This window comes from Clostridium pacaense (assembly GCF_020709765.2).
Lineage (GTDB): Bacteria > Bacillota > Clostridia > Lachnospirales > Lachnospiraceae > Enterocloster > Enterocloster hominis.
On the sequence record NZ_JAJFEB020000033.1, the window covers coordinates 1 to 42675 of the forward strand.

Here is a 42675-nt window from a genome sequence, read left to right on the forward strand (position 1 = left end):
GAAGAACGACCCGCTCTATCAGGCGGTGATGGACGTCATAGTCAGGGCCAATCAGAAACAATATGAGGAGGGCAGGAGAATGTGCGAGGCATTGAAGGAATTATTTGCAGATGAACTGGCGGAACGTGAAGAGAAGGGGATTGAAAAAGGAATCGAAAAAGGCCTGGAAAAAGGCATACAGGCCCTGGTAGAGACCTGCAGGGAACTGCATCTGTCACGTGGGCAATGCCTTGAAAAATTAGTTGAAAAATTCCAGTTAACAGAAGACAGCGCAGGAATATATTTAAATACATATTGGAAATAATTCCTTAGGTGAAAAAAATATTATTGGGCAAAAGCAGGGCCGGAATCCGCTAAACACAGATTCCGGCCCTGCTTATATACAATTCGCCTGCACTTATTTTCATCCAGCCTTAATATCCGGACCTTTATTTACCAATAAATTTACTGTCTTTACTTACCGTCCCGCAGCTTTTTCCCGCTGCGTCCGAATTTACGGCGCTTGAAAAACGGAACCTTGGCAGCCGCTGCCTCAGCCTGTCCGCCTTTTTGATACGCCCTCAGGGTCTCGTCCAGCTGGCGGAAACGCTCCTCTTCCTTCTGGTCCGACGCCTGCAGGAGGAACTCCAGTTCCTTGCCCATCTTGTCATTGACAAGGCTGCTGATATCCTGGCTCAGCTTCTCATTGTTTACTTCCAGGGCACGCCCGATAATGAGGTTCATGATCTGCTGGAACTGCTCCATCTTTTCCTCTATGGCAACCACCGAACCCGTGTCACCCTTGACCGTGCTTAAGGATGTGTTTCCATCCTCTTCCTTGAATTCACGCAGGGCCGCACTCATGTCCCGCTCTAATATTTCATCGGAAAGCTCACCCTGGGCTTTTCCGTCTTTCTTTAGTACCTGGTTCAGCGCATGTTTGATTGCCTTCAGCTGATACCCTTTTTCTTTCAGGTTTTTAACCTGCTTGAACAGGCGGATATGTAAATCCGTATAGTACCGGTGCCCCATCTCGTTACGGGGAATATCAAGTTCCAGCTCTTCTTCCCAGTATCTTAATACATGGGCCTCCACATCGACCTTTTTGGACGCATCCGATATCAGATAATGTACTTCATCCATAGCCATTCTCTCCTTCACATCTTAACAGGCATGTCCTGCCTTACTATTAGTGTATGCGTTGAGAATGGATATTATGACACCCGGCTTAAAAAAATACCAGAACCTTCCGGCATGGACGGGAAATGCGGGCTCTACCGTACTGCATCTGCACAGCAAAAACCCCCGCGTCCCTTGGACGCAGGGGGAATTTATTCCTGGGGTCCGCCTCCTTGCGGGCGGGCTGCATTGACAAACTTTGTGTACTCCGGTTTCCAGATTAAAGTAACCGTACCAATGGGACCGTTACGCTGTTTGGCTATGATGACCTCAGCCTCATTGGGATGTTCCGTATCTTTATTATAGTAATCGTCACGGTACAGGAACATGACAACGTCCGCATCCTGCTCAATGGCCCCGGACTCACGCAGGTCAGAAAGCATGGGCCGGTGGTCCTGCCTGGTCTCACAGGCACGGGACAGCTGGGACAGGGCAATCACAGGCGCATGAAGCTCCCTGGCCAGGGCCTTTAGGGAACGGGAAATGTCTGAGATTTCCTGCTGACGGTTATCCCCTCCGCCTTTCTTGCTTCCGCTCATCAGCTGAAGGTAGTCGATGATTACAATGTTAAGACCGTATTCCAGCTTCATCTTCCGGCACTTGGAGCGCAGCTCTGAGATGGAGATACCGGGCGTATCGTCAATGATCAGCTTGGAATTACCGATGATCCCAATACCCTCAACCACCGCATCCCAGTCGGAATCCGTCAGGGTACCGGTACGCAGCTTCTGGGAATCCACGTTGGATTCCATGGACAGCATACGGTTTACCAGCTGCTCCTTGGACATCTCCAGACTGAATACCATGCAGGGCAGGCTCTTGCGCACCGCCACATAATCCACCACGTTAAGGACAAACGCCGTTTTACCCATGGAGGGACGGGCCGCTATCAGTATGAAGTCCGATGGCTGGAAGCCGGACAGCTTGTAATCCAGGTCAATGAATCCTGAAGGGATACCCGTAACCGTGCCCTGGTTCTTATAAGCATCCTCAATCTTCTCAAGCACATTAATGGCAACCTGCTTAATCGGGACAAAATCCTGGCCCCCACGGTTCTGCAGCAGGTTGAAAACAGACTTCTCCGTATCCGCCAGGATATTCTCCAAGGGTTCTTTTCCCGCATAACAGGTATTGGCAATCTCCTCCGTGGTCTTAATAAGCCTTCGGAGCACTGCCTTTTCCCCCACAATGGTTGCATAAGACCTTACGTTGGCCGATGTAGGCACCATGGTTATGATATCACGCACAAAATCCAGGCTGCTGACCTCGGGCGGCACATCCTTTTCCTTAAGCCGGTCCTGAAGCGTTACCAGGTCCACTGGTTTTCCTTCATTGAACAGCTCTACCATGGCGTCAAACATAATTCCATATTGCTGCTGGTAAAAATCGCTTCCAGTAATGATTTCCGATGCAGCAATGACCGCTTCCCTGTCCATCAGCATGGAACCAATGACAGACTGCTCTGCCTCCAGGCTGTGGGGCAGCACCCGCTTAATCAGGGCTTCTTCCATATTAATCGTCTCCTGTATTCCATTTAGTAAACCCGCTCCTTCCGGGGCGGGTCATACCATCATCCATTACATACTCCATGCTTTCTTATGCTTCCACTACCTTCACGGCCAGTCTGGCTGTCACATCCTTGTGAAGCTTAATGGGAACCTCAAAGCTTCCAATGGATTTGATGGGGTCGTTCAGCACGATTTTCTTCTTGTCAATTTCCAGTCCCAGCTGGTCTGTGATGGCCTTGCTGATTTCCTTGTTGGATACAGAGCCGAATGCCCTGCCGCCTTCCCCTGCCTTGATGGAAAGGGTCACCTTGGATTCGTCCAGCTTTGCAGCCAGTTCCTTGGCTGCCGCAAGTACTTCTGCTGCAAGCCTGGCATCATTGGCCTTTTTAAGCTTTAAGTCATTTAAATTCTTAGAAGTAGCTTCCACGCCAAGCTTCTTGGGCAGGATGAAATTCCTCGCATAGCCGTCATTTACCGTTACAATCTGTCCCTTTTTTCCTAATGCTTTCACATCTTCCAGTAATACAATTTCCATGTCACATACTTCCTTTCTGTTTCTGTCTATATCATGTCCTTGGTCAGGACACCTCGCCTTCCTCCAGCATCTGGCAGATGACTTCCTTCAAACGTTCCTTGGCCTCTTCAATGGATACGCCTTCCATCTGTGCCCCGGCAATGGTGCGGTGTCCGCCGCCGCCCAGCTTCTCCATCATCACCTGTACATTGACCTCGTCAATGGAACGGGCGCTGAAGTAAATGGTCCCATTATAATCCGTAAGTACCACCGAAGCCTTGATGCCGCGTATCTCCAACAGTTCATTGGCAGCCTGGGCGCCTATGATGGTGGGGCTGTCAAGCCCATCGGCCGGGCATTCACTGATTGCAAATGCATCCATATATACCTCTGCCTTACGCACAGCCTCTGCCTTGGCCTGATAATCCTTCATGTTTTCCCTGAAAAGCTTACGCACCCTGGTGATGTCGGCCCCGCTGCGCCTTAAGAAGGCAGCGGCCTCAAATGTCCTCACACCTGTCTGGTTGGTGAAATTCTGGGTGTCAATCACGATACCGGCATACATGGCGTCTGCTTCCGCAGTTTTTACCTTAATTCCGTCCGCAATATACTGCAATACCTCCGCCACCATCTCGCAGGTTGAAGATGCGTATGGCTCCACATAGGAAAGCACCGCATTATCAATAATCTCACTGCTGGTCCTGTGATGGTCAAGGACCACGATGGTCTTCACCATGCGCAGCAGGGACGGCTCATCGGTTATGCTTGGACGGTTCACGTCAACAATCACCAGCATGGTGCCCTGATCCACCAGTTCGGCCGCCTTGGGGCCGGTCAGAAGCATATCCTCCGGATATTCCGGATTCCCTACAAAACGGTCCAGCATGGGGCGCACCGAGGATGTCACCTCGTTGACCACGATATTGGCCTTTTTATTCATGGATACGGCAATCCGGTAGATACCCACTGCCGCGCCAAAGGAATCAATATCCGCCAGCCTGTGTCCCATGATTAAAAGCCTGTCCTTGTTCTCCATCAGTTCCCTGAGGGCATGGGCCTTCACCCTGGCCTTGACCCTGGTGGTCTTCTCTATCTGCTGCGCCTTGCCGCCGTAATACTGTATCTTGCCGGAATCCTTCACAACAGCCTGGTCGCCTCCGCGTCCCAGCGCCATGTCGATGGAGGTCCTGGCATACTCATAGTTCTGGTTATAGCTGTCACCGTTCATACCGATGCCGATACTCAGGGTAACCGCCATGTCATTGCCTATGTTCACTGTCTTTACATCCTCCAGGATGGAAAAACGCTCTTCCTGGATTTTGGCCATGTACTGCTGCTTGATGACAAAGAAGTACTTATCCTTCTCCAGCTTCTTCACAATGCCGTTCATGCCTGAAATGTACTTGCTGATCTTCCTGTCAATCAGGGCGGTCAGCAGGGAGCGCCGTACCTCCTCCACGCTTTCCAGCGCCTCGTCGTAATTGTCCAGGTAAATAAGCCCGGCCACCAGCTTCTGGTCATTAATCTGCTGCATGTACAAAAGGGTCTGGGTCTCGTCAACCAGGTAAATGGCTGTCACGAATGTCCCCTGTCCCTCCAGGCCGTTATCCGCCACCGCAACATCCAGCTTATCCACAACCACCTGCTTTAAATCAATGCGGTACTTCCTGTCGCCGAACGCACTATGGATACTTACGATCTCGCCGCCCGTGGCCAGCATTTCCCTTGTAATCTCAGGGAACATGGCCGTGATATTCTTATATGAATTCCTGTCTTCCTCAAGGATTGCCGCAAACTCCCGGTTCATCCACAAAAGATGTCCGCTGCCGTCCGCTACCGCGTAGGGCATGAGCATCTCTTCCATCAGGTTCTGCCTGCTCTGGTCATAGGCGGATGAAAATGCAATGAGCCCTGCAAGTATGCCTCTTCTTCTTGAAAAGTAAAGCCAAAGGGCAATCCCTATATAGACAATGGTAAATACCGATACTATAATGCCGGCCTTTATGGATACCGCTCCAACAGCGGCAGTCAGTATAACCAAAAGGACCGACAAAAAGAGCGGCCACTGCAGGTAGACCTTAAACGTCCCCCGCGTCCTTCCTTTATCTTTCATAGTCTGCCTCCAATCGTATCCATAATCGGAATACGCCTATCTTAGCTAGTATACCATATCTGCCGCGGTTCGTCCATAAAATAAAGTTTTTACCAGCAATGCACCAGATGGCAGCGGGTTCAAATCATCTTACTGCACAGCCCCACAATGACGGAACGGGAACCCGGTTTTCACCGGAATTCCCGTCCCAAAGCCCAGATGTAAGACGTATGAGCCACATCTGAGCCAATTACTAAGTTATTTTTAAGGTCTTTATATGGTGTTGTTAATGCATCCCGTCATGATTCTTCCTTCTTCCTGCCAAGAAGACTGTACATTCCAAGAACCAGGCCAGCCGTCAGGCATACCCACAGGGATGTGGAGCGTTCTCCTGTCTTCGGAAGAGGTGCCAGAGGTACTTCCTCCCCGGGAATCACAACCGTATTCTCAGGAAGCGGCGCCAGTGGTACTGCCTCCGGCTCAATGGTCACACCAGGGCCTCCTGTCTCAGGAGTTGCCCTGCGCCCGCCGCTGGAAGTCCCGCCTCCGCCTCCGCTGCCGCTGCCTCCGCCAGTAGAGCCATTATATGTATAATATACATTAAATACAAGGTCCTGGGTCAGGATACCGGAAACCTCATCTGTCTGAACCCCTGCATAACTGTCCCATGTATAGTTGGCAATGGCTTTATGAATCTGGTCATACACATTGTACTGCCCGCCCTCATTGATTATACCGGAGGTATAGCTGGCAGAAATGGAAGCCCCTGAATTTTTATCAAGGTAATGGATGGTTATGGTATGGTCGGAAGGAAGTCCCCACTTTGCGTAGATGGTCTTTTCCGCCTGTCCCGTTCCCACATCCCCCATATCCGCTGCCACCTTTGAGGATGAGGTAAATGGCACATTCAAAATACCATAAAGTGCGCTCCAGTTGCCGCTTCCCGCATACTCTGCCGCTTTCGCCTCATCATCCGCCGCATACCAGCCCAGGAATTTATACCCGGCCCTGTCGCCAACGTCAGGAAGCTCTCCTTCGCTAAGGTTCATGCTATTACCAAATACTGTATAATCCGTCCCGTAACGGGCGCCTGTCTGGGCTCCATCCCCTGTATTTCCAATGGACGTGCCATCACCTCTGGTATTTGTCAGGGAAACATTGCCCTGGATTGCTGTCTTAAAATCACTGATCATGCCTTCTGTTGCATCGTAATGGAGGATTGATACCGGCGCCCAGACATATGCATTGCCGGATTCCCCGTCCATAAGGTCTTCTCCCGTACGGTTATAACGGAACCCATAATCCACCAGCTGTCTGCTGTTGGGGTCCAGATACCGGAAGGACTGGTCCCTGCCATCCCCTACCTCTTTATTAATCTCCGCATTAAGGTCAAAACGGGTCAGTTTTGTCTGGTATCCATTAACCGGGGCAACATATACCTCGTCTGCGGACTGTACCCCGTTAAAGCTGTAGGTGCCGGACATATGGTCGCGTACCGCCTGGAGGGAACCGTTCATCATGGTGTGATAATGTCCCTGCCTGGAAGAGTAAGACTCATTCCCGCCTGCCTGGTATGCCGACACGCCGTGTCCATCCAATATCAGCTGTGCCCTTCCCTCGGCCTCAAATCCCATGCCGTATCTGTTGTCGGATTCCAGCAGCACCAGGTTACTGTCCGCGGTATCCAGTATTCCTGTATATAATGCAATACCTGATTTATTGATGGCCCGGTCCGCGGTCTGTGCCAGTTTACCATTGCCCATGGTCCTGATTGTGCTGTCCGTGATGCTGGATGTGTTTTCAGGGCTTCTTCCATTGGAGAACATGATTCCGGCCAAACCGTTATTTTCTATCAATAATTCGCTGCCTGATATATCTGCCAGACCGCCGAACAGTATGCCATACCCTCCGGTGCATCCGTTCTTTCCGTAATTGTCAATGCCGTTCCCGCTGACATACAGCCTGGAACCGGATATTTCTGCATTCCCTGCCACCCAGATACCGCTGTAAGTCCCGCAATTGTCAGCCCTGATTTCAGAGTCCCTGGCAACCAGTGAGAAACAGTACAGATTAGATGCTGTCTTCTGGACATTAGCCCATGGCTGGCTGGAATTGCCGCTGCACTCCACGGTTGAATTTAAAACCGTTACATTCCCGCCATTTGTTCCCCATGATTCATTTCCATTCATGGTAAATTCCGGACAATCCTCAACGTATAATTCTGAATCAACCGGAACAGCTACAGCCGTCCCACCCACATTTTTATAGGAGGAACTGAACATGATGGCATCTATCTGATTATCATCGATATGAACCTCTGCACAGCCCACAAACTCCAGGGTGGTTCCGGTGTACCAGCCAATACCGCTGTGATAGCCACTTCCAATCCTGTTCCGGCTCATATCCACCAGTCTGCTGCCATTAAAATTAATTTTCACTGTTACGTTCTGCTGTTCGCTTGTATATGGTTCCCCACCATAAGCAAGAACACCGCTTCCGCCGTTATCGCTTGCAATGAAGGTAGAATCACTCCTGCCGATAAGGTTAAATGTGCTTCCCTTACCGCTGATCCAGATTCCATTTCCATGGTTGGTATCATATACCTTATTCCCTGTTAACTCCAGCGTGCTTTCCTGGCTGATTTCCAGTGTGAATGTAATGTCCTGTTTACCTTCCTGCCTGATACCGTCCCCGTATCCCTGAATGGATAATTTAGACCCTTCCCCTCCGCCGATGGTAAGGGCAGTATCGCCGGTAATATCAATTGCAGGGCTTCTCATGGTCTCGCCGAGGAAGACAACCTCCCCCAACGGGATCAATGTCTTTTCTCCTGCTATTTTAAGGACCAGATCCTTATAATTTCCAGGTTCAAACATGATTACACCAGCCATGTCAACGGCCTGCTGGATCTCGCTCACCTGCATCTGGGGATTGACAGTCATCCCTTCCCCATACCAGAAATACAATACGGTTTCCGTATCTACTAAACCCAGGGAATCCTCCGTCTTATACTGAAGCCCTGCTACACTATCGTATTGAAGTCCTGTTACAGGCATGGTTCCGGCTGCGTCATACGTTGCCTTAAGGAATGACAATGCAGTGTCCCCTGACTGCACGGGGTCCAGTTTCCCGGCTATGGTCTGCACGGAAACCTGGTCCGCGCCTTCCGGCAGTGCATATGTCTTTACCTCCGCATTACCATCCTCAGAAGGATTGCTTCCCAACACTGCCTGGACAATCTTTACCGTCCCAACATTTGAACCTCCTTTGATAAAGGCCAGTGCATATACTGAGAAATGCCCTGCTTCAAACCCTATCTCCTCAACGGCTGCATCGCCTTCCGCCAGTTCTGCCGACATTTCCGTCAATACATTTCCTTCGTCCACATGGAAGATGGAAACCCTGTCTGCCTCCGCGCTTTTTTCCTCTATGGCAGGACCGCTGAAGGTTATCTTAACGGTTCCTTCCTCCCAGGTATCATATACCGTATCCCCATCAACCAGTGTAATGTCATATGCCATCACATCCGTAACCTTTTCAGTTGGATTTTCAGCGGGCACATCCTCTGCCAGATTGGTATCCGTGCCCTCCACGCCAGCTATTACGGCATCCTTCACCTCTTGTGTGACTTCCCTCACATCCAGTTCTGCACGTTCCGGGATAATGCCCGCATCCCACTGTGCAGTCACGGTCGTGCCGTCATCCAATGTTACTGAGGCTTCTGCCAGTGCTTCCTCATTCTCCATGATAATCAGGATTTCCATATCTGCATCCACTGACTCTATTATATATTTCTGCGGTTTGGAAAAATCCGGCTCTCCATGGTATTCAGCTTCGGAACTGCTTGCCGTCCTGGCCTCTTCATAAAGCCCTACTTCCATGTAGTCCGCCGTCACGCTGTCAATGACATAACCCTTTTCCGGCTTGACCGTAAAAATAACGGATTCCCCTTCTTCGGCTTTAGAAGGTCCTTTTACTGCTGCGCCCTCCTCCGGGTCTATGACATAGGATATTGTGAATTCATAATCTTCCTTTGGCGTTACTTCAGGTGCCGCTGGAGCCCCTGGGTTACCCGGATTGCCTGTGGTTCCGCCATTTGGATTTTCCTGATCTGTTTCAGCATCATTTTTTCCATCAGCATCATTCCCGCTTCCATTTCCGCCTTCCACTTCGGTCCCGCTTCCATTTCCGCCTTCTCCTTCGGTCCCGCTTCCGCTTCCGCCTTCTCCTTCGGTCCCGCTTCCATTTCCGCCTTCTCCTTCGGTCCCGCTTCCGCCTTCTCCTTCGGTCCCGCTTCCATTTCCGCCTTCTCCTTCGGTCCCGCTTCCGTCTTCTCCTTCGGTCCCGCTTCCGCCTTCTCCTTCGGTCCCGCTTCCGCTTCCGCCTTCTCCTTCGGTCCCGCTTCCGCTTCCGCCTTCCCCTTCGGTCCCGCTTCCGCTTCCGCCTTCTCCATCAGTCCCGCTTCCACTTCCGCCTTCTCCTTCGGTCCCGCTTCCGCTTCCGCCTTCCCCTTCGGTCCCGCTTCCACTTCCGCCTTCTCCCTCGGTCCCGCTTCCACTTCCACCTTCCCCTTCGGTCCCGCTTCCGCTTCCGCCTTCCCCTTCGGTCCTGCTTCCGCTTCCGCCTTCCCCTCCGGTCCCGCTTCCGCCAACATCACCAGCTCCGCTTCCGCCTGCCTCACCGCCCACGATTTCCTCTGCGAATGACACGGTCATACATGAACCCACATTTGTAAATGCGAGCACAAACGCAGTCAGGAATGCCATATGGCGGCAATGTTTTTTTGATAAATTCCTTTTAAACACAGCCATTTCCTCCTCATATCCCAAAAATACGTGCTTCGAACAAACTCTTGGTATAATCATACAGGAAAAGGCATTTCACAAACCATTTCATAAAAACATTTTTTTACTGATATTATGGTTTTTTTCTATTTTGTGACCGGGTTGTAACCGCCCGCCCTTTTACAATGCATATTAAGGTATGCTTGAAGATCCATTCCCACCATCAGCCCTATCGCTGCATATAGTATTTCTTACTCCTCTTCCGCTTTCCGGCATCCCGCTGTTTCTGAAGCTTTTCCGCTTCTTCGTTCTTCCCGCCCCACTCCCCCAGATCCACATTCTGCAGATGCAGGATAACCTTTTGCCCGCACCGGCTCCTCATGCTGTTTGCAATGCGGTTCTCTATCATACGGCATTTATCCTTCTTTAAATCGCTGGCCATGATCAGGGCATTTTCATAGGCCTTCAGCGCCTCCCCGTATCTCTTGAGGGATAACAGCGCCTCCATCTTTTCTTCCACCCACTCCACCAGAGGATATATCTCAAGGGCCGTATCACACAATTTTACTATCTTTTCATAATCCCTGTGCCGGGCCATCAATGCGCAGGCCTCCCTGACACTTTTAAAATAAATGTCCTGATAATGGCTCCTGCTGCTTTCCACCCATGCCTCTCCGGACATAACCGGCAGAAAATCCCCGTTGTATAAACGGCATACGGACTCCAGCAGCTGCTGGCGGCAGGTATCTGTTTCAGCCCTTTGGGACTGTTGGTAGTAATTGTCCATCAGGACGGCATCCATCCCGATTTTCAGGTGTTCATCATATACATTGAGATAATAGGTGCTTTTGTACACCTCAATCTTTATCTTATCCTGTAAGATGGACTGGGAAAGCATTTTCCTCAAACGTGAAACCGTAATTCTTAATGCATTGGCCGCATCCGTATTCTTCCTATCATATAGGGAATCCTGAAGCTTCACCCGGCTTATCCCCTCTTTTCCCGCCCAGATAAGCAGGAGAAACAGCTGGATTACCTTACCTCCTGCTGAAAGCGGGATATCCAGAGGTTCGCCTCCATAGCGCGCATCCAATGTTCCAAGGGTACAGACATAAAGTTCCTTCCCTTCCGTTTCTTCCTTAACATCACAATCATTTTCCATATGTACACCTGCCTTTGATAACCGGTGGCCTGTCTGCGGTTTTCCATTTGTTTCCATTATATCACGGTTTATCCCTAAACGTATCCCAAAATCACATTTATGAAAATACTCAGAAACGGAAATGCACCAGTTGGAAACAAGCTGGTCCTTGCAGCCATTTTCTCTATATGCTATTATAAAAACATGCTGAAAAACCATAATCCATCCATATTCGAGGCACGCCTATGAAAATATCACAGACCAAAGATATACGTTCCGCCAACCGGCTGACCATCATCAAGCACATACTGAATAAAAAACAGATTTCCCGCGCCCGCATTTCCGAGGAGACGGGCCTTAATAAGGCCACCGTGTCCACCATCGTGAAAGAGTGGATGAGCCTTAAGCTGGTGGAGGAAACCACCATGGGGGATTCCAGTGGCGGAAGGCGTCCCATCATCCTTACACTGGCCGCCAGGGCAGGGTACTGCATTGCCATTGATATCGGCGCCCGCCGCCTGGGCCTCATCCTCACGGATTTGAATAACGAAATCATCAGCCGCCAGTCCATACCGGTTGAGAAGCAGGCATTTTCCCATGTATACCAGCAGATTTACATTGCCATCGACAGGATGATACGGGAAATCCCGCCCTGTCCCTACGGTCTTATCGGCATCAGCCTGGCTGTAAGGGGAATCATTGACCTGGACGGGGTCATCCGCTTCATTCCCAAGCTCCAGTGGCATAACATCGATATCAAATCCCTTCTGGAACAGCGGTATCATGTGCCTGTGTATATTGACAATGACGGCAATCTGGCTGCCTCCATGGAATCCAGGCTCCATTCTCAATATGAGGAACTGACCGTGCTGTGCTTAACCGACGTCATTTCCTGCGGCATGATATCCAACGGCCGCCTTATCCGCGGATACCTGGGATTCGCCAATGCAGTGGGCCACCACACCATCAACATCCAGGAGACAAAGCAATGTTCCTGCGGCAAATACGGCTGCTGGGAACAGTACTGTTCCGACCAGTATCTTCTGGACGAGGCCAACCTGCATCTGGAAACCCCATTGGAAGACATTGACGGGTTTATTGAGCTGGTCAGGAAGCAGAATCCCCTTGCCTTGGGAATCCTTGATACCTACATTAAGAATCTGGCCATTGGGTTATCCAACATCATATTTTTTGTGAACTGTGAGATGATCATCCTTAACTCCCATCTTATCCAGTCACTGCCTTACCTGATGCCGGAGATCATGAAGGATATCATCCTGCCCATCACCCATACCCAGGAAATCCTCATCTCCACCCTTGGAAATGAAGCCCCCATCCTTGGCGCATCCCTTAAGGCCATCGAGGAATTTTTCGAGATATTGTCGGCCCATGGTTAATACATCAGAAAAAAGGGACCTGGAAATCCAAGTCCCTCTTAAACGGTTGGCGAATCCGGCTTATCAGAAATTCGTCCCGTTCCATCCCCAGTCCGGGGATGCTTCATATTTAATATACATATCGTCAGGCGATACCCCCAATGTCCCGCCTAACGCCCTGGTAATCTCCCCGGTCATGCGCTCCGCGCCTTCCTTATCAATAGAATTTCCCAGAATCTTAACTTCCACCATGGCAATGGGACGTCCGCCCCGCCCGCCAAAATACATCTGACATCCGTCCTCAATGGCGACCATGAGCCAGTCCTCGCTTTTGCCGGGAAGGAGGCTGATGGCCTGTCCTAAGGCGGTCTTAACCGCCTCTGCCTTTTCCCCGGAAGTATTAACGTTTGTTTTTACCTGTATACACGGCATGCTATCTGCTCCTCTCCCTAATCGTAAATCAGCTTATGCCTGAAATAAAAGAAATGGTCGCTGTGGGAATGGATGCTCAGCATCCTTGTATGCGGATGGTCCTTGGAACCGAATTCCTGCCCGAACTTTCCAATGGTCAATGCCTGTCCGCCCACATAGATGCAGGAGTAGTTAAAGAAAAGCTCGTCCATCATTTTCTGGGATACCAGATAATGCATGTAAGACGGTGTCTCGACCAGGACCTTATCAAGACCGAACTTCTTCATGATATAAAGAGCCACTTTGGAGTCAGGCGCCTTGTCCCCGGTTGCGATTACCAGGATTTTGTCCCGGTTGGCCTTCATGGCCTCTATCATTTCCCCGGTCACCTCAGATATGTCATGAACCGGGCCTGTCAGATAGTAGTCTTCCTTCATCTTTTCCTGTATGACCGGTATCCCGGCCGCGCTGGTGCTGATCATCACCGGGACTTCCTTTGTCTTAAACAGCAGATGGTCAAACGGAATATCGGTTGCGTCCAGGGAAGAGATGATGTTCCACGGGACCGGCTGCATCCCTGCAGCCACCCTTGCGTCCTCCAGCTGCCTGGAAAATACATGGGCCGTGTAATCGCTCTCTGCATTCATGGTTCCAGCCCCGATGATATCGCCGTCCGATACAGCCCTTAACATGTTAAGGATCCACCAGTCAGCCCCTGCGCCGTCGCCGTCGTACTGGTTCAGCTTAGCGATAAGCGGCCCCTGGGGCGCGTCTGTAAATGCAATCCTGCCGTCAATGGACGTTACCAGGGATGTGTATGTATAGGGACGGTCCTCATAAAGCTTATCAAATTTAAGCTCCCCGTAGATTTCCTTCATCTCATCACAGGTAATGGTCTCCACCTGGGCCTGGTTTAAAGTCTCACTCCTGTAAATCTGATGAACCCTTGTCTTGTCAATGTCAAAGGGCATTTTAAATAAAGATGTTGCCATGTCTCTCCTCCTTAAATCAGGCTGCCGCCGCATACATGCATGATTTCACCTGTCATGAATCCGCTTTCATCGCTGGACAGGAATGCGATTGCATTGGCCATATCCTCGACTTTTCCCATCTTGTGAAGGGGGTAAAGGCTTGCATATGCCTCTTCTAAGGCCGCCGGGTCCTCTGCCTCTGTAAATCTCTGCTCGATCATAGGTGTGCGCACCAGTCCGGGAAGGATGGCGTTGGCGCGGATGGACGGGGCATACTCCAGGGCAATGCACTTGGTCAGCATGATGACGCCTGCCTTGGACGGGCAGTAGCCAATCCGCTCCGGGATCGGACGGACACCCAGGTCTGAGCCAACCGTGACAATGGTGGAGCCTTCCTGCTTTTTCAGTTCAGGCACAGCTGCCTTACACATGTTGAACACGCCGCCCATGTTGATGGAAAGCTCCCGCATGAACATATCATAACCCGTTGTCTCCAGGGAGCCTACAAAGGTAACGCCCGCACAGCAGACCAGCTTGTTAACCCTTCCAAAGGCCCTGACCGCTTCCTCCACCACATGCTGCGCCTGGGAAAAATCAGTCAGGTCCGCCTGGACATAGATTGCATGTTCATTCCGGATGTGCATCTCAGGTTCAATGCCGCACCCCACAACCAGTGCACCCTCTTCCAGGAACTTCTTTGCAACGCCTTCGCCGATACCGGAACTTGCCCCGGTAATGATTACCACTTTATCTTCAAATCTCATCACTTTACCTCACTTTCCAGATTCCATCCACAATTGCATCAGATCCGCTCAAAACGGCTTACACGGTGTACGCCGAAATTCTCTTCATTCTGTACGCAGCGCACGAACTCATATGGCCTTCCGAACTTCTCATCGAATTCCTTAATCAGTTTGGCCTGGTATTCCTTGTCATCAATCTTTCTCCAGGATTCAATGCTCTCCCATACAAAGATAAAATGGATTTCCCCCGGCTTGTTGTCATTGACCCAGACCTCCTTATAAAGGAACGGGATATGGTCGAACCCAGGCGCATATGCCTCCTTTAATGTCCAGATTTCATGGTCAACCGCCAGATAGTGCTCAACGTCCTCCGGCGCCACCTTGAAAACCAGATGCTCCACCGGATAATGTTCTCCCTTTGTGTAAGTATAACCCTGCATGATACTTCCTCCTTATATGTTTGTTTTTATTTTTTATCTTGATGCCTGATTCATCTTTTCAGCCAGTGCAGCCACCTGGTCTGCAATGTCTTTCCTTGTCTCAAGGCTGTCCCTGTCGCTGTTTGGCAGACAGACCTGGCCCAGGCACTCCGTGCTCAGGTCATTTAGCAGGTTCTTAAGGACGATTTCCCCTCCCAGGAACTGGTTCTCAAAGGAAGGCGCGCCGCCTACCATCAGGATTGCGCCCTTGCGGAGCATCTTCTTTGGCATGTCCTGTCTCACATGGCCTGCCCAGTATACCTGGAAACGGTCAATCAGCGCCTTCATCCTGCCTGTTATGGAATGGAAATACATGGGTGAAGCCAGCACTATGTTGTCAGCCTCCTCCAGCTTCTGATAGATATCCTGCATCCCATCCTTAATCACACATTCTTTTTTCTTCCAGCAGAAACGGCAGTCCATGCACGGCTGTACCTCTGTACGGTAAGCGTCAATGATTTCCTTTTCCCCGTCCAGATGCTCCAGGAACAGATCCACCATCTGGCGTGTATGTCCGTTCTTTCTCGCTGCTCCAATAATTACCAAGGTCTTCACTTCTTAAGTCCTCCTGTTTTACGCTGTCTTTTTCTTATTAAATCCTATAAAATGCATAATTGCAAATACAATAATCAATACCACATACACCTGGATGAAGCCCATGTCCGGGGCATAGGTTTCCGTTCCCAGAATACCCGGTGAATGGATCATCCCGATACCGGTAAGGGCCAGGGCCGCTGCATTGGTGATGGATGCATTTTTCCAGTTATTATCAATGATGAATACAAACACACAGCCCACCAGCAGTCCCACAAACGCAGAACCAGGGTCAAAGGCGGTGAATCCGGGCAGCGCCCCTTCCCTCATGTTGTCCACGATAAAGTCCATGACAACGGGCAGGGAGGCCATGATGACAGCCGGGAAATATTTCTTATCCACCACCTCGAATGCCTGGGAGTAGCTGGATATCCCAACAAACACCAGGATAGGCAGCACAACGGCCTCGGGTATGAATGCATTGATGATGGCTGACAGGCCTGTCAGGCCCACCAGGGCGTACAGCGCCACGATTCCCAGGTGATACCCTGTGCCGGATTCCATTTTCTTCCATCCCGGGTATCCCCAGTACAATCCCACTGCCAGGGGATTTCCAAAACATGCGCCCACAATGCTTGCCAGACCGCAGAGCACCAGCGGCTTTGTTGTTGTAAAGAAAGTATCCCCGCATTCCCTGGCCTGTTCCACTGCCTGGATTCCCGTGATTACCTCGTTCAGTGAGAATACAATGATGATAGGAAGGAAAGGAATCATGGAACCCACAACCTGGGGATTGAAAATATCCAGTACCGGGTGCGGTATGTAAAAATTCAGGTTGCCCAGGGATTCCGTCACCGCGCCAAATCCCATGACACCGCTGACCCAGGCCACCGCTGAACCGATGACGATTGCAATCAATGCAGCGGGGAGCTTTACCTCCACCTTGCCCAGATAGATGACAAAGAGCACCATCAGGGACAGCCAGCCAACAAGAGGCATTTTCAGCACACCGTTCATGGACTGCATGATCAGGAAGGCCATGGCCCCGCCTGCCAGCGAGCCGAACAGGGCGCCTGCCGGTACAATCCGTAGAATCACCGGAACCACAAACGCGCCGATGATGAAGATGATTCCTCCCACCAGATGCGCCAGGACACCTGTCTTAAATGCCAGATCAGCATTGCCCGTACTGAGGAACACGGGCAGCATGATGCTGTAAAGCCATATGAACATACGGCCGGCCTGAAGACCTGCCGGTATGGCCGTCAGGTCAGAATCCCCCCGGTCAGCGGCTATCTTCCTGTAATAAAGCCACAGGCCGCCGTTTAATATGACCACGGTGAGGAATACGCCCGGCATCATGGTGCCGAATATCGTGCCTCCATCCAGTCCGAATGTTCCTGCTAAAATAGCGATTGCAACAATTACCTTGGAAAACCCATCAAAGAAAACACCGATGGATGCATCCAGGTCCGCCTTTTTGAAAAAGGGTATACTAGCCTTTCCCATACTTATTTCCTCCTATAATGAAAATGATATATGATCCTGCATGTCCGGGCCTGTTTTACCCCACAGCCCGCTTTCCCAATGCCTGGTCCGGCCTCCCCTCCGCCTGTCCATCCGGCTGGTGTTCAAAGTAACAGCCCTTGGAAAAGAGGAAAATGGCCACCGTGAGATAGATGACGCCGAATATGATGCCAGGCCGTGACAGCAGCTCAATTCCCGGACAGTGTATCAAGCCAATGGCCGCGCACCCGGACATGACCAGCGCAAAGCTTCCCGCCATCTTATACCTGCGGTCCACCACACAGGCCAGAAGCCCGGCCAGCAGAAGGCTGGTAAGGAAACCGCCGTTCCCAAGATACATGATTCCCTCAATAGGCACGGAATACTCGGCAAAGTCCTGGACCGGTATGGCTTCCAGCACACCTCCCGCGGCCTGGACCGCTGAACTGATCAGGGTCTGCATGTATTGGAACAGGATGGGCATCAATGACAGGAATATGACCTGATAATACTTCTTATCCATGGAACGGAAGGTGCTGTCCGTCACGGAAAATCCAACGAAGATAAGAAGCACCATGACGGCTTCCGTGGGTATGACGGCCATCAGCACCCCGGTCAGCCCGGTGGTACAGATAAGCAGGTAAAGACAGCCATTCACAAGGGAAAATCCAGCCCTTGCCCCCAGTTCCTTCCAGCCCGGATGTCCGAAATACACGGTGGTTGGAAAGGGATTGCCAAACAGGGATCCTGCAATGGTGGAAACCCCGTCCATTATCATGGAACGGCGCTCCGGATATGTATCCCCCGCCATCCTGGCCGACTCAAGTCCCTGAAGTGTTGACAGGAAATTGTTTATCTGCAGCGGGATAATCACAGGCAGGAAGGGAACAATGCCCTTAAAACCAGCAGCTATATCCCCGGCGCTTAAGGATGGAGGATAGAAACCAAGGCTTGCAAAAGACTGTTCAAACTGCCCCCAGGTCTGGTATCCCCCGGCCCAGGCCACCGCGGTTCCAATGAGGATTGCCGCCACGCCTGAAGGAATCTTCGCAAAACGTTTATCCGCCTTACCTAAGTAATCAATAATGATGATAAACAAGGGAAGGAGCCCATACACCGGCTTATCAAACACCATGGCCAGGCCCACAATGGAGAGCCATACCATTGCAGATGAGGCCATGTTCCCCATCAGCGCACAGTTGGGAATATTATCAATGATCCACCGGCCCGCAAAACCGCCTGCAATCTCCACCATGCCTCCGATAAAGGCAGCTGCCAGCCCGACCTGGAAGGCCAGTTCCGCATCCTTTGTCTGCCAGTACACCGGCCCTATGATCAGGTACAGCCAGCCCGACAGCTGGGATGCACCGATCCCAAAGGGCTGGGACGTCACATCCTGACGTTTTTCCCTGACCGCCAGCTGTCTGGCCTCGTAGAAATACCACAGGTTCCCAAGGAAAATCGCCAGCCCGATTCCCGGAACCACCTTTCCTATGACAATCCTGGCCGGCATGCCGAACACCATGGTCATGATGCCTGTGGCGGTGAGTATTTTCGAAAAGCCATCAAAGAATATACCAAAGGAAGCATCGATATCTCCCTTCCCCCACCAGTGATACTTAAATCCTTCTTTTCCCATTGTTAAAAGTTCTCCATTTATTTGTTTGTGAATTAAACAAAGTTTGCAAAGAAAAATAAACGATAAATTCAACGTTTATATTATCTGGTTATGCAAAATATTTCATTCTTTATTTGAGTATTAAACAAACTATATATTTAAAAACGGATTCCTAATCCTTTTTAAATATATCACTTCGTTATTTATTTGTCAATACTTTTTTGTGAAACCTTCCTGCTTTTTATGGATGGATATTTAATGATTATCCAGGTGATTATTTGACGGATATTTGGCGGACAATAATGAAAATTATTGGCAAACCTCTTGATTTTTCCTGATGTCTGTGGTATTATAATCACTGCTTATCAACGCATTCATTGGGCGAATTCCCGAGTGGCCAAAGGGGACAGACTGTAAATCTGCTGCTAATAGCTTCGGTGGTTCGAATCCACCTTCGCCCACTAGCATGCCGGTCATAGCTTAAGGACATCAGTGCACAGCGCGTAAAGGTCCTCGTTTTCAGCCGCGGCATGCATATAAGTACATCCGTACGCTGCGGGTGTGGTGGAATAGGCAGACACAAGGGACTTAAAATCCCTCGGTAGCGATACCGTGCCGGTTCAAGTCCGGCCACCCGCATGTGGGAAAGACCTGGAACGTATGTTCCAGGTCTTTTTATGTCCACCCTATCCGATTTTTCATATTCATGCTTTCAACCAAATCCCACCCCAACGATTGACAAAGAGCCAAAAGAAAAAGCGCCTCATGGCCGCATCCTGATATCTGCCGCCACAAAGCGCTCTCCCTTTCAATTCCCTATCTATATTCCCATGAATCCTCTGCACATCCCCGGATTCTTCTTCCTCACTCCTACTTCTCCTCCCCCACGCCATCGGCAAACCGCGAATCCACAACCGGGTAAAAATCCTCGGGCCTGGAGATAAACACCGCAGCACTGTATGAAGGCATGTTAACCTTCAGGATACCTTCCCTTACACGGTACATCATGATTCCGGCGTTATACCCATCCTCCGTGGACAGGATAGGGCGTCCAAGAATCATGTCATCCGTTATGCCCAGCTGCCACACCGGAATCTCCATGGTCTGCGCCTCAGGGCTGTTGCACACAACGGTCACTGCCTGATAGTTCTCATACATGCGCCCATAGGCAATCTTCTGATACCCTGCCACCAGCGGCTTCACGCTTCCCTTGCGGAACGCCGGGACCCTTTTATGGATACCGGTCATATAGCGGTGGAACTCAATCAGTTCCAGGTCCTCACTGCCCCAGGGATACGTCCTTCTGCTGTCCGGGTCGGTCCAGCCGCACACGCCAGCCTCATCACCATAATAGAAAGTGGGGGCGCCCGGCCATGTCATCTGGATTACCACCGCCTCCCGGAGCACGCACAGCTTTATGTTCTCTCCTGCCCTGTCAGGCCCCATGGTTCCGGTCCTGCCCACCATCTGGTTGGTTCTTGTAAGGAACCTTGAATGATCATGGTTGGACAGCTGGTTCATGGCCGTCATCACGGTGTTGGTCTGCATACGGCTCATATGGAACTTCATTGCATTAAAAAATGCTTCCCCATCTCCCCACAGGCCGCCGTTATAGCTGTCGCTGTGCTTCTCCATACCGGTCAGGAACCAAGTGACCGGCTCCATGAACGCATCATAATTCATGATGGAGTCCCACTGGTCCCCTTCCAGCCAGGACGCCGGGTCACCGTAATGCTCTGCAAGAATCAGCACATCCGGATTAACCTCCTTCACGGCCTGCCTGAACCTGCGCCAGAAGGAATGATTATATTCCGAGGTGTGGCCCAGATCGGCAGCCACATCCAGACGCCATCCGTCAATTGAATACGGCGGGGAAACCCACTTCCTTGCAACATTCAGTATATACTCCACCAGCTTGTCAGAATTTTCATAATTCAGCTTGGGCAGGGTATCATGCCCCCACCATCCGTCATATGTGGTGTTGCGGGGCCATGCCTGGTCCCTCTCATCATGAAAGTGGAAAAAGCTGCGGTAAGGGCTGTCCTTGGATTCATAGGCCCCCGGTTCATAATCCCCTGAATGCTTATACACTTCTTCCGCATCCAGCCATTTATTAAAAGAACCGCAGTGGTTAAACACGCCGTCCAGTATGATTTTCATGCCGCGCCTGTGGATTTCCTGGACAAATTCAGCAAAAAATGCATCACTGGCTTCCAGGTTCTCCCTTCCCGCACTGCGTATCACATACTTCTCCGCGTCCTGGTTATCAGTGGCATTCTCATCCACCAGCCTGCCGCCGTCCTTCACAATCCTGCCAAAATGGGGATCGATATGTTCATAATCCTGGCAGTCATACTTATGGTTGGACGGGGATACGAAAATCGGGTTCAGGTAAATGACCTCCACGCCAAGACTTTTGATATAGTCCAGTTTATCCCAGACCCCCTTTAAGTCGCCGCCGTAAAAATATCCCACGTCCATTGCGGACGGGTTCCTGCCCCAGTCCTCAACCCGCTGGACCGGACGGCCTATATATACATACTCACAGGTCTCCACATCATTACTTTTATCGCCATTGCAGAACCGGTCCACAAATATCTGATACATCACAGCACCCTTGGCCCATTCCGGTGTATGGAACCCCGGGGTGATCTTAAAATCAAACCCTGGCTGGGCCTCATCCACGGCGCCCAGGCGGTTATATATACAGACATCCTGTCCGGATACAACTTTAAAGTGATAAAGCACCTGATCGGTGCCTACTGTGATTTCATATTCATAATAGTCGAACAATTCATCTGAAAGGACCTTGGTCATCTCAACCTCAGCATTGTCCTCTACGTAATATACATGTTCTGCGTTGCCCTTACCTGTCCGCATATGGAGGATTACATCGTCATCTGCGTCCGGCTCAGCCGGAAAACGGTAGTCCTCTGTCTCTGAGGAAAATAGGGCCTCCCTGTTGATTAGTCCGTTTATATTGTCTTCCACTCTTTATATCCTTTTCCTTATTTGTTCAAAAAATACTTCCCTTCCATCTATTGTATATGAATTCCCACAATTGCACAAGACGAATAATAGTAGAAAAACCGCGATAACGGTGGCATTTTTGCACACCTGCCACAAAGTGAAAAGCCTGGCGGGGTAGCCAGGCTTTTCAGGAGAAGGTATTTCGTTTCTTATGGGGTGTAGCAAAAACTATATAATGTATTGGGGGGGGTTACGTCTATTATAATATCACAGGTATGAAAAAAAGTGTGCACAAAGATGCAATTTTTTCCAGGTGGTTTGTGGTGAAAATAGACAAAGGAGGGGGGCTTATTCGAGGAAACACACCCTTTTAATCAAAAACCACTCAGTAATTATACTTTTGGGAGCAGTTATTCCAGTAACGGTTCATGGAAAATGTAGCAATCAGGGCCATGAAAGCAAGGACTGACAGGATAAGCCAGCCGTTTCCGTAAAACAGGAGTGTGTGGATATGACGGAGGAACAGGCGTGTTATGAGGACATAGATGATAAAGCCGGCCAGCATTGCAACATTGTACATGCTGCGCATGTATGCTTTGGGGTGAAGGGAAAGCCGGTTCCTGATATAAAGGCTGGTCATGCGGTTCAAGGTAAGGAATACAAGCAGACCCACCGTCAGCTGGATACTGATTCCCCAATGGGCGGGGACTGACTGGAAGATGATATATTCAATGGCATACAGATAAAAAAGATACTGGACAGCCGTGACCACTTCCTGGTATATGCGCTCCCTCCTTGCCGGGTACTCCTCCGTGCTTTGGATGATGCCGTCACAGAACTCCTTCATACTGATTCCCAGTTTTTCAGACATGGTCATCTGCTCCCGGTCAGCTTCCAGCGCGATTCCTATAAGATCCTTTTGGATGACCTCAATCTGAAAAAGAGACAGATGGGAGGATGACAGGTATTGAATCATGCGGGTCACCTCATTCCTGTTTTGGTCAGACCGGATGGTTTTTATTGAGATACTGTTCTCCTTTTGCAGGTCTTTCAGGTTATTGTGTATCAGGGCCATGATTTTCCTCCTTCAAATATATGATTGACCGATATGCTTATCTCCTGCCAGACGGTTCCAAAATCATTGAGATATCCATGGCCTTCTCCGGTCAGCGTATAGTACTTGCGGCTAGGTCCCAGGGGACTGGGTTTATAGGTGGCGGTAATCAGTCCCTTCTTCTCCAGCCGAAGCAGGAGAGGATAAAGGGTACCTTCCCTTACTTCCGTAAGACCATTATCCTGCAGCTGCGAAACAATATCATATCCGTAGGTTTCACGGCTTTCAATGATTTTCAGGATGCAGCCTTCCAGGATGCCTTTCATTAATTGGGTTCTGTCCACGCAGGTTTCCTCCTCCCCGGGATGTGTCTGATATTTCATTCCCGCCATCTGCACGCCCCATCCTACCTTGTAATACAATATACCTTACTACATTGTATCACAAGGTAGTGGATTGGTCAATATACAGGTATGGCATAAGAGAACATTTTGGCAAGAACATAACCGGAAACAGCGCAGACAAAAGTCCGCGCTGTTTCCGGTATTCCCCATATATCCTAAATCTTTATCATATTCTTCCTGACACAGTCCACATACCGCTTACTGGGCCGGATTAAATAACGCCTCGAATTCTTCCTGGTTAATCTTTTCCTTTTCAATCAAAAGGCTGGCACAGGAATGCAGGACGTAATCATATTCCTTGATGATATCCTTTGCCTTCTGGTAGCACTCGTCGATAATCCGCTTCACCTCAGTATCAATGGTATCCGCCACACCGTTGCCATAGGACTTGGTGTGTGCCAGGTCGCGTCCGATGAACACTTCATTGTCATCCCCGCCGTACTGGATCATGCCCACCTTGTCGGACATACCGTACTGGGTAACCATGGCCCTGGCAATCTGGGTTGCCTGCTTGATGTCCTGGGATGCCCCTGTAGTGATATCGTCAAATATCAGTTCCTCGGCAATCCTGCCGCCTAAGTCCACCATGATGTTCTGCATCATGCGTCCCCTGGAGTTGAACATCTCGTCATTCTCAGGAAGAGGCATGGTATATCCGGCTGCGCCGATTCCGGTCGGGATAATGGAGACCGTGTGCACAGGACCCACGTCCGGAAGCACATGGAACAGGATTGCATGGCCCGCCTCATGGTATGCCGTAATCTTCTTATCCTTTTCGGAAATCACCTTACTCTTCTTCTCAGCGCCGATTCCCACCTTTACAAATGCCCTGTCAATATCGCTCTGCTTGATGAACCTGCGGTTCTCCCTTGCAGAGACAATGGCTGCCTCGTTCATCAGGTTCTCCAAGTCGGCGCCTGTAAACCCTGCCGTGGTCTGCGCCACCCTGCGCAGGTCCACATCCTCGCTTAAAGGTTTCTCCTTGGAGTGCACCTTGAGGATTTCCTCGCGTCCCTTTACATCCGGACGGCCCACCGCAACCTTCCTGTCAAAACGTCCCGGCCGCAGGATTGCAGGATCCAGTATATCCACGCGGTTGGTGGCTGCCATGACAATGATTCCCTCATTGACGCCAAAACCGTCCATCTCAACCAGCAGCTGGTTCAGGGTCTGTTCCCTCTCATCGTGGCCGCCGCCCATGCCGGTTCCCCTGCGGCGCGCAACCGCGTCAATCTCATCGATGAACACGATACAGGGTGAATTCTTCTTGGCCTCCTCAAACAGGTCGCGGACACGGGATGCGCCCACACCTACGAACATTTCCACAAAGTCAGAACCGGAGATGGAAAAGAAGGGCACCCCGGCCTCACCGGCCACTGCCTTGGCCAACAGCGTCTTACCGGTTCCAGGCGGTCCCACAAGAAGCAGCCCCTTGGGGATCCTGGCTCCGACACTGGTATACTTCTGTGGATTCTTAAGGAAATCCACCACCTCTTCCAGTTCTTCCTTTTCCTCCACAAGGCCCGCCACATTGGAGAAATTCACCTTGCTGTCACGGCTCATCCTGGCCCTGCTCTTGCCAAAATTCATCATCCTGGCATTGGCTCCCCCGCCTCCCGCGCTGCGGTTCATCACCATGATGATGATGACCACCACCACGATGGAAAGCATGAAGGGAAGGATGATGGTCACCAGATAGTTCTCCTGGGGCACATCCATCACCACATACTCCATCTGATGGTCATCCAGAAGCTTCTGGGTATCCTTTACATCTGTCACATACAGGCGTTTCACCTGTCCGTCTGTCAGGGTAATGACCACCTCACCCGTAGGTGTCTGCGGATTCTGATGGATGGCGACCTCTGCTGCCTGGCCATCATCCAATATCCTGACAAAATCCTGATTCGTAACCTTATCCGCCTGTCTTGCATATGGCAGCCGCACTGCCGTGGCGATTAAGATCAGCATCAGGAGTATGAAAATAAAACCTCTAAATGTCTGCTGCTGTCTCACCGAATTGCCTCCTTAGACCTTCTTTCTACTTATTGTCCAGCTCTACTACTCCGATGTAAGGCAGGTTACGGTACTTCTGGTCATAGTCAAGTCCATATCCCACTACAAATTCATCCGGTATTGTAAAACAGGTATAATCCACCTTCACCTGCTTCTTCACACGGCGCTCCGGCTTATCTAAAAGCGTGCACAGACGGATGCTCTTTGGCCCTCTCTGCTTCAGCACCTCAATCAGATATGCCAGGGTACGGCCGGAGTCAATGATATCCTCCACAATCAGTACATCCTTGCCTGCCAGCGGTTCATCCAGGTCCTTGAGTATCCGCACGACACCGCTGGACTCAGTTCCCGCGCCATAGCTGGAAACCGACATGAAGTCCAGGGATACGGGAACCGTAAGCCTCTTGGCCAGTTCACAGGTAAAGAATACCCCTCCCTTTAATATACAGATCAGGTGGATCTGTCTGCCCTCATACTCCTCGCTGATTTTTGCCGCTACCTCATTAATGCGTCTGTCAACCTCTTCTTCGGTCAGTAACACACGAATCCTATCCGCCATCACTTTATCCTCCGTTTCACTCATTCTTTTCTTCTACCGCCTGCCTCTGCCTGCAGTACCTTGGTGGTATCAGGACCAATCTTGTAAAACTCACTGATCCTATATCCGATTATCCACATCACATGACTGCCATCTGTCAGAAGGGGGACCTGGTCCCGCAGCTGTCTCGGTATCTTCTCATCAATCATAAACCGTTTTAACGCCTTATGGCTTCCATCGGCCAGGGTTATATAGTCTCCTGGGCGCCTGGTTCTTACCACGGGCGTACCCTCTATTCTATCACAGTCAAACCATTTCGTATACATATTTTTCGGAAATTGTGACCCTTTTTTATAGGGAAAAACACACATCCTGACCTGGGGCAGGCATACCTCTTTGTCCTTTTCCTGTAAAATGCTCCTGCCCACGGAAATCTCCCTGTATTCCCTCCTGGCCATAAGCGAATATGGCAGGTCCACCTCTTTTCCCACCGGCCGTCCGGCCAGGGCCAGCACCTGCTGCACATGGATGAGGCCAAGGTCCTTGGCTGAACCTGCCAGGCGTTTTAACAGCTCCATCACCACATAGGAGCGGATGATTTCCGGCTCTGCCTGAAGCAGGTCACAGGGAATCAGGAAATGCTCCGGGCCATCACGTACAACATGCCCTTTTATCCAGCATTCCCCCTGAGCCCGCAGATATTCATCTGCCTGGGATGCCAGCTTCCCCATGCGCAGGATATTACCGGCCGCGCCCTGGTTTACCTCCGCCTCAATCAGCGGAAGGAGATTGCTCCGTATCCGGTTACGGGTATAGTGGCCGGAGCTGTTGGTGGAGTCCTGTACCCAGGCGCATCCATTTTCCTCCAGCCACTCCACGATATCCCGGCGTCCTATATCCAGAAGAGGCCGTATGATCCTCCCCCGTACATAAGAGATCCCTTTCAGCCCACCAAGCCCGCTTCCCCGGAACAGGTTGTGGAGTATGGTTTCCGCCTGGTCATCGCTGTGGTGGGCCACTGCAATCTTCACCCTTTTATTCCGGCAGTCCCCTGTCTCACCGCCGTAGCGCTGCCGCCCGCCATCACAATCCCGGTCTTCACCGTCCCGGCGCTGCCGCCCGCCATCACAATCCCAGTCTTCACCGCCGCAGCCATCGCTGTCTTCCCACCAGCGGGCCTCCCGCTCCAATGCCTCATATCTCAGGTACCGGCCAGCCTCCTCCTCGGACATACCGTTTTCCGATGCATACTTACGCACATCTACCTTTATGATATGACAGGTGACCTCCAGTTCTTCACACAATGCCCTGACAAAATCCGCATCCCTGTCAGCTTCCTGTCCCCTCAGACCATGATGGACATGGACCGCCATAAGCTTAAGGTCCCAGTCCTTTTTCATACCGCATAACAACGTTAAGAGGCAGACGGAATCTGCCCCTCCTGATACTGCTGCGATGACCCGGTCCCCCGGGTCCAGCATATGATATTCTTCAATGGTCCTTCTGACCCTCTGCTCTGCCTCGTCCATTCGTCCCACCTGCATCCGGTTATTCTCCAGGCCGTCAAAAAACGCCCTCCATACCAAATAAACCAGGATGCTGCCGGAAAGCGATTTTCAAACACGCCTTAGGTGTCTTATTATAATATACCCGCAAATCCCCGGCCGCGCAAGCCCCATAATACTGTCTTTCCCTACGGGTGCCGTTTCCACAGCCCTGCTGTCAGCACCGTCATGTCATCCCTCGGCGCCGGAATGAAGGACACTGCAAAATCCAGTATCTGGTCAGCCAGTTCCTGTGGCCCCATCTCATCCACGCTTTCCAGGTACTGTTTCATCACCTGCTCCTTGTCATCCCCCGGCAGCGCGTCCAGCACCCCGTCGCTGACCATGATGATACGGTTCCCATCCCACAGCTTCCTGGACATGAGCACCGGCTCCACCCCGTTCATGATGCCCATGGGGACCTGTCCTGCTTCCAGGATTTCCACACCCTCATCGCCAATGATGAAGGTTGGTACCGCCCCCAGCTTCATCACCTCCAGAACGCCGGTGTGCAGGTCGATGCAGCTCACATCCAGCGTAGCCGGGTGCTGCTCCGCACCTGCCAGCAAAAGGACCGTGTTCACCAGCTTAAGGGCCGCCCTTGCCGAGAATCCCGTCTCCAGCAGCTGCTCCGTCAGTTCCACCACCTGCCTGCTTTCCTTAGACGCGGTCTCCCCGCTTCCCATGCCGTCGGAAAGGCTCATCACCACCTGGCTTCCCTGGCTTTCGCAGAACGTATAATTATCCCCTGAATACTTCTCTCCCTGGCGCGGTATCCTGGACGCGCCGTAAAGCATGCGGTAGCCGCCGTCCTCCAGCAGACGGATGGTGGCGTACTGTTTTGTTATGATGCTGCGGCTGTCCTTGGCAGGGCTCCACCTGGAATCATCCACCACCTCGCCCATAAGCTCAGCCGCTTCCTTGGATGTTATGCACCTGCCGTTGGTGGTCCTGGCGGTCAGGAACGCCTCCTTCTGACCATTCTCATACTCCAGCAAAAGCAGGTTCCCCACCGCTATATGATACCTTCTGAAATGCTTTTTTATTATGTAATCAAACTCCTCACTGATATCCCTGGCCTGGTCAATCTGATGTGAAAATTCCTCCAGGATGACAGACAGTTCCCTGAACTGTGACACCACCGCGTCCCTGCTCTCTAAGAACCGGTTTTTCCAGGACAGGTTCATGGTAGCCCGTCCCAGGCTGCGGTTGAGCTGGGCCAGGTACGCGTCCTGTTTCCTGCACCCGGTCTGGAACATCTGGGGCATGTCCTCATAATCAATACGGCCCTTCTGTTCAAATGCCCGCAGCAGGTAATACAGGTAATAGCTGTCCTCCTTTTCACTGTCAGCATACAGATTACACTTGCTGCAGCTCTCGCACACCAGGGCAGCGCTTGCCTGCATGGCAGCCAGTCCATCCACACGGGACAGCTGTCCGCTCTTTTCCACCTCATCATCAAATGCCTTGGCCAGCTGGTTCAGCGACTCCGCCATATCCCCCAGCCTTCTGGCCGTATAATGATTCACATCCACTTTATTTTTTATATCTCTGCTATTTCTTGAAAACACAAAAATCCCTCCTAATCCGCGTAACTTTCAGTATACGCATCATGGAGGGAAATAAATGTCTAATCATGAACCGATTATTAAAAATGTTTCGCCTGTTTTCGTCATTACTCCGTTGGCTTTAAGAGTATCTCATCCGGGTTCACCAGTCCCAGCTTTTCCTTGGCTACTTCCTCGGCATACTGCTTGGTCTTGACGTAAATCTTGTATTCCTGCAGCTCGCTGGTCCGCTTCTCCTCCTCCGCCACCTGCTTTGCCAGATTCTCTTCCCTTATCTGGTAATCCAGGTCAGACTGCTTAAGATCCGCGCCCTTTATGTTAATGGCCACTGCAAGGCACATGACAACAAGGGTAATACCCATGATAGCCATGCGGTTTGCCCATTTATCCTTTTTTATGCGTCTTGATTTACCATAGGATCTCATCTGTCTATTCACCAACTCCGCTTTGTTTCTGGTTACAAATCTTTGTATGTTTGTTCCTGTTTAATATCATTTTAAGACATTTACCTATCTTTTTCAAGCACTTAAAGAAAATTCTGCTGATGAGCCTGTCATATAGGATCATGCCCATAAACACCCCGCCTACCACATACGCCCGGAAGACCCCGTCGTTCTGTTCATACAGAAGGATGAACGTCACAAGGCCCGCATACAGCCAATATATGAAATCCTCCACCCCCGTCCAGAAGCTACCGTGCCGGATGACCAGACGGAATACCCTCAGGGTATCATAGGCCAGCATCAGCCATGCCCCGGTCACCAGGCTCAGCACCATAAGCCAGACTTCGTACTGAATCCTGCCGCTCACATCCTTACCTCCTATTTAAACAGCCTGGTAAACAGGGATTCCCCGGACTTGCGCAGGGCCTCATTGGAGCTGTACACACAGCTGTCAATGGTCCCCTCTATATCCACTTCCCCCTTTTCAAGGGTAAGCCTGCTCACATGCAGGTCCTTTCCCTTAATGGTGAGAAGCCCCATATCCGTATCCAGGACAATGGCATTCTCATCAAAGGACACCACGTCGCAGATTCCTGTTATGTTTCCTGTTCCACGGTTCTGAAATATAAGTTTGTGCTGGCGTCCGCCAACGCTTCTTTCTTCCATAAAAAAACCTCCCCATATATCTAACCTAAGTTAAATATATGGGGAGGTTGGCCATTCTATGCCTTTTATCTCAGATATAACGGTAAAGCTCTTTGGCTTCATCCTTTTTCACGGTTTCCTGCACGTCCAGGACCTCGACCTTCACAGCCTTGGCGCCAAACTGAATCTCAATCATATCCCCTGTCTTCACATTCAGGGAAGCCTTTGCCGGCTTATCATTCACCAGCACGCGGCCTGCATCACACGCCTCATTGGCAATGGTCCTGCGCTTAATCAAACGGGAAACCTTGAGAAACTTGTCCAGTCTCATGAATTATTTGTTAACCTCATCCTTCAGGGCCTTGCCTGCTTTGAACTTTGGAGTCTTGGAAGCAGGGATAGGCATAGCGTTACCAGTCTTAGGATTCCTGCCCTCTCTTGCAGCCCTCTCAGCAACCTCGAAAGTACCAAAGCCAACCAGCTGTACTTTTCCGCCCTTTACAAGTTCTTCTGCTACTGCATCAGTGAAAGCCTTAACAGCCTTCTCTGCATCTTTCTTGGAAAGTTCTGCCTTCTCAGCAACTGCTGCGATTAATTCTGTCTTGTTCATCAATTTGTCCTCCTGAATATAGTCCCGGGAACCTCCCGGATTCATTACTTAATTAATGTCTGGTATACTTAATCATTTATAGCCTTTTTGCTTTGATTTGTCAAGGTTTTTTGGCTTTTTCCTGCATTTTTATCTGATTCCAGAGAGCGGTCCCTTCCTCCACTGAATTTATCTTAACATTTCCAAAGACGTGGGGGTGTCTTCGCACCATTTTCCTGCACACACCGTCAATCACATCCTCAATGGTAAAGCAGCCCTGCTCACTTGCAATCTGGCTGTTAATCATCACCTGGAACAGCACATCCCCCAATTCCTCACACAGATTCTCCATATCCCCCCGATCCACAGCCTCAAACACTTCCTCAGCCTCCGAAGCCAAATGCTTCTTCAGACTCCCAAACGTCTGCTCCCTATCCCAGGGACACCCCTCCTCCGACCGAAGCTTCGCCGTAATCCCCTTCAATTCCTCAAATGTATACATACAAACCAACCTCCTACCAAAAATCCCATACCCAATGTTCCCGCCACCCCCATATCCCCCACTCCTTTTTCACTACCATCCCCACCATCCGTTTCGCGCATGTCACTGCCGGAATCCCTCAGTCTGCGAAGCGGGCCAGGGAGGGCCTCCTGCTATGGGACCGGGCGGGGGCCTTGGGGCGGCAGTGGTCCGGACGCGTAGTGGAGGAGGGAGCAGCTTCTTAGTCCCTGTCAGCCTGAAAACCGGGGGTGGACGAATGCATCAAAGCATGAGTCCAAGGGGCTTTGAACGTAGAAAGTCCCTCAGGATTTCTACGTGAATAGCCCCGATCCCCCGGTTTTCAGGCTGTCAGGGGCTTAGAAGCTGCCCCTCCGGAACCCAGCGTCCGGGCCACTGCCGCCCCAAGGCCCCCGCCCGGTCCCGCAGCAGGAGGCCCTCCCTGGCCCGCTTCGCAGACGCAGCCCCCCTCCGCTCCCACATCCGCCAAACCCTACTCCCCTTTATTCCTCTTAATCACCTTAAGCCTGGTAAACTCCTCCCTCTCCTTCTCTTCCAGCGCATCCGAGATGGATTTGCTCAGATTGGTATAGTGGGGAATGGTGATATTCTTAAGGGCATTGGCCCTTTTCTGTGTCTTCTTAATGGAGTTAGCCAGGCGGTAAGCGGAATTTTCCACCATGGACAGCTTGATGGTCAGTTCCTTCACCTTTTCAAAATGGTATCTGGCCTCGTCCAGGGACTCGGTGGTGTTATAAAACCCGTAAGTCAGGGCCAGAGGCTTCACCTCATGCTGCACCAGCGGGATTTCCGTTCCCATGATGCTCCTGGCCTTAATCTTCACCCTGTCATCCACCGGCACGGATGCGCCGATTTCCTGGACATAGTTGATTCCCAGCTCGATGTTGGCCTTCTGCAGCGCGGCATAGGCGGCCCGGAACGTGGAATCAATTTCGGACTGGATGCCCTTTGCCTCGTCAATCAGGCCCATAAGCTCACGGATAAGGATATTCCTCTTCTTATCCATAAGCCCATAGCCCATGTTTGCCAGGTTCAGTGAGTTCTTGGCCGCAATCAGATTACCTTTTGTGGGAAATGTATTTGGATCCATTTACATCACTCCTTACGCTGCCATGTCATTCTTCCTCTGGCTTATAAAACTGGTCAAGTATCTTAGTGTCAATACGGTCAAGCTCTTCCCTGGGCAGCATGCCAAGGAGCTTCCAGCCAATGTCCAGTGTCTCCAGTATGGTCCTGTTCTCATGGCGCTCCTGGCCCACGAAATTCTCTTCAAACTCCCTGCCGAACACAAGATACTTCTTGTCCGTGGGAGACAATTCATCCTCGCCGATAACCGATGCAAGGGCCCTGGCGTCCCCCACCTTTGCATAGCAGGAGAACAGCTGGTTGGCCACGTCCTGATGGTCGGCCCTTGTATACCCCTCGCCGATACCGTCCTTCATCAGACGCGACAGGGAGGGCAGCACATTGATGGGCGGATAGATGGACTGCCCGTTTAACTGGCGGTCCAGTACGATCTGCCCCTCCGTGATGTATCCGGTCAGGTCAGGGATGGGATGGGTGATATCGTCATTGGGCATGGTAAGGATTGGAATCTGGGTAACAGATCCCGGCCGTCCCGCCACAATCCCAGCCCTCTCATAAAGGGAGGCCAGGTCACTGTACAGATACCCCGGGAATCCCTTCCTGGAAGGAATCTCACCCTTGGATGATGAAACCTCACGCAGCGCCTCTGCATAGCTTGTCATGTCGGTCAGTATGACCAGTATATGCATACCCTTTTCAAAGGCAAGGTACTCCGCCAGCGTCAGGGCAATCTTGGGCGTGATTAAACGCTCCACCACCGGGTCATTGGCCAGGTTGATGAACATGGCCACATGCTCGGACACGCCGCTCTCCTCAAAGGTGCGGCGGAAGAAATCAGCCACGTCATACTTAACGCCCATGGCCCCGAACACAATGGCAAACTTCTCATCTGAATTATCCCCCAGGGATGCCTGCTGCACAATCTGGGCAGCCAGCTGGTCATGGGGCAGTCCGTTGCCTGAGAATATGGGCAGCTTCTGTCCCCTTATAAGCGTTGTAAGCCCGTCAATGGCGGAGATGCCCGTGCGGATATAGTTCCTGGGATACTCACGTGTAACCGGGTTTAAAGGTTTTCCGTTGATATCCAGCTTCACATCGGATATGATGTCGCCCAATCCGTCAATGGGCTGCCCGATACCGTTAAAGGTACGACCCAGCATTTCCTCGGAAACTTCAATCTCCATGGGATGTCCGGTCAGCCTTGTATGGGTGTTGCGCAGGGCCATGCCCTCGGTGCCCTCAAAGACCTGGATGATTGCCTTGTCCCCGTAAATCTCAATGATACGTCCAATCTTGTGGGTACTGCCGTTTACCGTCATCTCCACGATTTCATCGAAAGCCGCATTCTGAACGCCCTCAAGGACGACCAGCGGGCCATTGATTTCACTTAAACCTAAATATTCAATTGCCATATGTCCGTCCTCCTTTACGCGTTCCTCTCCATTACCCTGTCATAGAACGCGTCAATCTGCTGTTTATAATCGTCAAACATATCCAGGCGGTCGTTGGGGACATCATACTTAATGGATATGATCTTATCAAAAATATTCTCTTCCTTTAACACGGAAACAGGCATGCCCATGGAAATCAGCGCCCTGCACTTCTTGTTCAGGTACAGGATGATTTCCATCATTTTGAACTGCTTAATCAGGGGCACGGACGTGTCTTCCTTATGGAACGCGTTCTGCTGCAGGAAGCCCAGGCGGATTACCCTTGCAATCTCAAGCACCAGCTTCTGGTCGTCCGGCAGCACGTCCGCCCCAATCAGCTTTACAATCTCCATCAGGCTGCTCTCCTGGGTCAGAAGCGCCATCAGGCGGTTGCGGTAATCCACAAACTTCTTATCCACATTGTCCATGTACCAGGACGCCAGGTCATTGATGTACTCGGAATAGCTGGTCAGCCAGTGGATGGCCGGGAAATGTCTGGCATAGGCCAGGGATTTATCCAGTCCCCAGAAACAGCGCACGAAACGCTTGGTGTTCATGGTCACAGGCTCTGAGAAGTCACCGCCCTGTGGTGAAACAGCGCCGATGATGGTCACGGAGCCTTCGGTTCCGTTTAAGTTCTGCATCATGCCCGCCCTCTCATAGAACGCGGACAGACGGGACGCCAGATATGCCGGGAAACCTTCCTCTGCCGGCATTTCCTCCAGACGGCCCGAAAGCTCACGCAGCGCCTCCGCCCACCTGGAAGTAGAGTCTGCCATGATGGCCACATGATATCCCATGTCCCTGTAGTATTCCGCCAGGGTCAGGCCGGAATACAGGCTAGCCTCACGGGCAGCCACGGGCATGTTGGATGTATTGGCAATCAGCGTGGTCCTGTCCATCAGGGGATTGCCTGTCTTGGGATCGATCAGCTCCGAGAACTCCTCCAGCACCTGGGTCATCTCGTTGCCGCGCTCCCCGCAGCCGATGTAGATGATCACATCCGCGTCCGACCACTTGGCAACCTGGTGCTGGGTCATGGTCTTGCCCGTGCCGAAACCGCCCGGAATGGCAGCCGTTCCGCCTTTTGCCAGCGGGAACATGGTGTCCAGGATACGCTGTCCCGTAATCAGCGGCTTTACGGCAGGGAAACGCTTGGCGGACGGCCTTGGGATACGGATGGGCCACTTCTGGGTCATGGTAAGCTTTTTCTCCGTTCCGTCCATCAGCTGTACGGTGAGCAGCGTCTCCTCAATGGTATACTGTCCGTCCGGCATGACCTCAAGGACATAGCCCTCCACATCCGGCGGCACCATCACCTTATGGGTAATGGCCCTTGTCTCAGGCACCTCGGCGATAATGGTCCCAGGCATCAGGCGGTCGCCCTTCTTTACCACCATGTGTGTCTCCCACTTCTTGGAAGTATCCAGGCTGTCCACGGAGATACCGCGGCTGATATAATATCCGCTGCCCTTGGCAATCTCGCTTAAGGGCCTTTCAATACCGTCAAAAATATTGCTCAGGATTCCGGGGGCCAGTGTAACGGACACGGGCGCGCCCGTACCGGTCACGGTTTCTCCCGGTTTGATGCCGCTGGTTTCCTCATACACCTGAACCGTTGTTTTTTCTGAAGTAAGTCCGATGACCTCGCCCACCAGGTTCTCCGCTCCCACATAAACCATTTCATTCATCTGGAATCCCGGATCGCCCAGCAAGGAAACGACAGGACCATTAATGCCGTGTATCACACCTGTCTTAGCCACTTTACTTACCTCCTAAATCGAATTTGAACTCATGACGCGCTTCATTTAACTTAGTCTCAAATGAATTGTCAATCAGTATATGTTTACCCGGGATCACGGCCCTGGTACCGCCGTCAAAGGAATATTCGCTGATTTTGATGGATGCGTTGTGATGCAGGGCAATCCTCTGCACCTTATCCACATCAGACGGATCCATATACACAATCAGCTCCTCGTTTCCCGCAAACTCCTTTACCGCCTTCACCTGGCGGTCCAGAAGGCGCTGGTATTCCTGAGTCTCCATGAAATTAGCCAGCTTATCCCTAAGCTCCACAAACAGCTTATCCTTAAGTTCCTCCTGCCTGCGGCTGAATTCCCTCTTAAGGTCCAGCTGTCCGATGGAAAGCCGTTTATTGATCTCACGTTCCAGCTTCTCTGTTTCTGCCTCCACCTGCATGTCGGCCCGCCGTCTTGCGTCAGCGGTATGCTCCTCATAGGCGCTCTCCAGGGCGTTCATATAATCGTCCAGCATCCTGGCGCTGCGCTCCCTGGCATCCTCCATACAGATATCCTGGAAATGCTTCAGCTTCTCCTCTGTTGTCAAGCTGCCTCACCTGCTTTCTCTATTCTTGTCCGTTCAGATATGTCTGAACCCTGCTTACAGTTTCAGTCCAATGGCCTCGTTCACATAGGAGGTGATAAAGTCCGGCTTGCGGCCGGTTCCATGGCGGTCCGGTATCTCGATGATCAGCGGGAGTTTCCGCTCCAGCTTCACGTCATCGATTATCTCCGGGAACTCCCTGCCGAACTTCTCTGTCAGCAGGATGATGCCAATGGATTTATCGGCCAAAACCTTATCCAGCTCATTCTTAAGCTCTTCCCTCTCATGGACCACAGCGCCCTCCACACCTGCCAGGCGCATCCCGGTCAGGGTGTCCACATTGTCGCTGATAAGGTACATCTTCATAGACTTACAGCTTGCCCAGGATCATAAAGGAAATGATCAGGCCATACAGACACACACCTTCGGCAAGACCTACGAAGATTAATGATTTACCAAGAATGGAGCTGTCCTCACTGATTGCCCCAAGGGCAGCGCTGGCAGCAGCGGATACCGCGATGCCGCCGCCCAGGCAGGAAAGCCCGGTTGAAAGGGCGGCTGAAAGATATCCCATGCCTGCCGCGGAGGATCCTGCTGCCTGGGCCCCTGCCTCTGCCGCCTGGGCATTGCCGGAAAACATGACAACCGCTGCAAAGACCATGGTGCCAAAGAACAGGAACATATTGGCTGCCAGCGCCGTCTTATAGCGTCCCTTTGTCTTTTCCCCTGCTGCAAATGCCCCAAATGGTACTGCGATGCTCAAAATCAGTGCTGCACTCAGTGTGATCTTAACTAATAAACTCATATCTCATTTCTCCTTTTTAATCCCCGGTCCCTCTGGCAGACGCCAGTGTCCGGCAGTATTTTTTATGTTTACTGCTCTCCGGCAGCTTTTCCATATGGTTCAAAGGCCCGGCCGCTGCCGCGGTAGAACCGGCTGAACAGCTCATAATATTCCAGACGGAGTACCTGAATCCCTACAATCAGGCCCTCCATGCCGCACACAAACAGGTTGCCGCCGATGACCACGGCCCAGTTGGTGCTTCCTCCTGCCTCCGCGCCTGCAAGCATCAGCACCACCTGCATCATGGCGGCGTGGCTCACTGCAAATGCGCCCACACGGACAAAGGAAAGTGTGTTGGAAAAATAGCTTAAAAGCACTTCAAACAGTTCAAATATCCCCTGGGTAATGAACATACCCATACCGCCCTCTATCCGTTCCGACTTCTTCTCCACAATGGCCGTAAGAGGTTCCTTGAAGAACATGATGATCAGCGGTATCAAAAACATGACAACCAGTATGAACGTGGCAGGAAGCGCATTGCCCGTCATATAAAGGACCAGCACAACGGTCAGGGCAAGATAAAACACAAACCCGGCCACACCGTTGGTATCAAAGTAAATCTTCTCCATATCATGGGAACGGACGCTGTTGATGATGTTAAGCACCATACACATCAGGATGATTCCCATACCGATGGCCACAGCCACCACGAACACGGTGTTCAGCTTGCCGATGAAGGGAAGGTTCACCATGGCTTCCTGGGGCCTGAGCCAGACAGCGTCGATGATATCCTCGAACCCGAAGACACTGCCAAACAGGAAACCGAATATGGTGGAGAACACACCGCAGCAGGAAATGATACCTGCCAGGCGCACCTTCCTGAAACGGTACAGCAGGTATCCCCCGATAAGCAGGCACAATCCCTGTCCCGCATCCCCGAACATGAACCCGAACAGGATGGAGTAGGTGATGCCGATCAGGATGGTGGGATCCAGTTCATTATAGGACGGAAGCCCGTACATCTCCACATACATCTCAAATGGCTTGAACAGCCCGGGATTCTTCATCTTGGTAGGAGGATTGCTCATGATATTATTATGGTCATCCTCAATGATACAGAACGTATCATCATCCCGTTCAATCTCCTTCTGGAAGGCCGCCGCATCCTTCTGGGTCATCCACCCGCACAGGATATAGAAGTTATGGCGGTCATGCTTGGTAACCGCCGCCATCTTGCGCACATCGAAATTAGTGGAAAATGTCCGCACCGTGAAATAGGCGGCAACCAGCTCATCCTTCCTGCTGCTGATGGCCTCCACGATTTCCTTGTCAATCCCGTCAATCTCCTTCTGGAAGGCGCTGATACGGTCGTCCAGGATATGTCCGGCCTCCACCGGCGTGCCCTCATATTCATCCGGAAGATAACAGCGCTCAAAATGCATGGATGCATAGATGGCGTCTATCTTATCAGCCAGCTTTTCAGGCACGAAGTAGACCACCCACACATACTCGTCATTTTCCTCACACTTAAACATCACGGTGTCAATGCTGTCATACACATAGGCGTAGAATTTTTCATAATATTCCCTGGAAATGCGGCCGAACCGGAACTTCATGAACCGGAATCCAAGTATCTTCTTCACATCATAATTAAGCCCGTTAAACGGAGCCACCTTGTCCCTGGATGCCTGCAGTTCATCCCTCAGTCCCACAAGCCCGCTTTTTTTATCGGTCAGCTCCTTAAGCTCGCTGTCCAGGGCGTGGATCAGGTCCACCGCCTCCTCCAGTTTAAGCTTCCGGTCCGTGTGTTCAGGCAGCAGCTCATGGTAGCTTTCCACCAGCTCGCCCGCCTTTGCAAGCTCCTCCTTATAAGGATTGGACTCAATATAGGGCCGCAGGTCCTTAACCGTCTTGAGCTCCGACAAGGCGTTCTCCAGGTGGATCTCATATCTGGAAAGATAGGTGTACACCACCCGGTCAATATCTGCCTTGGGACCGGTAATACTCAGGAATTTCATTTTCTCAATCACATCTTAACCCCCTTTAGTCAATTTGCCGCCAGGCCATACCGTATCTTCTCAATGGTATTGATGATATGTGCAATCTCCCTCTCCTTGAAGTAAAGATAGGAGTTGAGTATGGCGATGGAGTATGGGTCTTTTCTTCTGGTCATCTGGTAAATCCTGTCAATAATCTCAAACGTCAGATGGTCCAGATCCGGTTCCTCTGACTGGCGGATGACATCCAGCTTCCCATACCAGCTTCCCCGTATCAGCTCATAGAGCTGAGAAAGGTTCTCGGCCTCAGCCATCTTATTGATTTCCGCCTTGGTCAGATGAAGCTGTATGGGAATCAGCATGGCATATATCTCTCCCGGGGAAAGCTGGTAAAACTTCTTGGAGCGGCACAGCCACTCAAGGTTCAGCATATCCATCCTGGTCCCAAAGCACTGGGACAGGATCCTGCGCTCCTCCTTGGACAGATACTTATCCTTTATCTTCCACATGGTCCTGAAATATAGCATATCCAGGGCCGTCTCACAGGCCGGCAGGCTGGCCTTGCCGTTCTCAAGCATGAGATTTAACGGACCGTAATACGGCGACCCTTTCAGGTTGCCCACAAACTCCGCCATTGAACCGGACTGGGACAGAAGAATCAGGTCAATGCTGGAATGGCGCTCGAAAAAGTCCTTAAACATGGACAGGTCCTGGCGCTGTTCCCTGTGTCCCACCGCGTTCCTTAAACAGGTCTTTATGATGCTTATCTCATAGTGCATGAAATACAGGTCCAGGAAACGTCTCTGCTTCAGGTTTGCGAACTTATACAGCTTTGCAAAATCCCTGTACTGTGAAAGGTTCAGGCGCTGCTCAATGCTGCCCCTGTGCATGTCCTTTTCCTCCACATCTTCGAATATCTCCCTGTAAGGCAGGAAGCGGCGCAGGTAATCCACTGCTTCAGGCACGCTTTCCAACGCGGCCATCTCTTCAAACTGTTCATCCTTAATGCGCCAACGCTCCATGGCTTTCACCTTGGTCGCAATGCCGCTGTAGGTAATCAGGCTGCCCATACGCTCACTCCTTTATCATCTTCTGGAACAGGGCATCTGCATACGCTGTGTGATAACGGTTATAATTATCTTCCAACTGTTTAAGAAGTGTCTCAAAATCCGATTTCTGCCGGGCAAGCATGGCTTCCATATCTGCTTCCATCTTATGCCCGATATCAGCAATCCTGTGGGCTGTTTCCTGTTCAAGGCCGGCATCAAAAGAGGCAGTCTTGTCTTCCATCTCTTTGGCAAATGCTTTCTTGCGCACATTGGCCTCGTCCGCAATCGCACCGGCTGCTTCCTCTATCTCCCATAACTTGTTGATTACAGTATCCATAGAGCTCCTCCTTTATAAATTCATATCACTTCATGATACTACTTTTTTCGAAAAAAACCAGAGGTTTTTTAGAATTAGAATAAAATTTTAACAATTTCCTTATGGCAAAATGCCAAAAAGAGAAAGGATATTTTTTATCCTTCCTCTTTTTACCAACATATATTCCAATATTTCCTATACAACTTCTACAAATTCCATATTATGGGACATTTCCAGCTTCTGACAGTCCCGTCCGGCTCCTGTCCGGCCCCTACTGTCCGCCTGTCTCCCCGCCCTCAGTTGGCGCCACCTCGGTTTCGGCGACCGGCTCCACTTTTTCCAGGAACCTGCTGGACACATACGCTTCCTGTCCCTCGTAGTTAATCACATCCCAGTCATTGCTGTAGCGCTTAACATAATCCACCTCATAACCGTTGGTAAGCTGGACCAGGATACGGCTGTCCGTGGACGGCTCCTTGCGGACATTCACGCTGTTGCCCTTAATCCGGTAAACCACTGCCGGCGGCTCTGTCTCCGGTTCAGTCTCGGGTTCCGGCGGCGGCGTGGGCGCAGGTTCAGTGGCAGCCGTGGTAACGGTAGGCGCCGTGGTGGTCTTATCCTTATCCTTGCCTCCCTTGGACCCCAAGGTCTGTATGACAACAATCAGCAGCACCACCGCAAGCACGGGAATCAGAAGTCTCCAGATATAATATACGGGGGACACCCGTCTGCGTTTTTTCTTCCTGGGCGCTCCCTGGCGGGAACCACCTGAACCGGAAGGACGTCCCTGGCTTCTGCCTCCGCCCTGTCCGCCCCTTGAACCGGAACCTGACCGGCCCCCGGAACCGGATGTCCTCACCGGCTGGCGGGAAGAACCTCCCCTGGATGCCTGTGACGGCCTGGATGACCGCCCCCCCGAAAACTCGTTGGCAAACACATAGACCTCCTGGGTCAGCAGCTGGTATGCCTGATTGGCATCATACGCGGCATCATCCCCTTCATGGACAGCCTTGTTGCCCAGGATACGGATGGTATGGTAATTATCCTTGGTTGCCTTATTAATCCACTGGCCCTCATAGAGCTGGTCAATGGTATCCGACAGATCCCCTTCCACCAGGCACGCGCGTTCCGCCATGCACCGCACCATATACTCCAGGACCTGCCTTGCCTTAACCATCACAAGATTATATTCTTTTCGTACAATTAAACGTTCTGCCTCTTTCACGCCCAGTTGAATCTGCTGCCAGCTGGTCGTCCGCTCCATATTCGACATAGCCTTCCTCCTTAGTATCGCAGATATCCGCCTATTATGTATAGTATAATCGATTTTTGGCAATTTTGCACTATTAATTATAAAAAATCAGAAAAATAAGAAAAAAGTAAATTTTGTTGCAAATAGGCACTTCCAATGATAAAATAAGGCCTGCGGTTACTCAATAATAGTACTGTTTTGGAAAGAAAGGAAAAATAACATGCGATTACGCCATATCCGCGGTGCAGAAGAGTCCATTGCATCCAGTCCCTATGTAATCCAGGAGCCGGAGACAAGGCGCGGGAACTGGAACCAGGTCTTCTGCAACAGCAATCCCATCGAGATAGAGGTGGGGATGGGAAAAGGACGCTTCATCATGGAGCTGGCACAGACCCATCCCGATATCAATTATATAGGCATAGAACGCTATTCCAGCGTACTCTTAAGAGGATTGGAAAAGCGTTCACAGCTGGAGCTTGACAATATCTACTTCATGTGCATCGATGCCAAAACCCTGCCCGACATTTTTGCCCCCGGCGAGGTCAGCCGCATCTACCTGAACTTCTCAGATCCCTGGCCCAAGGACCGCCATGCCAAGCGCAGGCTGACTTCCCCTGCCTTCATGGGCGTGTACGGCAGGATCCTGGCCCCCGGCGGCACCGTGGAGTTTAAAACGGACAACCGGGAATTGTTTGAATATTCCCTGGAATCCATTCCCGCCTCAGGCTGGAACATCCTGGCCCATACATTTGACCTGCACGGCAGCCCCATGGCTGAAGGCAACGTGATGACTGAATATGAAATGAAATTCGCAGGAGAGGGCAAACCCATCTGCAAACTGATTGCCTCAAAACCCCAGCCTTAGGGAGCGCCGGGGGATGCATGTCCAGACAGGCCCGGTGACGCGGTGTCTGCACCAACTGACAGGACGCGTCATATACTGTTACTAACAGAACCTTCTGCCGGAGGCGGTTTATATGGCATTGCCACCAGGAATCACAAAAAAGCTGTTACAGGCAACCAGTGACAAAACAGATTTAAACAAGCAGGCGCTCCGCCTGAGCCGTTCCTTTAAGGAAGTGAATAAAATCATTGGTCCTGGTTCCAAAGCAAAGAAAAAAGAAAAATAATTTTTTTGGCGAAAATGGTTGACATTTAACTTTCAAAGAGATATAATGTCGTTCGTGTCACCCGCAAGGGTTGAATGAAAACACGGGCATGCGCCTTTAGCTCAGTTGGTAGAGCAGTAGACTCTTAATCTATTTGTCCAGGGTTCGAGTCCCTGAAGGCGCACT

General features: G+C 51.1%; 40 protein-coding genes, 3 tRNA genes and 1 pseudogene. 7 read left to right on the plus strand and 37 right to left on the minus strand.

Annotation, left to right across the window (positions count from 1 at the left end):
- Positions 1–304, plus strand: a pseudogene (locus LK536_RS57180) (hypothetical protein); the annotation flags it as partial.
- Positions 305–453: 149 nt separating this feature from the next.
- On the opposite strand, the gene LK536_RS57185 reads toward LK536_RS57180, so the two are convergent.
- From LK536_RS57185 to LK536_RS57210, 6 genes are all read right to left on the minus strand, one after another.
- The gene (locus LK536_RS57185; protein ID WP_025485031.1) at positions 454–1122 is read right to left on the minus strand and encodes a MerR family transcriptional regulator; all 669 of its coding nucleotides are present in this window, start codon (positions 1120–1122) and stop codon (positions 454–456) included.
- Positions 1123–1310: 188 nt separating this feature from the next.
- The gene (dnaB, locus tag LK536_RS57190; RefSeq protein ID WP_008720768.1) at positions 1311–2669 is read right to left on the minus strand and encodes a replicative DNA helicase; all 1359 of its coding nucleotides are present in this window, start codon (positions 2667–2669) and stop codon (positions 1311–1313) included.
- Between the two features lie 85 nt (positions 2670–2754).
- Complete coding sequence (gene rplI / locus LK536_RS57195) at positions 2755–3201, minus strand: 50S ribosomal protein L9 (RefSeq protein WP_008720770.1); 447 nt, start codon at positions 3199–3201, stop codon at positions 2755–2757.
- A 43-nt stretch (positions 3202–3244) separates the two neighbouring features.
- On the minus strand, positions 3245–5293 hold the full coding sequence (locus LK536_RS57200) for a DHH family phosphoesterase (protein WP_008720772.1): 2049 nt from the start codon (positions 5291–5293) through the stop codon (positions 3245–3247).
- Between the two features lie 278 nt (positions 5294–5571).
- Positions 5572–10077 (minus strand): doubled motif LPXTG anchor domain-containing protein, encoded by a 4506-nt coding sequence (locus LK536_RS57205; RefSeq protein WP_227795598.1) that lies wholly within the window; start codon positions 10075–10077, stop codon positions 5572–5574.
- 208 nt (positions 10078–10285) lie between these two features.
- Positions 10286–11218, minus strand: a complete 933-nt coding sequence (locus LK536_RS57210; RefSeq protein WP_227795597.1) for an AfsR/SARP family transcriptional regulator — start codon at positions 11216–11218, stop codon at positions 10286–10288.
- A gap of 224 nt (positions 11219–11442) precedes the next feature.
- On the opposite strand from LK536_RS57210, the gene LK536_RS57215 reads away from it, so the two are divergent.
- Positions 11443–12594: an ROK family transcriptional regulator gene (locus tag LK536_RS57215; RefSeq protein ID WP_227795596.1), complete on the plus strand. Its 1152-nt coding sequence runs from the start codon at positions 11443–11445 to the stop codon at positions 12592–12594.
- Between the two features lie 63 nt (positions 12595–12657).
- Here LK536_RS57215 and LK536_RS57220 read toward each other — a convergent pair whose 3' ends face one another.
- From LK536_RS57220 to LK536_RS57250, 7 genes are read right to left on the minus strand one after another with little or no spacing between them, the layout of a single operon-like run.
- Positions 12658–13005, minus strand: a complete 348-nt coding sequence (locus LK536_RS57220; protein ID WP_008720781.1) for a phenylpyruvate tautomerase MIF-related protein — start codon at positions 13003–13005, stop codon at positions 12658–12660.
- 17 nt (positions 13006–13022) lie between these two features.
- Positions 13023–13976 (minus strand): dihydrofolate reductase family protein, encoded by a 954-nt coding sequence (locus LK536_RS57225; RefSeq protein WP_120058701.1) that lies wholly within the window; start codon positions 13974–13976, stop codon positions 13023–13025.
- 11 nt (positions 13977–13987) lie between these two features.
- A complete protein-coding gene (locus LK536_RS57230; protein ID WP_025485024.1) occupies positions 13988–14719 on the minus strand; it encodes an SDR family NAD(P)-dependent oxidoreductase in 732 nt (243 codons plus the stop codon).
- A gap of 38 nt (positions 14720–14757) precedes the next feature.
- Positions 14758–15138 carry a TIGR03792 family protein gene (locus LK536_RS57235; RefSeq protein ID WP_008720787.1) on the minus strand — a complete coding sequence of 127 codons (381 nt, stop codon included), beginning with the start codon at positions 15136–15138 and terminating at the stop codon, positions 14758–14760.
- Positions 15139–15171: 33 nt separating this feature from the next.
- Complete coding sequence (locus LK536_RS57240) at positions 15172–15732, minus strand: flavodoxin family protein (RefSeq protein ID WP_008720789.1); 561 nt, start codon at positions 15730–15732, stop codon at positions 15172–15174.
- An 18-nt stretch (positions 15733–15750) separates the two neighbouring features.
- Positions 15751–17220: a hypothetical protein gene (locus LK536_RS57245; protein ID WP_008720791.1), complete on the minus strand. Its 1470-nt coding sequence runs from the start codon at positions 17218–17220 to the stop codon at positions 15751–15753.
- Positions 17221–17275: 55 nt separating this feature from the next.
- The gene (locus LK536_RS57250; RefSeq protein ID WP_227795595.1) at positions 17276–18856 is read right to left on the minus strand and encodes a uracil permease; all 1581 of its coding nucleotides are present in this window, start codon (positions 18854–18856) and stop codon (positions 17276–17278) included.
- Between the two features lie 358 nt (positions 18857–19214).
- On the opposite strand from LK536_RS57250, the gene LK536_RS57255 reads away from it, so the two are divergent.
- Together LK536_RS57255 and LK536_RS57260 are read left to right on the plus strand one after the other, a co-directional pair.
- Positions 19215–19296, plus strand: a tRNA-Tyr gene (locus LK536_RS57255).
- A gap of 94 nt (positions 19297–19390) precedes the next feature.
- Positions 19391–19474 (plus strand) — tRNA-Leu (locus LK536_RS57260).
- Between the two features lie 231 nt (positions 19475–19705).
- On the opposite strand, the gene LK536_RS57265 is transcribed toward LK536_RS57260, so the two are convergent.
- The 24 genes from LK536_RS57265 to LK536_RS57380 all read right to left on the minus strand — a co-directional run bounded on the left by LK536_RS57265 (position 19706) and on the right by LK536_RS57380 (position 41401).
- On the minus strand, positions 19706–21826 hold the full coding sequence (locus LK536_RS57265; protein WP_227795594.1) for a glycoside hydrolase family 13 protein: 2121 nt from the start codon (positions 21824–21826) through the stop codon (positions 19706–19708).
- Positions 21827–22190: 364 nt separating this feature from the next.
- On the minus strand, positions 22191–22880 hold the full coding sequence (locus LK536_RS57270) for a hypothetical protein (RefSeq protein ID WP_227795593.1): 690 nt from the start codon (positions 22878–22880) through the stop codon (positions 22191–22193).
- Entirely contained in the window at positions 22871–23242 is a 372-nt protein-coding gene (locus LK536_RS57275; protein ID WP_474912563.1) for a PadR family transcriptional regulator, read from the minus strand. The genes LK536_RS57270 and LK536_RS57275 overlap by 10 nt, the downstream gene beginning before the upstream one ends.
- Before the next feature lie 219 nt (positions 23243–23461).
- The gene (gene ftsH, locus LK536_RS57280; protein ID WP_235712125.1) at positions 23462–25231 is read right to left on the minus strand and encodes an ATP-dependent zinc metalloprotease FtsH; all 1770 of its coding nucleotides are present in this window, start codon (positions 25229–25231) and stop codon (positions 23462–23464) included.
- Between the two features lie 70 nt (positions 25232–25301).
- On the minus strand, positions 25302–25835 hold the full coding sequence (gene hpt, locus LK536_RS57285) for a hypoxanthine phosphoribosyltransferase (protein ID WP_025485014.1): 534 nt from the start codon (positions 25833–25835) through the stop codon (positions 25302–25304).
- A gap of 20 nt (positions 25836–25855) precedes the next feature.
- A complete protein-coding gene (gene tilS, locus LK536_RS57290; protein ID WP_331472119.1) occupies positions 25856–27358 on the minus strand; it encodes a tRNA lysidine(34) synthetase TilS in 1503 nt (500 codons plus the stop codon).
- Positions 27359–27507: 149 nt separating this feature from the next.
- Positions 27508–28929, minus strand: coding sequence for a SpoIIE family protein phosphatase (locus LK536_RS57295; protein WP_008720817.1), 1422 nt, complete (start codon positions 28927–28929; stop codon positions 27508–27510).
- Positions 28930–29033: 104 nt separating this feature from the next.
- The gene (locus LK536_RS57300; protein WP_331472118.1) at positions 29034–29297 is read right to left on the minus strand and encodes a septum formation initiator family protein; all 264 of its coding nucleotides are present in this window, start codon (positions 29295–29297) and stop codon (positions 29034–29036) included.
- A gap of 58 nt (positions 29298–29355) precedes the next feature.
- Positions 29356–29736, minus strand: a complete 381-nt coding sequence (gene yabQ, locus LK536_RS57305; RefSeq protein ID WP_008720821.1) for a spore cortex biosynthesis protein YabQ — start codon at positions 29734–29736, stop codon at positions 29356–29358.
- Positions 29737–29747: 11 nt separating this feature from the next.
- Positions 29748–30035, minus strand: a complete 288-nt coding sequence (yabP, locus tag LK536_RS57310) for a sporulation protein YabP (RefSeq protein WP_008720823.1) — start codon at positions 30033–30035, stop codon at positions 29748–29750.
- 70 nt (positions 30036–30105) lie between these two features.
- Entirely contained in the window at positions 30106–30345 is a 240-nt protein-coding gene (locus LK536_RS57315) for an RNA-binding S4 domain-containing protein (protein WP_008720826.1), read from the minus strand.
- Between the two features lie 3 nt (positions 30346–30348).
- Complete coding sequence (gene hbs, locus LK536_RS57320) at positions 30349–30669, minus strand: non-specific DNA-binding protein Hbs (RefSeq protein WP_264469875.1); 321 nt, start codon at positions 30667–30669, stop codon at positions 30349–30351.
- A gap of 55 nt (positions 30670–30724) precedes the next feature.
- Positions 30725–31105 (minus strand): MazG nucleotide pyrophosphohydrolase domain-containing protein, encoded by a 381-nt coding sequence (locus LK536_RS57325; protein WP_008720829.1) that lies wholly within the window; start codon positions 31103–31105, stop codon positions 30725–30727.
- 340 nt (positions 31106–31445) lie between these two features.
- Positions 31446–31592, minus strand: coding sequence for a hypothetical protein (locus tag LK536_RS57330; protein WP_227795591.1), 147 nt, complete (start codon positions 31590–31592; stop codon positions 31446–31448).
- A 3-nt stretch (positions 31593–31595) separates the two neighbouring features.
- Entirely contained in the window at positions 31596–32213 is a 618-nt protein-coding gene (locus tag LK536_RS57335; protein WP_227795590.1) for a V-type ATP synthase subunit D, read from the minus strand.
- Positions 32214–32238: 25 nt separating this feature from the next.
- Complete coding sequence (locus LK536_RS57340) at positions 32239–33621, minus strand: V-type ATP synthase subunit B (RefSeq protein WP_008720831.1); 1383 nt, start codon at positions 33619–33621, stop codon at positions 32239–32241.
- Between the two features lie 14 nt (positions 33622–33635).
- On the minus strand, positions 33636–35402 hold the full coding sequence (locus LK536_RS57345; RefSeq protein ID WP_008720832.1) for a V-type ATP synthase subunit A: 1767 nt from the start codon (positions 35400–35402) through the stop codon (positions 33636–33638).
- A 1-nt stretch (position 35403) separates the two neighbouring features.
- The gene (locus tag LK536_RS57350; RefSeq protein WP_008720833.1) at positions 35404–35985 is read right to left on the minus strand and encodes a V-type ATP synthase subunit E; all 582 of its coding nucleotides are present in this window, start codon (positions 35983–35985) and stop codon (positions 35404–35406) included.
- 54 nt (positions 35986–36039) lie between these two features.
- The gene (locus LK536_RS57355; protein WP_008720834.1) at positions 36040–36348 is read right to left on the minus strand and encodes a V-type ATP synthase subunit F; all 309 of its coding nucleotides are present in this window, start codon (positions 36346–36348) and stop codon (positions 36040–36042) included.
- Between the two features lie 4 nt (positions 36349–36352).
- A complete protein-coding gene (locus tag LK536_RS57360) occupies positions 36353–36787 on the minus strand; it encodes an ATP synthase subunit C (RefSeq protein ID WP_008720835.1) in 435 nt (144 codons plus the stop codon).
- A 68-nt stretch (positions 36788–36855) separates the two neighbouring features.
- Complete coding sequence (locus tag LK536_RS57365; RefSeq protein ID WP_227795589.1) at positions 36856–38796, minus strand: V-type ATP synthase subunit I; 1941 nt, start codon at positions 38794–38796, stop codon at positions 36856–36858.
- A 17-nt stretch (positions 38797–38813) separates the two neighbouring features.
- The gene (locus tag LK536_RS57370) at positions 38814–39833 is read right to left on the minus strand and encodes a V0D/AC39 family V-type ATPase subunit (protein ID WP_227795588.1); all 1020 of its coding nucleotides are present in this window, start codon (positions 39831–39833) and stop codon (positions 38814–38816) included.
- 4 nt (positions 39834–39837) lie between these two features.
- The gene (locus LK536_RS57375; protein ID WP_008720838.1) at positions 39838–40149 is read right to left on the minus strand and encodes a hypothetical protein; all 312 of its coding nucleotides are present in this window, start codon (positions 40147–40149) and stop codon (positions 39838–39840) included.
- Positions 40150–40399: 250 nt separating this feature from the next.
- Positions 40400–41401, minus strand: a complete 1002-nt coding sequence (locus LK536_RS57380; protein ID WP_025485006.1) for an SH3 domain-containing protein — start codon at positions 41399–41401, stop codon at positions 40400–40402.
- A 199-nt stretch (positions 41402–41600) separates the two neighbouring features.
- Here LK536_RS57380 and trmB point away from each other — a divergent pair, with 199 nt between their 5' ends.
- From trmB to LK536_RS57395, 3 genes are all read left to right on the plus strand, one after another.
- Positions 41601–42245, plus strand: a complete 645-nt coding sequence (gene trmB / locus LK536_RS57385) for a tRNA (guanosine(46)-N7)-methyltransferase TrmB (protein ID WP_025485005.1) — start codon at positions 41601–41603, stop codon at positions 42243–42245.
- Between the two features lie 112 nt (positions 42246–42357).
- Positions 42358–42510, plus strand: coding sequence for a hypothetical protein (locus LK536_RS57390; RefSeq protein ID WP_008720841.1), 153 nt, complete (start codon positions 42358–42360; stop codon positions 42508–42510).
- A gap of 90 nt (positions 42511–42600) precedes the next feature.
- Positions 42601–42673 (plus strand) — tRNA-Lys (locus LK536_RS57395).
- The last annotated feature ends 2 nt before the right edge of the window (positions 42674–42675 follow it).

Bases quoted from the DNA above. Each gene is read 5' to 3' on its own strand.
- yabP (WP_008720823.1), bottom strand. From the start codon at position 30,035: ATGGAAGAAAGAAGCGTTGGCGGACGCCAGCACAAACTTATATTTCAG.
- trmB (WP_025485005.1), top strand. From the start codon at position 41,601: ATGCGATTACGCCATATCCGCGGTGCAGAAGAGTCCATTGCATCCAGT.
- dnaB (WP_008720768.1), bottom strand. From the start codon at position 2,669: ATGGAAGAAGCCCTGATTAAGCGGGTGCTGCCCCACAGCCTGGAGGCA.
- LK536_RS57185 (WP_025485031.1), bottom strand. From the start codon at position 1,122: ATGGATGAAGTACATTATCTGATATCGGATGCGTCCAAAAAGGTCGAT.
- LK536_RS57235 (WP_008720787.1), bottom strand. From the start codon at position 15,138: ATGCAGGGTTATACTTACACAAAGGGAGAACATTATCCGGTGGAGCAT.
- LK536_RS57210 (WP_227795597.1), bottom strand. From the start codon at position 11,218: ATGGAAAATGATTGTGATGTTAAGGAAGAAACGGAAGGGAAGGAACTT.
- LK536_RS57200 (WP_008720772.1), bottom strand. From the start codon at position 5,293: ATGAAAGATAAAGGAAGGACGCGGGGGACGTTTAAGGTCTACCTGCAG.
- LK536_RS57370 (WP_227795588.1), bottom strand. From the start codon at position 39,833: ATGGGCAGCCTGATTACCTACAGCGGCATTGCGACCAAGGTGAAAGCC.
- LK536_RS57315 (WP_008720826.1), bottom strand. From the start codon at position 30,345: ATGAGACTGGACAAGTTTCTCAAGGTTTCCCGTTTGATTAAGCGCAGG.
- LK536_RS57245 (WP_008720791.1), bottom strand. From the start codon at position 17,220: ATGGGAAAGGCTAGTATACCCTTTTTCAAAAAGGCGGACCTGGATGCA.
- LK536_RS57220 (WP_008720781.1), bottom strand. From the start codon at position 13,005: ATGCCGTGTATACAGGTAAAAACAAACGTTAATACTTCCGGGGAAAAG.
- LK536_RS57250 (WP_227795595.1), bottom strand. From the start codon at position 18,856: ATGGGAAAAGAAGGATTTAAGTATCACTGGTGGGGGAAGGGAGATATC.
- LK536_RS57390 (WP_008720841.1), top strand. From the start codon at position 42,358: ATGGCATTGCCACCAGGAATCACAAAAAAGCTGTTACAGGCAACCAGT.
- LK536_RS57270 (WP_227795593.1), bottom strand. From the start codon at position 22,880: ATGGCCCTGATACACAATAACCTGAAAGACCTGCAAAAGGAGAACAGT.
- hpt (WP_025485014.1), bottom strand. From the start codon at position 25,835: ATGGCGGATAGGATTCGTGTGTTACTGACCGAAGAAGAGGTTGACAGA.
- LK536_RS57215 (WP_227795596.1), top strand. From the start codon at position 11,443: ATGAAAATATCACAGACCAAAGATATACGTTCCGCCAACCGGCTGACC.
- LK536_RS57230 (WP_025485024.1), bottom strand. From the start codon at position 14,719: ATGAGATTTGAAGATAAAGTGGTAATCATTACCGGGGCAAGTTCCGGT.
- LK536_RS57275 (WP_474912563.1), bottom strand. From the start codon at position 23,242: ATGAAATATCAGACACATCCCGGGGAGGAGGAAACCTGCGTGGACAGA.
- tilS (WP_331472119.1), bottom strand. From the start codon at position 27,358: ATGCAGGTGGGACGAATGGACGAGGCAGAGCAGAGGGTCAGAAGGACC.
- LK536_RS57340 (WP_008720831.1), bottom strand. From the start codon at position 33,621: ATGGCAATTGAATATTTAGGTTTAAGTGAAATCAATGGCCCGCTGGTC.
- LK536_RS57360 (WP_008720835.1), bottom strand. From the start codon at position 36,787: ATGAGTTTATTAGTTAAGATCACACTGAGTGCAGCACTGATTTTGAGC.
- hbs (WP_264469875.1), bottom strand. From the start codon at position 30,669: ATGAATCCGGGAGGTTCCCGGGACTATATTCAGGAGGACAAATTGATG.
- rplI (WP_008720770.1), bottom strand. From the start codon at position 3,201: ATGGAAATTGTATTACTGGAAGATGTGAAAGCATTAGGAAAAAAGGGA.
- LK536_RS57380 (WP_025485006.1), bottom strand. From the start codon at position 41,401: ATGTCGAATATGGAGCGGACGACCAGCTGGCAGCAGATTCAACTGGGC.
- LK536_RS57325 (WP_008720829.1), bottom strand. From the start codon at position 31,105: ATGTATACATTTGAGGAATTGAAGGGGATTACGGCGAAGCTTCGGTCG.
- LK536_RS57375 (WP_008720838.1), bottom strand. From the start codon at position 40,149: ATGGATACTGTAATCAACAAGTTATGGGAGATAGAGGAAGCAGCCGGT.
- LK536_RS57335 (WP_227795590.1), bottom strand. From the start codon at position 32,213: ATGGATCCAAATACATTTCCCACAAAAGGTAATCTGATTGCGGCCAAG.
- LK536_RS57355 (WP_008720834.1), bottom strand. From the start codon at position 36,348: ATGAAGATGTACCTTATCAGCGACAATGTGGACACCCTGACCGGGATG.
- ftsH (WP_235712125.1), bottom strand. From the start codon at position 25,231: ATGCTGATCTTAATCGCCACGGCAGTGCGGCTGCCATATGCAAGACAG.
- LK536_RS57300 (WP_331472118.1), bottom strand. From the start codon at position 29,297: ATGGCTATCATGGGTATTACCCTTGTTGTCATGTGCCTTGCAGTGGCC.
- LK536_RS57225 (WP_120058701.1), bottom strand. From the start codon at position 13,976: ATGGCAACATCTTTATTTAAAATGCCCTTTGACATTGACAAGACAAGG.